Annotated in this window: 46 protein-coding genes; 19 read left to right on the forward strand and 27 right to left on the reverse strand. The window is 61.1% G+C overall.

Annotated features, from left to right (window positions below):
- On the reverse strand, positions 1-144 hold a 144-nt coding region (locus H5T64_10675), incomplete at its 3' end, for a hypothetical protein (GenBank protein MBC7264800.1).
- Positions 145-832: 688 nt separating this feature from the next.
- A complete protein-coding gene (locus tag H5T64_10680) occupies positions 833-2,092 on the reverse strand; it encodes an MFS transporter (GenBank protein ID MBC7264801.1) in 1,260 nt (419 codons plus the stop codon).
- Positions 2,093-2,190: 98 nt separating this feature from the next.
- On the opposite strand from H5T64_10680, the gene H5T64_10685 reads away from it, so the two are divergent.
- Positions 2,191-2,355: a hypothetical protein gene (locus H5T64_10685; protein MBC7264802.1), complete on the forward strand. Its 165-nt coding sequence runs from the start codon at positions 2,191-2,193 to the stop codon at positions 2,353-2,355.
- A 321-nt stretch (positions 2,356-2,676) separates the two neighbouring features.
- Here H5T64_10685 and H5T64_10690 read toward each other — a convergent pair whose 3' ends face one another.
- From H5T64_10690 to H5T64_10705, 4 genes are read right to left on the reverse strand one after another with little or no spacing between them, the layout of a single operon-like run.
- Positions 2,677-3,045 (reverse strand): hypothetical protein, encoded by a 369-nt coding sequence (locus H5T64_10690; protein ID MBC7264803.1) that lies wholly within the window; start codon positions 3,043-3,045, stop codon positions 2,677-2,679.
- 25 nt (positions 3,046-3,070) lie between these two features.
- Positions 3,071-3,709 (reverse strand): nitroreductase family protein, encoded by a 639-nt coding sequence (locus H5T64_10695; GenBank protein ID MBC7264804.1) that lies wholly within the window; start codon positions 3,707-3,709, stop codon positions 3,071-3,073.
- An 11-nt stretch (positions 3,710-3,720) separates the two neighbouring features.
- Positions 3,721-4,149, reverse strand: coding sequence for a putative toxin-antitoxin system toxin component, PIN family (locus tag H5T64_10700; GenBank protein MBC7264805.1), 429 nt, complete (start codon positions 4,147-4,149; stop codon positions 3,721-3,723).
- 2 nt (positions 4,150-4,151) lie between these two features.
- The gene (locus H5T64_10705) at positions 4,152-4,442 is read right to left on the reverse strand and encodes a type II toxin-antitoxin system Phd/YefM family antitoxin (protein ID MBC7264806.1); all 291 of its coding nucleotides are present in this window, start codon (positions 4,440-4,442) and stop codon (positions 4,152-4,154) included.
- A 246-nt stretch (positions 4,443-4,688) separates the two neighbouring features.
- On the opposite strand from H5T64_10705, the gene H5T64_10710 reads away from it, so the two are divergent.
- The gene (locus tag H5T64_10710) at positions 4,689-5,471 is read left to right on the forward strand and encodes an HTH domain-containing protein (GenBank protein MBC7264807.1); all 783 of its coding nucleotides are present in this window, start codon (positions 4,689-4,691) and stop codon (positions 5,469-5,471) included.
- A gap of 686 nt (positions 5,472-6,157) precedes the next feature.
- On the opposite strand, the gene H5T64_10715 is transcribed toward H5T64_10710, so the two are convergent.
- The 13 genes from H5T64_10715 to H5T64_10775 all read right to left on the reverse strand — a co-directional run bounded on the left by H5T64_10715 (position 6,158) and on the right by H5T64_10775 (position 20,053).
- Positions 6,158-7,471 (reverse strand): MFS transporter, encoded by a 1,314-nt coding sequence (locus H5T64_10715; protein MBC7264808.1) that lies wholly within the window; start codon positions 7,469-7,471, stop codon positions 6,158-6,160.
- Positions 7,468-8,757 carry a radical SAM protein gene (locus H5T64_10720; GenBank protein ID MBC7264809.1) on the reverse strand — a complete coding sequence of 430 codons (1,290 nt, stop codon included), beginning with the start codon at positions 8,755-8,757 and terminating at the stop codon, positions 7,468-7,470. Before H5T64_10720 ends, H5T64_10715 begins: the two co-directional genes overlap by 4 nt.
- 284 nt (positions 8,758-9,041) lie before the next feature.
- Complete coding sequence (locus H5T64_10725) at positions 9,042-9,494, reverse strand: type II toxin-antitoxin system VapC family toxin (protein MBC7264810.1); 453 nt, start codon at positions 9,492-9,494, stop codon at positions 9,042-9,044.
- Positions 9,478-9,741, reverse strand: coding sequence for an AbrB/MazE/SpoVT family DNA-binding domain-containing protein (locus H5T64_10730; GenBank protein MBC7264811.1), 264 nt, complete (start codon positions 9,739-9,741; stop codon positions 9,478-9,480). The genes H5T64_10725 and H5T64_10730 overlap by 17 nt, the downstream gene beginning before the upstream one ends.
- 514 nt (positions 9,742-10,255) lie before the next feature.
- Complete coding sequence (locus tag H5T64_10735; protein ID MBC7264812.1) at positions 10,256-10,855, reverse strand: tetratricopeptide repeat protein; 600 nt, start codon at positions 10,853-10,855, stop codon at positions 10,256-10,258.
- Positions 10,856-11,103: 248 nt separating this feature from the next.
- Entirely contained in the window at positions 11,104-12,075 is a 972-nt protein-coding gene (locus H5T64_10740) for an ArsA family ATPase (GenBank protein MBC7264813.1), read from the reverse strand.
- Between the two features lie 4 nt (positions 12,076-12,079).
- Complete coding sequence (locus tag H5T64_10745; protein ID MBC7264814.1) at positions 12,080-13,054, reverse strand: TRC40/GET3/ArsA family transport-energizing ATPase; 975 nt, start codon at positions 13,052-13,054, stop codon at positions 12,080-12,082.
- A gap of 102 nt (positions 13,055-13,156) precedes the next feature.
- Positions 13,157-13,573, reverse strand: a complete 417-nt coding sequence (locus H5T64_10750; GenBank protein ID MBC7264815.1) for a four helix bundle protein — start codon at positions 13,571-13,573, stop codon at positions 13,157-13,159.
- 90 nt (positions 13,574-13,663) lie between these two features.
- Complete coding sequence (locus H5T64_10755) at positions 13,664-13,951, reverse strand: hypothetical protein (GenBank protein ID MBC7264816.1); 288 nt, start codon at positions 13,949-13,951, stop codon at positions 13,664-13,666.
- Between the two features lie 94 nt (positions 13,952-14,045).
- Positions 14,046-15,953 (reverse strand): endonuclease/exonuclease/phosphatase family protein, encoded by a 1,908-nt coding sequence (locus tag H5T64_10760; GenBank protein ID MBC7264817.1) that lies wholly within the window; start codon positions 15,951-15,953, stop codon positions 14,046-14,048.
- Positions 15,954-16,277: 324 nt separating this feature from the next.
- Positions 16,278-17,612 carry a M20/M25/M40 family metallo-hydrolase gene (locus tag H5T64_10765; protein MBC7264818.1) on the reverse strand — a complete coding sequence of 445 codons (1,335 nt, stop codon included), beginning with the start codon at positions 17,610-17,612 and terminating at the stop codon, positions 16,278-16,280.
- 254 nt (positions 17,613-17,866) lie between these two features.
- Positions 17,867-18,160, reverse strand: coding sequence for a hypothetical protein (locus H5T64_10770; protein MBC7264819.1), 294 nt, complete (start codon positions 18,158-18,160; stop codon positions 17,867-17,869).
- 159 nt (positions 18,161-18,319) lie between these two features.
- Entirely contained in the window at positions 18,320-20,053 is a 1,734-nt protein-coding gene (locus H5T64_10775) for a hypothetical protein (GenBank protein ID MBC7264820.1), read from the reverse strand.
- 185 nt (positions 20,054-20,238) lie between these two features.
- On the opposite strand from H5T64_10775, the gene H5T64_10780 reads away from it, so the two are divergent.
- The 16 genes from H5T64_10780 (at position 20,239) to H5T64_10855 (ending at position 34,157) form a co-directional block, all read left to right on the forward strand.
- Complete coding sequence (locus H5T64_10780) at positions 20,239-20,439, forward strand: hypothetical protein (GenBank protein MBC7264821.1); 201 nt, start codon at positions 20,239-20,241, stop codon at positions 20,437-20,439.
- Between the two features lie 532 nt (positions 20,440-20,971).
- Entirely contained in the window at positions 20,972-21,511 is a 540-nt protein-coding gene (locus H5T64_10785) for a class I SAM-dependent methyltransferase (GenBank protein ID MBC7264822.1), read from the forward strand.
- Positions 21,508-22,446 (forward strand): CPBP family intramembrane metalloprotease, encoded by a 939-nt coding sequence (locus H5T64_10790; GenBank protein ID MBC7264823.1) that lies wholly within the window; start codon positions 21,508-21,510, stop codon positions 22,444-22,446. The genes H5T64_10785 and H5T64_10790 overlap by 4 nt, the downstream gene beginning before the upstream one ends.
- Before the next feature lie 11 nt (positions 22,447-22,457).
- The gene (locus H5T64_10795) at positions 22,458-22,802 is read left to right on the forward strand and encodes a PAS domain-containing protein (protein MBC7264824.1); all 345 of its coding nucleotides are present in this window, start codon (positions 22,458-22,460) and stop codon (positions 22,800-22,802) included.
- 50 nt (positions 22,803-22,852) lie between these two features.
- Complete coding sequence (locus H5T64_10800) at positions 22,853-23,350, forward strand: DinB family protein (protein MBC7264825.1); 498 nt, start codon at positions 22,853-22,855, stop codon at positions 23,348-23,350.
- Complete coding sequence (locus H5T64_10805; GenBank protein ID MBC7264826.1) at positions 23,347-24,330, forward strand: ribose-phosphate pyrophosphokinase; 984 nt, start codon at positions 23,347-23,349, stop codon at positions 24,328-24,330. Before H5T64_10800 ends, H5T64_10805 begins: the two co-directional genes overlap by 4 nt.
- A 15-nt stretch (positions 24,331-24,345) precedes the next feature.
- Complete coding sequence (locus H5T64_10810) at positions 24,346-25,164, forward strand: methyltransferase domain-containing protein (protein MBC7264827.1); 819 nt, start codon at positions 24,346-24,348, stop codon at positions 25,162-25,164.
- 54 nt (positions 25,165-25,218) lie between these two features.
- Complete coding sequence (locus tag H5T64_10815) at positions 25,219-26,067, forward strand: ABC transporter ATP-binding protein (GenBank protein ID MBC7264828.1); 849 nt, start codon at positions 25,219-25,221, stop codon at positions 26,065-26,067.
- The gene (locus H5T64_10820; protein MBC7264829.1) at positions 26,064-27,146 is read left to right on the forward strand and encodes an ABC transporter permease; all 1,083 of its coding nucleotides are present in this window, start codon (positions 26,064-26,066) and stop codon (positions 27,144-27,146) included. Before H5T64_10815 ends, H5T64_10820 begins: the two co-directional genes overlap by 4 nt.
- 6 nt (positions 27,147-27,152) lie before the next feature.
- Positions 27,153-27,842 (forward strand): hypothetical protein, encoded by a 690-nt coding sequence (locus H5T64_10825; protein MBC7264830.1) that lies wholly within the window; start codon positions 27,153-27,155, stop codon positions 27,840-27,842.
- Between the two features lie 16 nt (positions 27,843-27,858).
- The gene (locus H5T64_10830; GenBank protein MBC7264831.1) at positions 27,859-29,061 is read left to right on the forward strand and encodes a hypothetical protein; all 1,203 of its coding nucleotides are present in this window, start codon (positions 27,859-27,861) and stop codon (positions 29,059-29,061) included.
- A gap of 484 nt (positions 29,062-29,545) precedes the next feature.
- On the forward strand, positions 29,546-31,402 hold the full coding sequence (locus tag H5T64_10835) for a right-handed parallel beta-helix repeat-containing protein (GenBank protein MBC7264832.1): 1,857 nt from the start codon (positions 29,546-29,548) through the stop codon (positions 31,400-31,402).
- 16 nt (positions 31,403-31,418) lie between these two features.
- On the forward strand, positions 31,419-32,036 hold the full coding sequence (locus H5T64_10840; protein ID MBC7264833.1) for a hypothetical protein: 618 nt from the start codon (positions 31,419-31,421) through the stop codon (positions 32,034-32,036).
- Between the two features lie 567 nt (positions 32,037-32,603).
- A complete protein-coding gene (locus H5T64_10845) occupies positions 32,604-33,308 on the forward strand; it encodes a hypothetical protein (protein MBC7264834.1) in 705 nt (234 codons plus the stop codon).
- A 26-nt stretch (positions 33,309-33,334) separates the two neighbouring features.
- Complete coding sequence (locus H5T64_10850; GenBank protein MBC7264835.1) at positions 33,335-33,472, forward strand: hypothetical protein; 138 nt, start codon at positions 33,335-33,337, stop codon at positions 33,470-33,472.
- A 19-nt stretch (positions 33,473-33,491) separates the two neighbouring features.
- Complete coding sequence (locus H5T64_10855; GenBank protein ID MBC7264836.1) at positions 33,492-34,157, forward strand: phosphoribosylanthranilate isomerase; 666 nt, start codon at positions 33,492-33,494, stop codon at positions 34,155-34,157.
- 546 nt (positions 34,158-34,703) lie between these two features.
- On the opposite strand, the gene H5T64_10860 is transcribed toward H5T64_10855, so the two are convergent.
- The 5 genes from H5T64_10860 to H5T64_10880 form a co-directional block, all read right to left on the reverse strand.
- Entirely contained in the window at positions 34,704-35,234 is a 531-nt protein-coding gene (locus H5T64_10860) for a metallophosphoesterase family protein (protein MBC7264837.1), read from the reverse strand.
- Positions 35,235-35,426: 192 nt separating this feature from the next.
- Complete coding sequence (locus H5T64_10865) at positions 35,427-36,194, reverse strand: alpha/beta hydrolase (GenBank protein ID MBC7264838.1); 768 nt, start codon at positions 36,192-36,194, stop codon at positions 35,427-35,429.
- Positions 36,195-36,548: 354 nt separating this feature from the next.
- On the reverse strand, positions 36,549-36,992 hold the full coding sequence (locus H5T64_10870; GenBank protein ID MBC7264839.1) for a LysM peptidoglycan-binding domain-containing protein: 444 nt from the start codon (positions 36,990-36,992) through the stop codon (positions 36,549-36,551).
- Positions 36,993-37,027: 35 nt separating this feature from the next.
- Positions 37,028-37,435: a DUF4332 domain-containing protein gene (locus H5T64_10875; GenBank protein ID MBC7264840.1), complete on the reverse strand. Its 408-nt coding sequence runs from the start codon at positions 37,433-37,435 to the stop codon at positions 37,028-37,030.
- Positions 37,436-37,528: 93 nt separating this feature from the next.
- Complete coding sequence (locus H5T64_10880) at positions 37,529-38,200, reverse strand: hypothetical protein (protein ID MBC7264841.1); 672 nt, start codon at positions 38,198-38,200, stop codon at positions 37,529-37,531.
- Between the two features lie 208 nt (positions 38,201-38,408).
- Here H5T64_10880 and H5T64_10885 point away from each other — a divergent pair, with 208 nt between their 5' ends.
- The gene (locus tag H5T64_10885) at positions 38,409-39,386 is read left to right on the forward strand and encodes a DUF11 domain-containing protein (protein MBC7264842.1); all 978 of its coding nucleotides are present in this window, start codon (positions 38,409-38,411) and stop codon (positions 39,384-39,386) included.
- A gap of 119 nt (positions 39,387-39,505) precedes the next feature.
- Here the strand turns inward: H5T64_10885 and H5T64_10890 are convergent, their stop codons facing one another.
- The 3 genes from H5T64_10890 to H5T64_10900 all read right to left on the reverse strand — a co-directional run.
- Positions 39,506-39,946, reverse strand: coding sequence for a hypothetical protein (locus H5T64_10890; GenBank protein MBC7264843.1), 441 nt, complete (start codon positions 39,944-39,946; stop codon positions 39,506-39,508).
- A 212-nt stretch (positions 39,947-40,158) separates the two neighbouring features.
- Positions 40,159-41,202: an ADP-ribosylglycohydrolase family protein gene (locus tag H5T64_10895; protein ID MBC7264844.1), complete on the reverse strand. Its 1,044-nt coding sequence runs from the start codon at positions 41,200-41,202 to the stop codon at positions 40,159-40,161.
- A gap of 3 nt (positions 41,203-41,205) precedes the next feature.
- Positions 41,206-41,538: substrate-binding domain-containing protein (locus H5T64_10900; GenBank protein ID MBC7264845.1), on the reverse strand; the 333-nt coding region annotated here is incomplete at its 5' end.

Raw genomic sequence — 41,538 nt, forward strand, 5'->3', positions numbered from 1 at the left:
CAGGGGGCGCACCTCGGCGGGCGGAGCAGTCTCCCGTCGGCGCTGGCGAATGAAATGCGCGCCAGCCCTCCCGGCCAAGGCCACCACGATGACTACCAGGAGGCCACCCAGAAATTGGATCAGGACCTGCAGCCAGAAATCCATCCCAGCCTCCTTCCGTCAGCGGTTGCGCAGCGGATGAACGGATCTCCGCCGGCAACCCGTTCTGCTCCCCAAACCCGTGCTGCTACCAGGATACCACGAATGCGGCGGGTTGTCAATGCGAATGAGAACAGCCCATCCTCCCGCAGGTTGTGAACCCGCGGGAGGATACCCAGTCCCGCAGGGACTTCCCAACCGTAGCCGTCGCACACGGGCGATTCTATTCGACGGCGGGGCTGTGCAAAAGCAGCCGTCGCACACGGGCGATCCCATTCGACGGCTGCCCCCTCTCCGCCCCACCCCGACCCTCCCCGTCAACGGGGAGGGGGAACGAGAGGGGGTGGCCGCAGGCCGGGGGTGAGGTCCATCCGCTCAATGCGTTCCCCGAATCCGCTGACAGCCATCCAGCGCAAGCCCGCTTCGTCGGGCAGTAAAACTGCCCGAGAACGGAGAGGTTGTGAACCCGCGGGAGGATGCCCCAGTCCCGCAGGGACTTTCTACTCGTAGCCGTCGAATTCCATTCGACGGCGGACCTGCCCGAGAACGGATACCAGCCGGCGGTTGAAACCTCCTCCCGGGCCTTCGACCACACGTCCCCCTGCGGGGACGCAATTACCCGTCCGCGCAGGCGGACGGCTGGCGCGCAGCGTCCCATAGGCGCGATTTCAATCGCTAACCCAGGGGGTGAGGGCTACTCCGACATCCGCCGCAACGAAGGCACTGCCAGCGCAACGCCCATCGCAAACGTCAGACTAATGGCAGCCCCAACAGCCACCCCTGCCGTGGGACCGAACACCTGAGCCAATGTTCCCGCCTGCAATGACCCGAAAGGCGCAGTCCCGAAGAACATCAGAGAATACACCGCCATCACCCGCCCGCGCAACTCGTCCGGGACGATGGCCTGGATCAACGTGTTGCCAGTGGCATTCTGGGTCACGAAAGCGAAGCCCACGAGGGCCAGAAATCCCAGTGAAAGGGAAAAGGACCGGGAGAAGGCAAAGAGTAGGAGGGCGAGCGGGAAGAGGACACTGCCTGCCATCAACAGCAACCCCTTGCGGCGGAACTGTGCCAGAGAGGCCACGGTTAGCGAACCAATCAGCGCCCCCACGCCCAACGCGGCGTTCAGTGCTCCCAGACCCGTCTCCCCCACGCGGAGCACATCCGCCGCATAGACTGGCAGCAGCACCGCGTACGAGAACCCGAACAGCGTGGAGACCGCTACCAAGATGATGATCGCTCGGATTAGCGCGTGCCCTCGAATGTACTGCAAGCCCTCGGCAATCTGGACCATCAGCGGCTTGGTCAGCGGCGTCGGATGTGGGTCGGGCAACCGCATCCAGGATAAGGCCACGATCACGGCCAGGAAACTCACCCCGTTGAGGCCAAAACACCAGGCCGGCCCCAAAGCCGCCAACACCACCCCGCCCACCGCCGGGCCCACAATCCGGGCCAGATTGAAGATCGTCGAGTTCAGGGCGATAGCGTTCATCAGGTCTCGCCGGTCATCGACCATCTCCACCGCCAGCGACTGCCGGGCCGGGGCATCGAAGGAGTTGGCGATGCCCAGGCCGAAGGCCAAGAGCCCGATATGCCAGACCCGCAAGGCGCCTGTCGCCGCCAGGATGGCCAGGATAAAGGCGAGGATCATCATGGCGGTCTGGGTGGCCAGCAGCACTTGCCGCCGCGAGACCCGGTCGGCCAGTGCTCCGGCCGGGAGCATCAAGAAGAGCGTGGGAAAAGTGCTGATGAACGAGATGGTCCCCAGGGCCAGTTCAGAGCCGGTGAGCAGATAGACCACCCACCCTTGGGCTACCGATTGCATCCAGGTGCCCATCAACGACACCGTCTGACCCACGAACCAGAGCCGGTAGTTTCGGTGTCGCAATGCAGCGAAGGTGGATGGCCAGCGCCCAGGAACCACGATTGCGCGAGAGCGCCATCGGATGTTCAAAGGCGGTGCAACCCTTTCTACAACGAGGAATTCCCCCGCGCGAAGGGGGCGCACTGGGTAACCACCATCGTCCCCCTCGCACACGGGCGGATAGCACAATGATAACGGAAAGTGCGCGCTTGGTCAAATGCGCGGCGGAAAAGTCCCGCAGGGACTTCCTACCCGTAGCCGTCGAATTCTATTCGACGGCGGGACTATGTAAACGCAACATCCGGGTGGATTCATTCGACGGCGGGGCTATCAGCGGATGGCCTACGGCATAGCGCCAGACTTCAGACTTCCGAAGTTTCAGAAACTTCGGAAGTCTGGGGGCTCATCCGCTCATCCGCTACCTATCCGCTGATAGCCATCCAGCGCAAGCCCGCTTCGTCGGGCAGTAAAACTGCCCGAGAACGGAGAGAACGTAGCCGTCACATCCCCTACCAGCCGGCGGTTGAAACCGCTCCTCGCGGGCCTTCGGTCAAACGTCCCCCTGCGGGGACGCAATTACCCGTCCGCGCAGGCGGACGGCCGGCGCGCAGCGTCCCATAGGCGCGATTTCAATCGCTAACCCAGAGGGTGAGGGTCATCCGCCCATCCGCCGCCTACCCGCCGACCGCCGTCAGCCGCACCCGCGCCCCATCCCGCACGGTGCGGAATCGCGTGGCATCGCCGGTGACGCGCCCCAGGATGTTGACCGGGCTGTAGGCACGAGGGCGCTCGTCGGTGCTGGCCGGGGTCGGCCCGAAGAAGATACAGAAAGCACGCCCCAGCGGCCAATAGCCCAACTCGCCCACTTCCACCTCGGCACGGGCGTCGGGCTCCTGCTCGGCCAGCACTGGGATCTCGAAGTAGATTTCGTCGCCCCAGGTGTTGGCCACTCCCTCGATGGGCAGGGCGTCCCAGACCCGTCGCGCGGTGGGGCTCTCGTTCAGTTCCGCCGGCAGCGATACATCCCCGGCGGAGATCAGGATGGTCTTCACGGTGTGCACCTCCCGCTCACACCCGGATGGGCAACCGCAAGCGGCGCAGCAGAATCCCCAGTGGCCCGGCCAGCACGCGCCCCGGGGTCAGGCCGCCACCAGCCGCCCGATTGCCGTAGATGTCGTAGTGCACGATTTCCGCCAGCGGCTTGCGCGGCGGCGGAGGCGGGTCTTCCGCCGGGAAGCCCACTGTCAGCAAGCCGATGATCTCCATGTGGTCCGGCACTTTGAGCACCGCGGCGATCGCCTTGCGGTCCAATCCCCCGATCCAGCAGGTCCCCAGCCCGAGCGATTTCGCCTGCAGCATCATCTGTCCCCCCGCCAGCCCCACATCCTCATGCAAGAACTGGCGGTAGGCCGGGTTGCTGCGGTCGCCACACAGGACGATGAGCAGCGGTGCCTCCGCCGCGTGTGCCCAGCGGATGACGGCGACGCCGGCATACTGCGCCACCTGCCGACGGACCGCCTCATCTCGGACGACGATGAAAGCCCACGGCTGGCGGTTGCCGGCCGAAGGAGCCCACCGGCCAGCCTCCAGTATCTGCTCCAGCATCTCTTCGGGCACCGGGTCTGGCCGGTAGCGACGGATGCTGCGCCGCGTCTTGAGCAGAGTCAGTACGGATTCGGGGGAGATGGGTTCATCGGTTCGAGACATACTCACTCCTTTCACAGCCGACCCCTGAGAATCTGCCAGAACACCGCTGGCGATACTATTGGAATCCCCTGGAAGGTCTCTAAGGCTTTCAGGTCCTGATCACCGCTCACGATGTAATCCGCCTCCCCTTCCAGGGCACAAACCAGGTATTTGCCATCGTGAGGGTCTGCGGCCACTCTCTCCAACTGATGCTCCGCCGGAGTCAGGAGGGCTGTTCCCCTGAACAGGGCTACCAGTTGATCTATTTGGCAGTCATCGAGCCCGTGACGGACGCGCAGTTTCGGATAGCGCAGCGCGCCGGCAATTTCTTCCAAGATGGGCTTGGAGATGCAGAGAATAAAGCGCTCTTCGCGCCAGGCATGGATCAAGCGGGCCGGTATCCCCTGTGGTGACAACAGCCCACTGATGAGAACACTGGCATCGAGGACGACACGAAGCATGGCTAAGAGGCGGTACTGTGGTCTTGACTAGCCCGGGTCGCCCCGATGGCCTCGGCTATTTCGGCGTCGAGGGTCTCAGGTGAGACATCCTTATTCCGCTCGTGGATCTGATCCACGAGGGCGAACAACTTCTGTCGGTAGCCCTGCAGCCGTTCGTAATCCGCTGGCGGCACCAGGACGGCCACCGTCTTTCCTCGGCGCTGGATGAGGAATCGGCCCCCCTTGGAACTCACGTCGTCCAGGATCTTGCCCAGGGCCTGTTTCAAATCCTGCGAACTGACCACTCTTTCCATTCGTAACCTCAGGCATTTAGTATGAAACGTACGTTTCGAACGAATTATACCCCATTGGTCGAAGTCTGTCAAATGAGCAAATGGTCCCCGCTCAGGAGTTAGAGGATGACGTGACAAGAACGGGGAGACAAGGCCCCCCATCTCCCCATCTCCTTGTCTCCTTGTCCCCTTCTCCCCTTGTCCCCTTGTCTTCTCGTCCCCCCGCCTCCTCGCTGTCAATGACCCATCACTTTTGGAACCGTGCTTATGTCTCGCAAATCCCGCCCCCTGACACCGCCCCGCTATATCCTTGTCCCCAGCGCCCTTCATTTCGAGCAGCCTCGCCTGCCCGACTACCTCCTCTGCACCTACGAGGTGGTACTTGCCCTGGCCTGGGCGAATGATTATGTCAAAACGCCGCCCGTCTCAGCGGCGCAATTGGCAGCCTTCCGGGGCGTGTCCGAGCGCACCATACGCCGCCATCTGGCAGAACTGGAGCAGCGCCGCTATCTGACTGTAGAGGGGTCCCGAGCGGCATTGGAGCAGGTCTATTATCCCCAAGTTCGCAGCGCAGTGGGCACCGCATCCAGTCCGAGTCGCAACGCGCCACCCCAGGCGAGGCACACAACTCCCGATGATCCCCACTCGCGGACACGCGTGACGACATCGGACACCGGTGACCGAGGTATTGGGAATAATCATGCTGCTGCTGGTGATAGAGATTCAGTCCCCGAATCAATACCGCAGCAGCAGCAAATATTCAGCCTCCTGACCGATTTCGGCATCGAACGGGCCAAAGCGCGGGAATTGGTGCGCAAGGGGGTCTCGCGGCGGGATGTGGAGGGCTGGATCGCCTATGCCCGGCTGCGGACCAAGCGGGGGGATAACCCTGGCGGGTTGGAAAATCCCCAGGGTTTCGTGGTCTGCCGCCTGGAACAGAGACTGCCACCGCCGCGCCTGAGCGCCGAGGAACAGAGGGCGCTACGCCTGCTGGACCACCCAGAGGAGGCATACATCACGGGAAAATACGCGAAGTACATCCGGCATTGAGGGGATGGGGGCAAGGAGACGGGGAGAAAGGGGGACAAGGAGACAGTGGGTGGCCGAAGGCCAGGGGTGAGGCCCACCGCAGTCCCGCAGGGACTTTCTCGTGCGCTCCCCCGCAGTTGCACTGCGGGTCGCACAAGCAATCGCGGCGGAAATGAGCGGCAGTGCAACTGCCGCAGAACAGCAGTCGGGCAGTAAAAACTGCCCGAGAACGGAGAGTCCCGCAGGGACTTTTTAACTCGGAGCCGTCGAATTCTATTCGACGGCGGGGTTTCCCAACCGTAGCCGTCGCACACGGGCGATTCCATTCGACGGCGGGGCTATCAGCGGATGGCCTACGGCATAGCGGATAAGCGGATGTATACACCCCCCATCCGTTCATTCGCTACCCTATCCGCTGACAGTCATCCAGAGCGGGTATGGAAACCTGCTCTGCCACTCCCGGGCGCACACGGGCGATCCCATTCGACGGCGCGACTAATAATATCCCCTGCCCCCGCAGGTCTGGCAGGGCGCGATGCTCCCCAGCGGCTTGCCCGTCCCCCGGCATACAGGACATGTTCCGGCGGTCCATTTATGCCCGGCAGCGCACTCGTGGGGTAGGGGGTGGCCCTTCTCTTTCTTGCACACCCCGGCACAACCCTCCAATTTCGCCGGACATGGTTGGCGACAGAACTTGGTTTCCATCGTCACTCCTTTCGCGTCGCAGAACCCACCCCTTCGCTGGCTCCCGTAGTGGGCTTTCGCCAGCGGACTTTGCCCAGCCGCAAGCGGTCCGGTGGCAGAAGATAAATGAGCGGCGCACCCATCAGCATCACCACGGCGCTGACGATGAAGGCCCAGCGTAGCCCAAACAGGTCGCCCAGGGCCCCCACCGCCACTACGATCGCCGAGCGGATGATGAAATTCAGCGACATATACACCCCATTGGCCATCGCCCGGTTCTCGGGGAAGTTCTCTTGCACCAGAGCCATGACCACGGGCTCATTGGTGAGCAGGACGAAACCGAGCGCCAACAAGACCGGCATCTGCACCCAGCCTGAGGCAGCCAGAAACACAAAGAAGAAGACCGGCGTCGCCACCTGAGAGATGGTGAGGACGAACCGGCGACCAAGTAGATCGCTCATCGAGCCACCGAAAAGAGCGCCCACCACGGCCGCCGCCTGCAACACGGAGAGAGAAGCGCCCGCAAGCCAAAAATCCACGCCCTCCTCGGTGAGAAAGGTGGGCAGATAGACGGTGAGCGCGGCGACCATAAAGGCGCGCATCACCAGGATGCCGATCAGCGGCGCTATAACCGGGCGCATGAGGCGCAATGCCGAATGCCACGGAACCCCCTCTTCACTGCGGGCTTGCGGAGTCGCTGGCAGGTCCTTGAGCCGGAAATAGAGCGCCGCCGAGGCGACCAGGCCCGCCACCATCAGCCAGGGCGTGCCCCGCAGGGACAAACCCCGCAGGGCAGTGACGATCACGAGGGGCCCCACGGTGCGGCCGATCTCTCCCCCCACCATCCAAATGCTCATACCCCTGCCCAGAGTACGTCCCGACAGGCGGCCCACCATCGCCGGCGCGATGGCATGAAGTCCCGCCGAACTGAGGCCAGCGGCCATCAAGAGCAGAGCCAGCACGGCATAGCCCGGGGCGATGCCCAGCAGGCTCATCATCGCCGCGGTGGTTGCAGGAGCCAGGATGACCACATAGCGCAGGTTGATGCGGTCCGCCAGGTGTCCGAAGAGGGGCTGAAGCAGCGATGGGACCTGCATGATGAGCGACAACAGGCCCGCCTCGGTCCTGGACAGCGATAGATTGGCGATGAACGCCGGTAAGAGGGGTGGCAAGAAGGCAGTGTAGGTATCGTGCACCACGTGCACCGCCGCCATCGTCAGCACGCGGTCCGTTTGGAAGCGCTCCCCCTCTGCAGCCCCCGCGATAACCACGGCTCCGGCCGTCGATCCATCCTCCACATCATTGTTTGTCATCGGTGTCACAACATCTTCGGTCAAAGAAGCACCTCTTCAGGCCAGGGATTTTGTTTTGAGGTCCCCCAGAGTACGCTCACGTATTGGATCGAGAATAGGTCCTGTATCACATGCAGCCAGTAGGCACCCCTATCCGAAAGGACGATCTCATCCCCGCCATCCCTCAGGAATCCCAAAAGGGACAGGGGCTTCACGTAGCCGCCATAGACCTCGTCGAACTCCACCCCGAACCTCTTTTGGAAATCGCTCCTCCTGAACCTCGTCCCATAAACCCGCCAATAAAGCCAACCCGCCATCTGCATCCTCTCCGACAACTCCATAGACAAGGCGATCGGCATCCTCCCGTTCTCCAGAGCCGTAATATACTCCAGAACGTGGAAAGTATTGAAATAGAGGACGTCTTTCAGATAAGACCCACCGCTCGCCCCCAGACCCACGTAGAGGGGCACTGTTACCGAGCAGTACTTGGGGACACCACGCCTGGTGAAAGCCCAAACCGAGGTCCTCTCAAAACCCGCGGCATAAAAGATATGCTCCAGGACGGCGAGCATCTTCCGCTTCTCGAAAACGCTGGTGCGTGGATAATTCCTCTCCCTCGAGATCTGCGCCCATTGGGTATAAGGGAAAGTGAAGAGGGGATAAGCCGCCACTTGGTCCACGCCCATCTGGACCAAATCGCGGCCCGCCTGCTCGACTTCGCGGCAGGTCTGATGAGGCAGGGCGAAGATGAAGTCGGCGTTCACGCATCGGAAATCCCTGGCTACGGCGCGCCCGACCGCTGCTTTGACTTGTTCGACGGTGTAAGGACGGCGCAAGGCTTGCAGGTGATGGTCCTGGAGGGCCTCCACCCCAATACTCAGGTGCTTTACCCCCAGGGAACAGATGACATCGAGGTTGTCCGCAGTGAGATCGTTGGGGTGGCTTTCCAAGTGGATGTCGCATTGCATATGGAGAGCCGCAAAGAGATGCTCCAGAATCTCGGCCAGGCCGCTGTGGAGCATCGTGGTGGGGGTCCCGCCACCGATGTAAAGGGAAGTCACGGGCTTCCTGCCAATCAGGCCCGCGTAGGCGTCTATCTCGCGAATGACAGCGCGCGTGTACCGCTCCGCCAGTTCGGGATGATAGATCTCCTTGTTGTAGGGGCAATAGGGGCAGATCTGGCGACAGAAGGGGATGTGCAAGTACAAGCCGAATTCGTCTATCTCCTGGAACTTGCTCTCCAGCGGCGGGATTCTCCTCTGCAGGGCAAGGCGTCGCTCTTTGGTCAATGCCCTCCGGAGTTGGTTCCGGACGAGGCTTTCAAGCCACATGGGTCTCCTCGATTCGACGGTGATGCAACCTCATCCCCGGCCTGCGGCCATCCCCTCTCCGTCAACGGAGAAAGGGTCGGAGGGTGAGGGCTATCCGTTCATTCAGCTAAGCCTTGCGAAGGTTCGGAACCTTCGCAAGGCTACACCTTCCGTAGCCGTCGCACACGGGCGATTTCATTCGACGGCGGTAGGACACAACCTCACCCCCAAAACTCCTTTGTCAGGCAGTAAAACTCTTGTTCTCAGGCAGTAGAACTGCCTGAGAACGGAGCCGGGGGTGAAGGCTACTCCCCGCTCAGCCGTTCCCGATACCAAGCCAGGAAATCGCCCGGTGTGCCTACCGGGAATGACACCGCGCCCTTCAGAACGGGATTATTCAAAAAGTGCTCTCGGTCCAGGGTGACGAAGTAATCCGCCGCGGCCGACCAGGCAGCAGCCAACACCTGCGCATCACCCCGGTGGTTGGTAATAGGTTGGAAGCGCTCCACAACTTCCGCTGTCGGCAAGGGCACTATTTCAGCACGGCTCCGGTCCAACAACATGGCCAGCAACCCCAGTGCATCAGGCGCTTTGCGGCGCAGTGCGCCTTCGGCCTCCGCAAGCACCTGGGGACTGACCAGCAACCGGATAGCCCCAGCCTCGCCCAGTTTCAGGATCATGCGGGCCCCTCCCTCGACCGACCAGATGCCTGCAAACAGAGCGCTGCTGTCGAGGAATACCTTAATCCTGGCCAGCATATCGGTCACGCTCTTCCCGCAGGGCTTGCAATATGGTCTCCAGCGTTTCACCTCGCTCAATGAGCGAATGGGCCAGGCGGTCAGCCAAAGAATCTATCTCGGAGCGGCGCGGGCTGAGGACAAACACTCCGCCCAGGTCCAGTAGGGTAAAGGTATCACCGGGGCGCAGATGGTACTGCGCGCGCAGCGCCTTCGGCACCACGAGCACTCCCCGCTGGGCCATCTGTATCGTCATGGTATCTGACACGACCTACCTCCTGACATTCTTATTTTCTGACAGACAGTATATCAGAAGGAATGTCTTTTGTCAACCACGCCTACAGGCACTCGAAACCGCCTCGAATGGGCCCAGGCCAGGCATCCTCCGGCGGGGATGCAACGACAAGCCGTCCGCGCAAGCGGACGGCCGGCACAGATGTGTCTCCAAGCGCGATCTCAATCGCCAATCCGGAGCAGGTATGGGTACCTGCCCCGCCCACCGCAGTCCCGCAGGGACTTTCTAAACGTAGCCGTCGAATTTCATTCGACGGCGGGGCTCGGCAACCGTAGCCGTCGCACACGGGCGATTCTATTCGACGGCGGGGCTCGGCAACCGTAGCCGTCGCACACGGGCGATTCATTCGACGGCAGAGCCTCCCGCAGGTTCACAACCTGCGGGAGGATACCGCCCCGGCCTGCGGCCGCCCCCTCCCGTTCCCTCCCCGTCGACGGGGAGGGTCGGGGTGGGGCGGAGAGGGGGTCGGGGGGTGAGGTCCACCCATTCAACCCGTTCCCCGAATCCGCTTCAGCGCCTGCTCCGCCGCGCGGGCGTAGATAGAGGCGGGGAAAGCGTCTATGGCCTGGTTGAAGCGGCGGATGGCTTCGGCCTCCTGGCCCAGGCGCTGGCAGGCCAGCCCCAGGTTGTAGAATCCCGCCGCCAGATACTTGGCTCCCAGGCGGGTCGTCTCCTGGGCCAGCGCTTCCGCCAACGACGCCCGCGCCTCCTCCGGCGCCCCCATCAGCAGTTGCGTCACCCCGCGGTTGATGAGCACGATGCGACGGCCGACATCGTCTGGCCTCAGACGCATGGCCAAGCGAAAGAGGCCCAGGGCCGACTCATACTGCCTCCTGGCAGCGAGCGAGTTGCCCAGGTCCACCAACAGGCGCACGCGCATGGTGATGAGATACAAGAGGACGAGGAAGAGCAGGGGATGAAGTGGCGCTACCACGTAAGAGTAGGCAGCGCCCAACCCGGTGAGAACTAGCGCCTCCACGGTGAACTGGCTGGCCAGTCCCTCCCGGCGCAACTGGGAGAGGAGGCGGAAGGCGAGGGTGAACAAAAGTCCGACGAGGAGCAACAGCGCAACCGGGGATATGGACATAGACGACTCCTTCTCTAAACACCGCAACGCCCGCTGGCGTGGGCTGTAAGTCGGCTTTAGCCGACTTTGCAACCCGTAGCCAGGGGATAAATCCGCTGGCGTGGAGGAAGAACGAACAGTTGCCCCCTAACTCCGGTGGCGATGGCAACAGCCTTGCGATGGCAATAGCCTTGCGAAGGTTCGGAACCTTCGCAAGGCTCAGAGATCCAATCTGTAGGACAAATTGTCAATTTGTCCTACCTTCGCCCTTACGCGAACAGGTGTTGGGCCATGCGCTCCAACATCTCGGTGCCCCGCACCTCGGTCTCGAAGAGGGGCAACAGGGCGCGGACGTCGGGGAAGGAGCGCCAGATCTCCTCCATGTAATTCTCTTGCATGGCGATGCGGTTGCGCACGAATTCCGGCGCGTCTTCGCCCACCGCCGCCTTGTCAATGAGCATGTTCACCACTACCCCACCCACCGGGATGCCGAAATCCTGGAACCAATTGATGAAGCGCTTGATCACGGCGATGGGCAGGGCCTCAGGGAGGGTGACGAAGAAGAAGGCCGTCCGTTGGTCATCGGTCAACAGCCTCTTGGCGCGTTCCATCCGGACCCGCAGGTTGAGGAGATACTCCATCAGCGGGTCCTTCTCCTCCTTCTTGCTGTAGGAGAGGAGTTCCCGCAGGGACTTAGCCTCCTCGCGGCTCTGCACCATCTTGTTCACCCACATGGAATAGACGCTGGTCATGCCCAACAGCCGCCGGGCGTTGGCGGTGGGGGCCGTGTCGAAGACGTAGGCCTCATACTTGTCCTCGAACATGAGGTCAATCATGTTCTCGAACATAGCCGATTCCTCGAAGGCTGGGTTCATAGTGGCCGACTCGACGAACTCATCGGCCCGGGTCTTGATGTCGGCGTACTTGAGGAACCATTGGATCTTCTCGGTCAACTCGACTTTGGAGCGGGCGATGGTGTCCTTGGTGTCAATCTCGTAGGCCAGGAGGTTGGGCACTCCTCGCACCGGAGTGGGTGCACCGAAGACGTTTTGGTCTAAGAGGCCGGAGAGGGAGTGCACCGGGTTGGTGGAAGCGAGCAGCGTGTGCTTTCCCTGCCGAGCCAGCCACAGCGCCGTCGTCCCGGCCATCACTGTCTTGCCCACCCCGCCCTTGCCACCGAAGAAGATATACTTCATCTCTGGGTGCTCGGCGAGAAATTGACGCATTGTTTTCGCAATCATCTTCTCAACTCCCAAACAGGGCCTGGGCGACTTTGCTGATCATCTCCAGGCCAGTGATATCTCGCTCGAACTCGGGCACGCGCGCCACCACCGCATCGCCGAAGGTCGCATCTATCTGCTTGAGGTATTTCTCCTGCATTTCGATGCGGTGGCGCAAGTAGTCGGGGATATTCTGCTGGGCCAGTTCCGGCGGGATGACGCGGTTGACGATGTAACCGCAGATAGGCACCTGGTATTTGGCAAACAACCCCGCCGCCTTGAGCGTGTCGAGGATGATCATCTCCTCGGGCGTGACCACGAAGAAGAAAGCCGTCCTCTCCCGGTCGGTGAGGATGCTGGAGGAGGTGTTGATCCGCTGTTTGATGTCTTGCAACTCGGCCAGGATCAAATCCTCCTCGGTCTTCTTCTTGCGTTCCAGGATGGCCGCCACCTGGGCGTACTCCTGCATTTCCTGGCGCAGGCTGGTGATCTTATCAATCCACTCGTCGTAGATGCTGGCCATGCTCAGGTAATAGAGGGCGTGGCCCAGGGGCACCAGGTCGTAGATGTAGTAGTCGTACTCCCCGCCGACCACGATGTCCACCACGGCGTCGAAGATGGCGCTCTCCTCCATCGCCGGCTCGGCTGCGGCAGCCTGGATGTAGTCCTCGATCTCCGCCGGTATGGCGTCGAGGCCGTACATATCCAGGATCTTCTGGCGGATCTCCTGCTGGTAGTCCTTGACGTGGCGGTCGGCGTCAATCTCCTGGGCAAAGAGTTTGGGGATGATCTCCACCGGCCCCTTGCCGAAGATGTCGCGCTCGAAGATGTCGGAGAGGGAAGCCTGGGGGTCCACCGAGAAGACCAGCACCTTGTAGCCTTGCTGGGCCAGCCAGTAGGCGGTGGCGGCGGAGAAGGTGGTCTTGCCCAGGCCGCCCTTGCCGCCGAATTCGATGTAGCGGCGGTTGGGGCACTCTTCAAAGAATTTTGCTAGTGACAATATGTCCTCCTTTCAAGATGCGAGATGCAGGATACAGGATGCAAGATGCGGGATGCAGGATGCAGGATGCAAGATGCGGGATGCAGGATGCGGGATGCAAGATCATCGTTTGCGGTATCGGTGTTGTTGCCCGGACGAGAGAACAAGGGCAGCGATGATTTCATCGAGCAGTTGGAGCCGGTGCTCGAACGTTTCTGGGCTGAGGAAGTGGCGGCCACGATAATACCAACCGCGGGATTCACGGGCGGAGCCCAAAGCGATGCGTTGAAAATAGGCGTTCTCTTTGCCGAAGCCGCGTCCATGCCCTTCCTCGATGTTGGCGCAGATGGAACCAACGGCGTGAATCAACTGCTGGGCGATCACCCTGCCACGCGGGTCTTTCACCATCTGATCGCTGTCTTCCCACACCAGATCGGAGAGCAAGAGCGCCTTCGGATAGACCTGGAAGTTCCAGAGCGGCTCTCGCTTGATGCTTTCCGGCACCTGCGCCAACCACTTCTCGTAGTTGCTATCCCCCATCTCCTGCCCCCTGCTTCCTGCCTCTTACCTCTTACCTCTTGCCTCCTGCTTCCTGCTCCTTGCCTCTTGCCTCTTGCCTCTTGCCTCTTTCTACGCAAGTGCGTCGGTCAGGTCGCGCTCGCGCAACATGCGCCGCTTCCAGGTGGAGATCTGCGGCACCACGTAGGGCAACAGGCGTAGCGAATAGTAGGGCGGCAGGATGGGCACCCCTAATAGGTCGCCCATAGTGATGAGAATGAACAGATGCTCCATGCTGCCCCTGGTCTTGAGGGCGTAGCGGGTCATGTCGTGGCCGGCCATTCCGTAGAGGAACTCCTTGGCCGAACGACCGAACCGTGCCAACGCGCTCTCTTGCTTCTCTTCCTCTTCTTCAGGCATTTTCATCTCCTTTCTCTATCCTCACGACCTGGCGAGGGTTCGCCAGGCTCCCAGACAGTTCACGAAGATTTCTGCTCTTGCAGTTTCTCGCGTCTCACTTCCCCACCTTCACCGTAATCCCCAGGTGGTCCGACGCGGTACTGCGCGGTATCACCAGATCGCTGACCTTCAAGTCGGGCGAAAACCAGATGTAATCAATGCGCACCTCCGGCTTGTGCGCCGGCCAGGTGAGCCCAGTCCCCGCCCCGATCTCGGCGAAGGCATCTCGCAAGCCCGCGTCGCGCAGGATGGCGATTTCCTTCGCGTCCGGTGTGGCGTTCAGATCACCGAGCAGAACCGTGCTCGGGCGCCGAGCCCAGAATCGCACCAACTCCGGCGCTTGCTGCTGGCGGATCTCCGTGTCCTCTTCCACGTCATGCCAGTGCGTGGCGATGAACAGCAGTTCCTCGCCCCCGCCCACGTCCATGCGTGCCCACAGGAAGCCGCGCTTCAGGGCGAGGGTACGCGGCGGCAGCGGCACATTGCCCCATTCTACAATGGGGTAGCGCGATAGAATGGCATTCCCCCACACCGGGTCCGCCGTAGGCCCGTAGATGTATGGCATCTGCAACCGCTGTGAGAGCCACGTCAAAATGTCCACCGAACTGTCAATCGCCCAGCCGCGGGCGACCTCCTCCAAGCCCACGATGTCGGGTTGGGCTTGCTCTATCACCTGCGCGATGGCCTCCAGATCGAGGCGCCCGTCGGTGTTGAATCCGTTGTGGATATTGTACGTCATCACGCGCACGGGAAAGCCCTTGCCGGTGGTGGGCATCGGTTCGCGCCATCCGAGCGGCATAAGCAGGGGCACGATCAGCATGGCGGTAGCGAGGGCTGCGGGCGTCCAATCGGCGGACGGAGCGGGCTCGCGCGGCGAGACGTACACCGCAGCCAACGCTGCCAGACCGATCAGCGCGGCGGATAGCGGGGGCAGAATGGCGTTCGGGATGCCCAGCGAGATGTTGTAACTGATGTAGTAGATGAACGTGAACAGGACAAAGAGCAACCACCCGAACCCATTGGCCACCGTGGCCCGCCACAAACCGCCGTGCTCGGCTTCAGCGCCCAGACCCGCGAAAATCGCCGCCACCAGGGGGAAGGCCGCCACGTTGCCGATGAAGTACATCGCGGCGGCCGCGGCGCTCGAGGATTCGGAAAGCCACACTAGCGCAATCAAAAGTGCCGTGCCCACCCCCGCGCTCCACGGCTTGAGCGTCCAGCGCGTCCGCGCCAGACCGACCGCGTTCGCCAGCAAAATCCAACCCAGGGCAACCGGCTGCGCCCAACCGGTCAGGGCCGTGGCCCGGGCCACGTTCTGCAAGATGACAACGGAGAGGAAGATGAACGGCCCCAGCGCAGCAAGCGGTAAATTGCGGCGAAGACCCGAGTCGGTCGCTTTCGCCTCCACCCTTGGCGTTCGCGCCAATAGCCACCACTGCACCCCAACCGCAAACGCCACCAGGATCGGGGCGACGAATCCGTGCTGCCAACTCAGATCAAGGGTGCCGAACGCGCCGTGAACAGTTGTGTCGAGAGCGAAGCCGAGTAGGAAGCCCAAGCCAAACTGGCGCGTCGCGTCTCCGCCTTGCGCCCGTGTATGCGCCAGGTAAATCGGCAGGAAGAGCGTGAACAGGATCATGCCCAACATAGCCAGCGCCAGGTCAAGGGCTGGGCTGGCGGAGAATTGCTCGACCAGGCGCGCCAACCCTATGCCGCCCACAACGATGAGCAGGGCCAGTCGCGGTCCCAACAGGCGACGGAAAGCCGCCGCCAGGAACGCGGCCAGGAACGTGCCGATGGCAATGGGCCCCAGCATCAGGTAACTTAAGCCCACCGTGTCGCCGAGATACCACACGAACGACGGCAAGAGAACGCGCAGCATCTGCAAGCCAAACACTGTGGTCAGCGCCGGCAGCGCGAGAGCGGTGAGCACATCCCTCGTGCGTAGTCTCGATCCCGTCATGGCAGCTCCTTCCCTTTTTGTCTGAGTGTCGTAGTTATGTTACTCTCTTTCGCCCCTCAATGCAAATGACGCCGCTCCAACAGCCTTGCGAAGGTTCTAAACCTTCGCAAGGCTCGACACCCACGAATACGCCCTCTATCAACGGATGGCCTGCGGCATAGCGGATAAGCGGATGCACACGCCCAATCATCCGCTCATCCGCTATCTATCCGCTGATAGCCCATTTGGGGCAGGGGCGTCCGCGCAGGCAGGAGGATACAACCTCACCCCCAGCCTTCGGCCACCCCCTCTCCGTTGACGGAGAGGGGGCTGGGGGGTGAGGTCTCACCCCCCATACCTTTGCAGCACCCTGTAGATCGCATTTGTCCCGAAATCCACCGCCTCCACCGGGATGCGCTCGTCGGCGGCGTGCGCTATCTGCATGAAGTTGAAGCCCGCGGGCAAGTCCATCGGCGTGAAGCCGTACGTCTGGATGCCCAGACGGGAGAAGAAGCGGGCATCGGAGGTGCCCGTCAAAAGTAGGGGCACCGCTATGCCCTTTGGGTCGGCTTCGCGCAAAACCCCTGCCAGTGTGTCGAACATCCCCATATCCGGTTCCGCCGGGCCGGGGTCGTGGCGCACCAGTTCCAGTTCCACCTCCTGGCCGATGACCTCGCGCAGTTCGGCCATCATATCGTCGGGGGTGTAGCCGGGCAGCAGTCGCCCATCCAACTCCAAGACGATTTGGCTGGGGATCACGTTGACTTTCTCGCCGCCGCGGACGATGGTGGCATTGACGGTGTTGTGGAACAGGGGCTCAAATAGCCTCCCCCTCTCACCGAACAGGTGCAACAGACCGTCGGTCAGGGAAGGGCGAAGGAGTTGGCGCAGGGCAAATCCCGTTGGGAAGGGCAGGGCCTGGGCCATCTTCTCCATCATCTGACGGGTGACAGGCGTGATGTGCACCGGCAGGCGACTGCGATCCAACTGCTGGAGCAAGCGAGCCAGTTTGGACATCGCCCCACCGCGCATGGGCAGAGACCCGTGGCCGCCTGGCCCGCGCACGGTCGCCTTCAGCCAGCATATCTGCTTCTCCGACACCTGGATGAAGTAAAACTTCCGCTGGCCGATGTAGAAAGAACAACCGCCGAACTCGCCGAGGGCGTAGCGGATGCCGGCGAATTGCTCAGCGTGCTCTTCCACCAGATACTTGGCCCCATAGTCCCCACCCCCCTCCTCATCGCTGAGAATGGCAAGCACGACGTCCCCGGCGGGAGCAAGGCCCTCCGCCTTGGCTCGCAAGAAGGCTGCCAACATCATTGCCACGCCGCCCTTCATATCCAAAGCGCCCCGCCCCCAGATATACCCCTCCGCCACCCTCGCCTCGAAAGGCGGGTGCGTCCATTTCTGGTTGGCAGTCGTAACCACGTCCACGTGTCCGTACAACAAGAGCGGTGGTTGGTCCCCACGCCCTTTCAAGCGGGCGATCAGGTTGGGGCGGTTCGGGGCTTTGGCCAGGTGGGTGGTCTCAAAGCCTGCCTCGGTGAGCAAGCGATGGATGTAGGCCACGCACTCCGCTTCGTTGCCCGGCGGATTGGTGGTGTCAAAGCGGATGAGGTTTTGCAGCAACTCCAGCGGGCGTTGGTAGATGGTTTGGTTGTTGGTAGATGGCGCAGACATTTCTCTTCTCCTCAGATTATCCGTGAATGTGAGTCCTGTCGCCGAATGGGCTCATTCGACAGCGGGTCAATTCCATCCCAGGGCAGGTGTGGAAACCTGCCCCTGATATCTGTTCAGAGCAGGTATGGAAACCTGCTCTGCCATTCCCCGGTGCACACAGGCGCTTCATCCGTCACCAACAGGCGGCTGAAACCACTCCTACGAGGCTATTTGAAAAGTCCGTAGGACAAATTGACAATTTGTCCTACGTGTGCTCAATCCACCGCCTCGATCAGTTCGGCCAGGTCGGTCAGGTCACGCTCGCGCAGCAGACTCCGCTTCCAGCGGTGGAGGGCGGGCATCACGTAGGGCAGGAGGCGCAGGGTGTAGTAAGGCGGCAGGATGGGCAGGCCAATCATGTCACCGAAGAGGATGAGGGCAAAGAGGCGTTCCACTTCCCCGCGCTGGCGGCGCAGGCCCAACACCATATCGTGGAGGACCATCCCGTAGAAGATCTCGCCCACGACTCGCCGGGCAAGACGGATCTTTTCCCGAATGCTTTCGCGCATAGAAGTGCTCATCTGACCCTACCGCCGTAGGGACGACCCGGCGGATCGCCCCTACCCTTGCAGCGCCCATTCACAAAAATGGGAGGGCCGGGGGCTGCCCTCCCAGATTACAGAGCGAATTGCCGTCTGGAGACGGCTCCCACAAGCAGGCGACGACTCCTACGCTGCCTTCTCCGCTGCCTTGGCTCGCCATTTGCGTAGCGCCGCCAGGCCATCCTGGATGAGCATAACTGCCGCCACGATCAGCAGCAGGCAGATGACCCCGATGAGGATGTAGGCGATACTCGCCTGGACCGTCTTAGCGGTGGGCAGTTTGCGGATCAAGTTGTCATAGGCCACGAAGAGCAGGGCGGCGATGGTGGTGACGATCATGAAGATCGAGGGATAGAGAGCCCAGGTGTGCTTCTTCCCCTCCGATAGGAGCCACAAAGCCACCAGCATCAAGGCCAGCCCGGCCATCAACTGGTTGGCGGCGCCGAAGGCCACCCAGATGGTCAACCAGGGGATGATCCAGACGAAGAGAATGGTCAGGAGTAGGGCGATGATGGTACCCACGTGGATGTTTTTCATCACCGGCACCTTATCGCCCAGCAGTTCGGAACTGGCCACGCGCATGAAGCGCACCGCCAACTGCATGATGGTCAACCCCATGATGACCAGGAAGACGGAGCCGTAAGCCACGCCGAAGTCGTGGGGCACGCCGATGTGATCCAGGAAGCGGGCCAGCCCTTCAGCGAAGACTCCCAGCGCACCCGGCTTCGCCGCGTCCTGATAGGCTTTGAAACTGCCAAAGGCCACGGTGGCGGTGAGGAAGGAGATGGTGGCCAGGGCCATCTCCATGAACATCGCGCCGCCGCCCACGGGCAGGGCATCCACCTCGTTCTCCAACTGACGGGCCGTGCCCGAAGTGGAGACCAGGCTATGCCAGCCGGAGATGGCCCCACAGGCGATGGTGACGAAGAGCATGGGCCATAACGGTCCGGCACCAATGGTGAACTGGGTGAAAGCGGGGAAGTCACCCATGCCTGGCCGCCAGATGAGCATGCCCAGTATGCCGCCCAACATCCCCAGGGCGATGATCCAGAAGGAGACGTAGTTGACCGGCTGTGCCCAAGCCCAGATGGGTAACACCGAACCCAGGTAGCAGAAGATCACCACCAGCAACGTGCCGATGACCTGCGCCTGGGTATTGCCCAGGAAGATGGTGGGCGAGACCGCCTTGCCCTCTACCATACGGAACCCGTAGAGGGCGGAGAAGATGTTGGACACAGCGGGCTGCGTGCTCAGCCAGATACCGACAAAGGAGAGGACCACGGTAACCACCGTGGTGAGGATGATATCCCGCTTCCACTTGTAGGTCATCTGGCCGGCGAGGACGCCCATCAACGTTACGGCCAACATGCCGAAGGGCACTTTGGTGTTGACCATCAAGCCCTTGCCGATCAGGTTGCCGAAGGCGCCCATGATCAGCAGGATGTAGAAGTAGATGAAGAGCAAGAGGATGTTGCGGGCCCGGGGGGAGACGAGTTTGTAACTCAGTGCGCCCATGGTGTCGCCATCGCGGCGCGTGCTCATCATCATGCTGCCGTAGTCCTGCACCCAGCCGATGAAGAAGGTGCCCAGGATGATCCAGATGAGCGCCGGCAACCAGCCCCAGGCCACGGCGACGATGGGCCCGGTGATGGGGCCGAGGGCAGCGATGGATTTGAACTGATAGCCAAAGAGGACGTTGCGGCTGGCCGGGGTGAAGTCTACGCCATCCATGTACATCTTGGCGGGCGTTGCCTTCTTCGGGTCCGGCTGGATGATGTCCCGGTCAATGCGTCGGGCATAAAAGCCATAGCCAACAACAATGCCCAGCGCGGCCAATATCAAGACAACAATCGCGTTCATCGCTTTTTACCTCCTCTTGTTAAGAAGCGATTGAGCCAGCACAGTGGAAACTACTCGGGATTTGCCTTTTTCACCTCCTTTCGCCCCCGAACGAGTTCTGGCACGGTAATCGGATATTCGTGCCGGTATGTGCCGGCCTGCTTGGGCCGTCGCTGCTACACCTATTATAGCACGAAGTGAGGAGAATGTCAATAATCCGTAAAAAAGAAATCCGCGACTCTCCCATCCGGGCTGGCAGACGGCGGGCACAAATGTGCCTCCCCGGCATGACTTCGATTGCCAGCGAGGGGGTGAGGGTCGCCCAGACATCCGGGGCAGGTAGGGAAGCCGGCCCCTTCTCGGCGGGGCAGGTACCCATACCTGCCCTGGGCGAGGCTGGCGATTGAAATCGCGCCTGGGGGCACCGAGTGGTGCCAGCCGTCCGCCTGCGCGGACGGACATTTGCGTCCCCGCAGGGGGACGCTTGGCCGAAGGCCCGCGAGGAGCGGTTTTAACCGCCGGCTGTATCCGTTCTCGGGCAGTTCTACTGCCCGACGAGAGGGCCCCGCCGTCGAATAGAATCGCTCGTGTGCGACGGCCGCGGTTGCTGAGCCCCGCCGTCGAATAGAATTCGACGGCTACGGGTAGGAAGTCCCTGCGGGACTGCGGTAACCTCACCCTCAGCCTACGGTCACCCCTCCCGTTCCCTCCCCGTCGACGGGGAGGGTCGGGGTGGGGCGGAGAGGGAGATTGAGGGGGTGAGGTCCACCGCTCCGGGCGGGGCTGGAGAGAACAGTGGGAGCCGCCTCCAGGCGGCGATTGCGGGCCCCCTGTGTTGATAACTTTTGGTAACCGGGGGGTTCTATGGTAAACTATAGGGTAGAGTTTCCTAAGTAAGCAACCTCTCAGATCCACTGCAGCCGGTATGGAGTACGCTATATGGACAAATTGGAATCCAATCTCGGTTTCGAACTCATGTCTCTCCAGTTCAGAATCCGCGACTTTTTCTCGCCGCGCATGGGGATTCTGAGAGAAGTCGGGATCAAGTCAGGGGACCGTGTGCTCGATTACGGTTGTGGCCCCGGCAGTTACATCCTACCCCTCGCAGAACTGGTGGGCAGTGCGGGGGAAATCTACGCCCTCGACATCCACCCGCGCGCCATCAAGAAGGTCCAGAGAATTGCTGCGAGCAAGGGCCTGACCAATGTGAAAACTATCCACTCCGATTGCAACACAGGGCTGCCAGAGGGCAGCATAGACGTTGTTCTCCTGTACGACACCTTCCATGATCTCCACCAGCCGGATGAGGTGTTGCGGGAGTTGCATCGGGTGTTGAAGCCCGATGGCATCCTCTCGTTCAGCGACCATCACATGACAGAGGAGGACATCATCTCGAGGGTAACGGCCGGAAATCTGTTCAGACTCACGGCAAAAGGTCGGAGGACGTATAGTTTCGCGAAGGTAGGGAGCACTACATGAACAACAAACCAGACACCAGACGCATCCTCATCTACCTGGCCCTGGCTTTCAGCATCGCTTGGGCAATCGCGCTGGTCATATACCTGACCGGCGGACTGGTGAACAGCCCCCAACTCATCCCCGGCACCGGCATCACCCTGGCGACGGTGCTCCTGGCGACCGAGTATATGTGGGCCCCAACCCTGGCGCACATCCTCACCCGGATCCTCACCCGCGAGGGCTGGGCCGAGACGTTCTTGCGCCCCCGCCTCAAAGGGGGCTGGCCCTACTGGGTCGCCGCCTGGCTCCTGCCCGCTCTGATGACTATCTTGGGGATGGCCTGCTACTTCGCCCTGTACCCACAGCATTTTGACCCCTCGCTTGGCTTCGTCAGGCAGTTGCTCGGACAAATCGAGCGCCTCTCGGGGCAGCCATTTCCCATCGGCCCATGGGGGCTGGTGGCCGTGCAAATCGGCGCGGCCATCGTGATCTCGCCTCTCGTCAATGGCCTGTTCACCTTCGGCGAGGAGTTCGGCTGGCGCGCCTACCTGCAGCCCAAGTTGATGCCCCTCGGCAGGCGCAAGGCGATGCTGCTGATGGGCATCATCTGGGGAGTATGGCACTGGCCGGTGATTGCCATGGGGCATAACTACGGGCTGGGCTATCCTGGAGCGCCGTGGCTGGGCATGCTGGCGATGGTGTGGTTCACGTTGGTGGTGGGGACGTTCCTGGGCTGGGTGACCTTGCGGGCCGGGAGCGTCTGGCCGGCGGTGATCGGGCACGCCGCCATCAACGGCATCAGCGGCCTGGGGGTGTTGTTCGCGCGAGGGCAGCCCAACCCGCTGCTGGGTCCGTTGCCGGTGGGCCTCATTGGGTCGGCGGGATGGGCCGCGCTGGCACTGTGGATATTCCTGCGCCCTGAGGCGCTTGTTCCTCCGCGGGCGGGAGGGCAATGAGGATGAGCGCGATGGACAATCACCCCTGGGTACAAGAGTTCCCCGGCGCGATCACCGTCTGCGATCGCGAGGGGGTTATTCTGGCAATGAACGATCGGGCGGCGGAAGCCTTCCAGGCTGAGGGTGGCCGAAACCTCATCGGCACCAATGTGCTGGACTGCCATCCTGAACCGGCGCGCACCAAACTCAAGCGCCTCTTGGAGACCCGGCAGACCAACGTCTATACCATCGAGAAGGGTGGCGTTAAGAAGTTGATCTACCAGGCCCCGTGGTACAAGGATGGGGTGTACTGTGGCTACGCGGAACTGAGCCTGGAGATCCCTGGGGAGATGCCGCATTTCGTGCGGGATGCGTGAGACGGGATGCGTGAGACGTGAGACGTGATGCGTGATGCGTGAGGGGTGAGATGAGTACTACAGCCCAATCAAAGAAAGAAACGATCATTTCGGAACTCGTTGAAGCGCGGAAGATGATCTTAGAGGCCGCGTCGTCATTGCCCCCGGAAAAGCGAGACGAGGTCTTCCTCGGCATCTGGTCGGTGAGAGACTTGCTCGCCCACCTCGCCGGCTGGGATTTCACCAACCTGCAGGCGGCGCAGGAGATCCTCGCTGGCCGCCTCCCCGCTTTCTACGCCCGATACGACCACGATTGGCAAACCTACAACGCAGAATTGGTCTCTATGTACAAGAGGGACGACTTCGCCAGCCTTCTCGCCCTGGTGAAGGGCTCTCACCGCAGACTCATAGAATTCCTGCAGACCATCCCCGCCGATGAATTCGAGAGGAAACGGGGGCTGCGTTGGCAGGGACACGAGGTAACCATTGCCGGCCTGCTCGAAGTGGAAGCAGCGGATGAGAGGACGCACTACGCGCAGATCAGGGAGTTTGGAGGAGGAGAAAAATGACCACACAGGCGATTGACCCCGCAGAAGTTCGCTTTTTCAGCGGCAGTTCCAACCCCCAACTGGCCGCCGACATCGCTCACTACCTGGGTGTGCCGCTGGAGAAAACGCTGATCACCCGCTTCAGCAACGATAACCTGTACATCCAACTCGGCGCCAGCGTGCGCTCCCGCAAGGTGTTCATCGTCCAGTCGCTCTCCCCGCCGGTGAACGACCACCTGATGGAACTGCTCATGATGTTGGATATCGCGCGCGGAGCAGCAGCCACGGAGATCCACGCCATCATACCTTATTACTCCTTCGCCCGTTCGGACAAGAAGGACGCCCCTCGCATCTGCATCACCGCCCGGCTCATCGCCGATCTACTACAAACGTCCGGGGCCACCCACGTGATGACGATGATGCTCCACTCGCCGCAGGTGCACGGCTTCTTCAGCGTGCCCACCGACCCCCTCAGCAGCCGTCCCATTTTCATGCGCTATTTTCAGGAGCGCGATCTGTCGGGCACCATCGTGGTTACGCCGGATGTCGGGCAGGCCAGGTCGGCGGCTCGCTTCGCCGGGAACCTGGGCCTGCCAGTCACCACAGGCAACAAGGAGCGGGTCTCGGACACAGAGGTGCGCATTAGTGGCATCGTCGGCCAGCAGGTGCGCGGCTACAAACGGGCGTTGATCTACGACGACGAGATCGCCACCGGCAGTTCCGTCCTCGAACTCAGCCGCCTCCTGATCGAGCAGGGCGTGCAGGAGATCTGGGTGATCTGCACCCACGGCGTCTTTGTCGGGGGCGGGCTGGAAAGGCTCGTCGCCGTCCCGCAGATCACGGAGATCGTAACCACCGATACGGTGTACATCCCCGCGGAGAAGCGCCATCCGAAATTGCACGTCCTTTCCGTGGCCCCTATTTTCGGCGAGGCGATTCGCCGCAACTACTTGCGACAGTCCATCGGGGACCTGTTTGTCTTCGGCGAAGAGGCACCGTAGGGGGAGAGATCTAATATGGAGGGCAGGAAACCAGCATCGGCAGAGGCAACTACGGAACTCTCCTACTTTGATATACAGGCGTACTGGGGCGTCACCAAACACATGGGCGGCCTGAGGGCCACCGATGCGCTCACCGAATTGTGCCACATAGACGAGGACAAATACGTCTTGGAGGTCGGCTGCGGGGTTGGACTCACGTCCTGCTATCTGGCCCAGAAGTATGGCTGTTGGGTGATGGGCGTGGACATCTCCGAGAAGATGGTGGAATGGGCCCGCAGGAGGGCGGTGAGAAGGAGAGTAGAGGATAGAGTGGAGTTCCGGGTCGCAGACGCGCAGGCCCTGCCCTTCGAGGATGCCCTCTTCGACGTCGTGATTGGCGAGTCCGTAACGGCGTTCCCAGAAGATAAGCGGAGGGCAGTGAGCGAATACGTGCGGGTTACAAAGCCCGGGGGCTACGTGGGGCTCAATGAGGGCACTTGGCTGGAGACGCCGCCAGCCGACCTGGTCGAATACGTGAAGCGCACGATGGCCGGAGCGGAGTTCCTGACGCCTGATGGCTGGACGGAGTTGTTGGCGGGCGCTGGCTTGTCCGACATCGTGGCGCGGACCTACAAAGTCGGCGCACTCCGGCAGCGGCTGGATGAAATGAGCGGCTTGGATTTCGACGACCTATTGGACAGGCTGAGGGCCTGGGGCACTTTCTTTTCCCTGTACCTCAAGAACCCCGCTTTCAGGAGGTACGCCAGGGAGATAACGCCTTCCGCCAAGATCATCCGGGATTTGTTCACCTACTTGGGATATGGGATATATGTGGGCGTGAAGCGTGAGGCGTGATGCGTGAGGCGTGAGGCGTGAGGCGTGAGAAGTAAACATAACGATGGAGGAGCGATGAACGCCATCGAGGCCGAGGATCTGACCCGCACCTTCAATGGCCTGCGCGCCGTGGATCATCTCACCTTCGCCGTGGACGAGGGGGAGATCTTCGGCTTCCTGGGCCCGAACGGGGCCGGTAAGACCACCACGATTCGCTTGCTCACCGGCCAACTGCGCCCCACGACGGGCCGCGCCCGTGTGGCCGGCTGCGACGTGGTGCGCGAACGGGAACATCTCAAGCCCCACATCGGCGTGGTCTTCGAGTACCAGAACCTCTACGAACGGATGTCGGGCCGGGAGAACCTGGTCTTCAGCGCCCGGCTCTACGGCGTGGATGGACGGCGAGTGGAGGAAGCGCTGGAGCAGGTGGGTCTGCGAGAGCGGGCGAACGATCCCGTGGCGCGTTACTCCAACGGCATGAAGCAGCGCCTGCTCATCGCCCGGGCCTTACTCCATCGCCCCCGCGTGCTCTTCCTGGACGAGCCCACCAAAGGGCTGGATCCGAATGTGGCGCGGGAACTCCGCCGCTTGGTAGCCGAGTTGGCCGATCAGGGAATGACCGTCTTTTTGACTACCCATTATATGGAGGAGGCCGACCAACTCTGTGGCCGGGTGGCTTTTCTCGACCGCGGGCGCATCGTGGCCCTGGATACCCCCGCGCACCTGAAGGTTGCCTACGGCCAGCCTCTGCTGAAAGTAACGCTGGATGACGGAGAGCGTCTGAGCCTCGCTCTGGATGACCCCGCCGACGGGCGAAGGCTGGGTGAACTCGCCGCCGCGGGTCGCATCCTCACCGCGCACTCTGCCGAGGCCACTTTGGAGGACGTCTTCATCCGGCTCACCGGAAGGAGGCTGGCAGAATGAACTGGCGGGTGATCTGGGCCATTGCACAGAAAGATATCGTGGACTCGATCAAGAATCGGTATATCCTCTTCAGCCTGGTATTGCCCCTCGGCTTGGCGCTGCTCTTCCGCCTGATCTTTCCCAGCCCAAGTGAGCCAGGCCAGGCGTCCCTGGTCGTGGCGGTGTACGATCCGGCAGGCTCGCGCTTGGTGGCGGGCTTGCGCGATCTGCCCCAGGTGGAGTTATTGGACGTGGCCTCGGACCAGGAGTTGGCGGCGGTGGTGGCGGAAAGGGCGGTGGGCGGGCTGGCCATACCGGCGGGATTCGACGCCGCAGTGGAGGCGGGGGAGCAGCCCGAACTGACCGTTTTCCTGAACCTGCGGCGTGGGGGAGGCGAACTGACCGCCTTCCGGCAACTGATGGAGCAGCAGGTGTGGGCGCTGGTAGGGCAGCCCTCGCCGGCGCGCATTCGCTGGGTGGGCGCGGGCACTCTGCCCGAATCACAGGCCGAGGGCGGCTTTCGCCTGGACCGCTATATCCTGATCCTCCTCCTGATGCTGGTCTTGGCTATGACCGGGGCCTTTGTAGTGCCGACGTTGCTGGTGGAGGAGAAGGAGAGGCACACCCTGGAAGCGCTGCTGGTTTCGCCAGCGGGATTGGGCGACATGGTGGTGGGCAAAGCCTTGACCGGGCTGGTTTACAGCATCCTCATCGCCGGCATACTCATCACCCTGAACGGGGGTTGGACGGGGGATCGGCTCGTGACCGCGCTGTTCGTGCTTCTGGGCGCCCTGTTTATGGTGGCGGTGGGACTGCTGATGGGCAGCCTCTGCCGCACGACAATGGAGGTGAACACCTGGGCCAGCATCGTCGCCCTGGCCCTGACGGTGCCCACCTGGTTCACCATAATGCCGATGCCGGCGGCCTTGGAGATCATCTTGCGCCTGATCCCGACCCATTATCTGGCACAGGCCCTGGAGTGGACTATGGCCGGCGGGGCATCTTTCGGACAGGTGGGCGCTCCGCTGGCGGTGATGATCGGCAGCGCGGTCTTCGTCCTCGCTGCCGCGACGTGGGTACTGCGGCGAGAGGAGAAGTAAGGTCTAATGCTGATCGTATCAGAGGCGTGGAAGATCGCCTATCCCGGGGCAGCAATGGGAGTCCTGGTGATGCGGGGTGTTGCGAACCCAGATCGTCACCCGGCCCTCGACAGATACAAACAAGCGTTAGAAAGACAGTTACGCTCCCGTTTTGCCGACTGCAGTAGAGCCACGCTGGCGGCTCTCCCGCCCATCCAAGCCTACAACGCTTACTTTGGGCGTTACGAAAAAACCTATCACGTCCTGCTCCAATTAGAATCCGTCGCCCTGAAAGGCAAATCCATTCCGCGCGTCGCGGCGCTCGTGGAAGCGATGTTTATGGCCGAACTCAAGAACCTGCTCCTGACGGCCGGTCATGATCTGGAAGCCGTCCAGATGCCCGTGAGACTGGATGTGGCCAGGGGGAATGAACGGTACATCCGACTCAATGGGCAGGAACAACGGCTGAAAGCGGGCGATATGATGATGACCGATGCTCAAGGGGTCATCTCTTGTGTGCTCTACGGCCCCGACCATCGCACCCGGATCACTCCTGCCACTCGGCGGGTCTTGTTTGCCGTCTACGCGCCGCCGGGTATTGGAGAACAAGCCGTGTACCAGCATCTGCAAGATATTCAAGCCAATGTCCTGCTCATCGCACCGGAAGCCGAGGCGGAACTGTGCGAAGTATATGGCACTGCGGAGCAGGCCAAATAACCAAAGGGGGATAAACATGAGTACTGTTCAGTGCAGTCATTGTCAAGGGACTGGCAAGGTTTTCACACGCCTGTCCCTGACCACAGGTGAAGTAGAATATCGCCCTTGCTCCGTGTGCAATGGAACCGGCTCCGTGCCGGTGGAGAAAGGATATTTCACAGAGTATCCTGACCTCTCCTTGGAAAATGCGCTTGCGCTCATGCGAGCGCACGGGAGGCCTGTGGAGATATGCATCTCCGCAAACCACGACATACGCGTGCTGTTTCAGGACGGGGCCAGATATATACTCGGCGGGTTTACTGTAGGGTATCGGGGTACGGGGCCAGATTACACCAAGCGCTTTCTTGACGCCGCGGGTTTCGACGTTTCCAGGGATGAGATCGCGGAGATGGAACCACCAGTAACTCTCGTTGCCGGACAGCCCTATATTCCTCCCAAGACACTGGTATTTCAGGCTCCAACCCTTGAGGAAGCGAGGAAGGCAGCGGTCGAATCAGTGCCGCCAGATGCCAGGGTTCTCTCCCTCGAAGTGGTGTGCGATGGCGCAACGGTTCGGACCGTTGAAGCTGTGGGGGTTTCAGAGGAGGCTGCGTATGAAGAAGCGAAAGGGCGTCTCCCAGAGGGAGCAGTGATCGAGGGCAAAGAAGTGCGGGACGAAACCCGAACCTTCAGTGGGCAGGGGCTTACAGAGGAGGATGCGTTGCGCGGTTGGCCTCTCAGCCGCGATGTCCCAAAAGGAGCAGGGATCGAGGAGAAAGAGGTGCGGGAGGAAGTAGAGTTCTACGAGGGCGAGGGCGATACAAAGGCCGCTGCATTCCGGCACGCAAAAGGGTTTCTCCCGAAAGGAGCGGTCATCGTGAAGAGGGGGGTCCTTCAAGAGGGCTCCCAGGGGACGTTGACTGTAAACGCGCTCTTTGAGCGGGAGGCCAGCGAGAAAGCCTACAGCCAATTGCCCCAAGGGGCGGTGATAGAATCCATAGATTGCACTCGCGGCCCCCATATACACGAAGGTGTCTTGCCAGGCCTCTTGCTACTCCTCGGCTTGGTGAAAGATAAACCCGGAACCTACGAAGTGTCCTGGCAGTCCCCTTGGAGAGTGCAAATCGGGATTCAGAGAATAAAACTGCGACTGACGATCCGGCAAAAATGGGTTACTCTGACCTATCGGCCACAACCTGCCATCCGGGTACGGTTCCAGCCATCCACCAAGGAGGGGTAAAAATGCATATCTCCCAATTTGCAAACGCGCTGATCTGCCAGCATTGCTTCAAAACCCACGGCACGAGGGAATGGCCTGTCAACGGGGATTGGGTCCCCTTTTACTTCCAAACAGAGCCGGGCAATTACACTCTTAAGGTAACGTGCCCGCACTGCAAGAAGGACTGGTATGTGGTGTGGGATCAGAACCCTGGGCCCATGAGGCCGCTGTTATAGGAACAGGTGCTGCTTTGGTGTGAAGCCTTGCGAAGGTTCAAAACCTCTCTGTTCTCGGGCAGTTCTACTGCCCGAGAAAGGGGGGCAGGTCCGCCTTCGCATGAATCGCCCGTGTGTGATGTGAAGAGCCTTGCGAAGGTTTGGAACCTTCGCAAGGCTAAGGGCTAACGATGGTACGACTTTTTCTACGAACGTTACTACCAGCGATTGTGGGATGATTCGAAGCCCTTGGTGAAATTTTAAACCCCGTCTGATATAGGGGACAAGCGATGAACCTGCGAAACCGCAACAACAAGGGGCTTAAGCCCCTTGTTAAGCCCGTTGTTAAGTCCCTTGTTCTGAGCCTCGCTGCCGGCGGATTGCTCGTCATCAGCCTGTTCTGGTTGCGGGGCGGAACGCCTCGAACGGCTCGTGCAGACCCCGGGGTGCGGTACGTCTCTCCTACGGGCAGTGATAGCGGTGGCTGCACCGACCCTGCCCACCCCTGTCGCACGGTGCAGTACGCTGTGAACCAGGCCGCAAGCGGCGACGAGATCCGCGTCGCGGCTGGCGTGTACACTGACCTGCACGGGTACCCCCGGGCCGATTTAGCCACGACGGGCGTCGTCACCCAGGTAGTGTACATCAGCAAGACGGTGACTATTCGCGGCGGCTATAGCCCGAGTAACTGGACGACGCCCAACCCGGCAGCCAATCCCACTACTCTGGATGCTCAGAGCCGGGGGCGGGTGCTCTACATCACCGGCAGCATCAGCCCGACGATTGAGGGATTGCGCATCACTGGGGGGAACGCCGCCGGGTTGCGTGGTGGTTCTACGGGAGTTGATGTCGGCGGCGGGGTGTATATCATCACCGCTACGGCTACGCTCAGCGGTAGCGTAGTGTTCGGCAACACCGCGGTTTACGGTGGTGGGCTGTCTCTGGAGAGCAGCCCGGCGATGCTTATTGACAATACCATCGCCGAAAACACCGCTCTCTGGGGTGGCGGACTGGAGTTGGCGTATAGCCCTGCCACGTTCTGCGGAAATGTTTTCGAAGGCAACACTGCCCAGAGGAGTGGAGGCGCGTTATATGCGTATGATAGCCCGGCCACGCTGAGTGGAAATTTCTTCAAAGGCAACACTGCCCAATGGAGTGGGGGCGGACTGTCCTTGATGAGCAGCCCTGCCACACTACTCCGCGCAAACGTCCTGATAGGCAACACCGCCCAACGTGATGGCGGCGGACTGTTCTTGATGAGCAGCCCTGCCACACTACTCCGCGCAAACGTTCTGATAGGCAACACCGCCCAACGTGATGGCGGCGGGATGTATTTGGTCAATAGTCGGGCCACGCTCGGCGAGAACACCCTCACGGAAAACGAAGCCAACCGGGGAGGCGGGCTGTACTTGTCGTACAGCCACGCCACGCTGGTCAACAACGTCATTGCCGACAACAGGGCCAATACCGAGGGCAGCGGCTTGGTGGTCGAGGGCTGCTCTCCGAACCTACTGCACACGACCATTGCCCGCAACACAGGCGGGGATGGCAGTGGGGTCTATATCACTCACTGGAGGGACTTCGGAAGTACTGTGACGTTGGCCAATACCATCCTGGTCAGCCAGACGGTGGGTATCACGGTCACGACGGGTCCCACCAACACCGCCACCCTGGATGGAGTATTGTGGTATGGTAACACGATCCACTATGGCGGGCCGGGCACCATTGCTGTTACCCACGCGGTCACCGGCGACCCCGCTTTCGCCGCCGACGGTTACCATCTCACGGCTCACTCGGCGGCCATTGATCAGGGCGTGGACGTGGGGGTAACGGAAGATGTGGACGGCGAGTACCGGCCCCAGGGAGCCGCTCCCGATCTGGGCGCAGATGAATACCCGAGCGGCCCAAGCCCCACAGTCACTCCGACCCACAGCCCGACAGCGTCCCCGACCAGGAGTCCTACATCCACCCTGACGACGACTCCCACTCACACACTCGCACCGGTAGTCCCGTCTACCCACACGCCCACAGCGACAGTAACTTCTACCGGCACACTCATACCCACGGCAAGGTATATCTACCTTCCCATCGTGATGAAAGGCTACGCATTCTATGAGAGCACATGGAGTCCCGATGGCAGCAGTTGAAGCATTCGACCAGGCCTTGACCGAGCCAGAGCGCGAACTCTTGGCCGGCTTGACCAGTCCGATCAGAATCCAGGTCTTTCTGGATGAACTCCCGTACAGCACCGATGCGATTTATCGCTGCCCGTTGCGGGTCTTGCGCGAGCGCGTGGCCCACTGCTTCGATGGCGCTCTGTTCGCGGCCGCCGCCTTGCGCCGCCTCGGGCATCCACCGCTCATCTTGGAATTGCTGCCCAACGGCCGCGATGACGACCATCTTGTGGCCCTTTACAAGTGTGATGGGCATTGGGGCGCAGTGGCCAAGTCCAATGTGGTGGGTTTGCGCTTTCGCGAGCCTGTCTATCGCACCCTGCGGGAATTGGTAATGTCCTATTTCGAGCAGTACTTCAATGTGGAGGGCGAGAAGACCTTGCGGGGCTACACTATGCCCTTGAACCTGAAGGTCTTTGACAAGTACAACTGGATGGTAAGCGACGAGCCTCTGGAGCGCATCGCACAGCGGTTGGACCAGATGCGCCGGGTATCCATCCTCACGCCGAGTATGGCCGCCAAACTGGCGCCGGTGGATGAGCGCTCACTCCAGGCCGGCTTGCTTGGCGCGAACGAGGCCGGCCTGTTCAAGCCGCCGCGCAAGTAACATTTGACCTCACCCCCTCAATCCCCCTCTCCGCAGGCGGAGAGGGGGCAGGGAGGCGAGGTTGCAGCGCGATCGAATGAATCACCCGTGTGTGCCTGGGAATGGCATGTAAAACCTTGCGAAGGTTCAAAACCTTCGCAAGGTTAGCCGCCGGGCTGTCAGCGGATAGGTAGCGGATGAGCCCCCAGACTTCCGAAGTTTCTGAAACTTCGGAAGTCTGAAGTCTGGCGCTATGCCGTAGGCCATCCGCTGAGAGGCTGGCCGTCGAATGAATCGCCCGTGCGCGACGGCAGTCTCTGCGCAGTGCGCCGTTGAATGAATTCAACGGCTACGGTTGACAAGTCCCTGCGGGACTGCGCTGGCCCTCACTTTCGTCGGGCGGTAGGACTGCCCGAGAACGGGTGGGGGCAGCCGCAGGCCTTCTGTTCTCAGGCAGTTCTACTGCCTGAGAACAGAAGGAGCAGGAGGTAAGGTTTTTGGATAACAACTGGGTTCTGTGGTAAACTGCTGCATAGACCCTGAGGGTTTCCCAAACCCTTAGGTCTAACCGGACCAGCGGAGAGCAGAATGTACACCTATCTGATGGACATGCTGGAGTGCCCGAGGTGTCATAGCGAGTTGGAGTGGGACATCACGGAGCGCCGTGACGGTCGCATCGAAACGGCAGAGGCGCGTTGCATGGCCTGCGCCAGTACCTATCCCATTCGGGAGGGGATCGGGGTGTTCCTCACCCCAGACCTGCCGCGCGATGACCTATGGGAGCAGGTGGATAGCCAACTGACCCTCTATCTCCGCCAGCATCCGGACGTCGAGCGTCAACTGATGGGCGCGCCACTGGAGACGCTGGCTCCCGCCGATCAGTTCTCCCGCGCGCTACTCTTGGATGAGCGCGGCGAGTATGCGCAGGCCAAAGCCACAGCGGAGCAGGCTCTAACTGGTATCTATACCCCCGATTATCTCGCCTGCTCGGAGAGCCAGATCCGCCAGGCGATGGAACGCCTCTCCACAGCACCGGGCCCGATCGTGGATCTGGCCACTGGGCTGGGGCGTTTGATGGAAGAAATGGCGCGCCGGCTCCACCAACCCATCGTCGCCACCGACTTCAGCCCACGCGTGTTGAGACGCAATCGGCGGCGCTTGGAATCCTTCGGCGCAGCGTCTCCGGGTCCTTCCTGGCCCTCTCGATTTTCTTCCCCGAGGACGATGAAGCCAACGCCGCAGCCATCGCCGAGGCCGGGCTTTCGGACCTGCTCTTCCGCCGCCCGGCGTTAGAGCGTTTCGCCCAGGCTGGCTGGGAAGTGGAGGTCGTCGCTTCGTGCCACGGGAAGGCGCGTCCGACCCCAATCAGCGTGATGTTGGAAGGCGCTGCCATAGATATGCTGCCGGTGGCCGAGACCACGTTGGAGTGGAGCCTGTTGTTGGCCAAACCTATGTAGCCTTGGACGGGGGTGATGAGTGGAACCCACTGCGCTGCCGAGAGTGAAGATCTGCTGTATCGCCAGTATCTCCGAGGCCTGGACCGCCATCCGCTACGGTGCCTCTGCCGTCGGTCTGGTTTCAGAGATGCCGAGCGGCCCCGGTCCCATTGACGAGGCCCTGATCGCCGAAATCGCCAGGCAACTGCCACCGGCCATCGGCTCGTTCCTGCTCACCAGCCGCCAGGATGCAGCGGAGATCATCGCCCAGCAGAAGCGCTGTGGCGTGAACACCATCCAGTTGTGCGATCGGCTCGTCTCGGGGAGTTACGCTGACCTGCGGGCGGCGATGCCCGGCGTAGCCCTGGTGCAGGTGATCCACGTCACCGGCTGGGAGGCGCTGGACGAGGCGCGCGCGGTAGCGCCTCACGTGAACGGCATCCTACTGGATTCGGGCCGGCCCTCGCTGCCGGTCAAGGAACTGGGCGGGACCGGGCGGACGCATGATTGGGCCATCAGCCGCCGCATCCGGGAAGAGGTGGATGTGCCGGTGTTCCTGGCCGGCGGGTTGCGGCCGGACAACGTGGCCGAGGCCATTCGCCAGGTTCGGCCATACGGTGTGGACGTTTGTACGGGCGTGCGGACGAACGGCGTACTGGATGAGGGCAAACTGGCCGCGTTTTTCCACAGCGTGCGGAGCGTCTGAGTGGCCGCGGGGTTACCTCACCCCCTCTCCGCCCCACCCCGACCCTCCCCGTCGACGGGGAGGGAACGGGAGGGGTGGCCGCAGGCTGAGGGTGAGGTTACCACAGTCCCGCAGGGACTTCCTAAACGTAGCCGTCGAATTCCATTCGACGGCGGGACTATGTAAACGCAACATCCGGGCGATTTCATTCGACGGCGGGCTATCAGCAGATGGCCTGCGGCATAGCGGATAAGCGGATGTACACGCCCTATCATCCGCCCATCCGCTACCTATCCGCTGACAGCCACCCAGGGCAGGTATAGAAACCTGCCCTGCCGAGAAGAGTCCCGCAGGGACTTCCTACTCATAGCCGTCGAATTTTATTCGACGGCGGCGCTCCGCCCAGGGCAGGTATGGAAACCTGCCCTGCCACTCGCGGGCGCACACGGGCGATTTCATCCGCCGGCGCAGCCTCAACCTCACCCCCAACCCCCTCTCGTCGGGCAGTAGAACTGCCCGAGAACGGAGGTGGCCGCAGGCCGGGGTGAGATCCATTCGCTTCAGGATTCACAAGGCGATGAATTCGATATCGGCCGTGGTAGGACCCAGGTCCATCATCGCGAAACCGCGGTATCCCCGGTGAGGGGCAATGGAGCCCGGATTGACCAGCAAGCGACCCTCCCATTGTTTTGCGATTGCCAGGTGAGTGTGACCGAACACGATGAGGCTGGCTTCCGGGAACTCGTTGGCGAGGTACTGGTACAACTTCTCCATTCCCGGCGAGTCGTAGCCCAGGTCCGGGCGCAGGTAGGCGCGTTCCACCCGGGGTGTTCGATGGCCGTGGATGAGGCCGATCTGTCGGCCCTCCAGGGAAAGGAGTTGCTTGCGCGGCAGTTGACGGCGCACCTGGGGCTCGTCCATATTGCCGTACACGGCTACCGTCGGGGCGATCGCCTGCAGCGATTCCAGGACGGCCAGGCAGGTGAGATCGCCGGCGTGCAGGATGAGATCCACCCCTCTGAGACGATCCACCAGTTCCGGTGGCAGCGTCGGGTAAATGGCCGGCACGTGAGTGTCAGAAATGAGGGCGACTTTCATTTTCTCTGCTCCAGAAGTCAAGGGATTTGCTATCCCGCAACCAAGCGTCCTTTCCAAGTGGCTCGACCTGCCAGCGTGAGAGCCACCGAAAGCATCGCGATCGCGATTGCCAAAAGAATAGTCAACGGATACAAAAATGACAAATCAGCCATCCGCTGCTGCCGTGCCCGCCCTATTCTACACCCAATTCGATCACAACGGCAATAGTTCGCTCGGCAAAGGTTGGTCGGTTATCCAAGCGCGCACCGTGTCGGCGAACAGGTCGGGTGCCTCTAGGTTCCAGACGTGCCCGACGCCCCGCACCATCATCCCCTTTGCACCGGGGATGGAAGCACACAGTTTGCGAGCCATCCGTTTGGCGACGAACGTTTCCTTCTGCCCCACCAGGACCAGCGGGGGAGCCCCGGAGGCCTGGGGCAGTTCGATCTCCGTGTAGGCCTGGTTGACGCGATGGAACGCCTGGGGTGTGAAGCGACGCATATCCTGGCGCAGCATATCGCGGTGTTGCGGCGGGATGTGGAATTGCCATGCCATAAGGGCCGCCAGTTGGTCGGGGTTGAGCAGGCGCAAGACCGGCTCGTTCAATCCTTGGATGGCCACCAACATCTTCCCCAGGCGAGCCGATGTGCCGCTCACGATGGCATGGTCCACCACTTCCGGCGCTATTCGCAATACGGTCAGCACTAACGCGCCGCCCAGCGACAGCCCAACGAGGTGAGCGCGCCCGTTCGGACCGCGTTGGCGAATCAGTTCCGCCACCTGCTGGCTGGCGTCGAGCAAATCGAACGGGCAGATGTCGGCACTCTGGCCGTGTTCCGGCAAGTCTGGCGCCAGGCAATGGTATTCCGCCAGACGCTCGAACTGGGGTTGCCACATCCGCCCGCTGAGTCCTGCGCCGTGGAGGAACACGATGAGGGGAGCATCGGTGGAGCCGGATTCGCGCAAGTATAGTCTGGTCATAGATATCTCCTTCGATGGCAAACGCTGCTTGGGAATGAAGGCCAGGGTTGTGATCACAGAGTGCCGCAGGGATTTCCAAACGCAGCGGTGGATTTATCCGGCTGCGGGGCTGCTCCCATCCCAACTACGCCCACATTGTAGCGCAAAGGCGGCGAAGGCGTCAACGGCGCTTCGCCGCATTCGGATGAAACGCAGTAGGGGCGGGTTTGAAACCCGCCCCTACTGTTCACAATATCCTTCCACAGGTCACAAAATCAGCGGCAGGATGTTGAATCCCGTGTGAATTTGTTACCCCGCTGTCGAATTCGCTCGACGGCGCTATTTCATTCGGGCATGCCCTGGCGAAAAAACCTGTTACGGAATGCGAAGGTTTTGCCCAGGGTGTATGAGATTGGGATCCGGTCCGATGAGTTCCTTGTTGGCCTCGTAGATCTCGGGCCAACGTTTGGCATCGCCATAGACTTCTTTGGCGATCTTGGACAAGGAATCGCCCGGTTTGACCACGTAGACGCGTCCTGCGGTCTCTCGGGCCCTGGCTGCGAGTTGCTGCCGCTCTTCGAGAGAGAGTTTCGCCGCTTCTTCCTCTTGTTTGCGCTTTTTCTCTTCCTCCAGCGCGGCAAGGCGTGCTTTCTCTCGCTCTTCGAATTGCTTTCGCGCCTCTTCCATCTGCTGCCGCTCTCGCGCCAATTGCTCGCGGCGAGCCCGAGCGACATCCTCATCCACGCGGCTTGGGATCCGTTCCTCTTCCTTCTTTTCCTCTTTCTTCCTGCCCAACAGCCGGTCCAAAAGTGATGACATACGTGTTACCCTCCTTACATCTGCGCAGCCAAAGCCTAATAGGTGAGAACGCGGGGCAATCGCTTGGCCTGCTCCACCCAATCTCGCACCTGCTTTAGAGTGGGCAGGCGGCGGACGAGCGCTTTGCGTTCATTGACCTCTTTGATAGCGGCATAGAGGTTTTCTGGATTGCGCTGCGCCAATTCGACCACGGTGTCCACTCCTGCCTCTTCTAACAGGTCAGAGTATTCTTCCCCCACACCCTTGATGCGGAATAGATCGGCCAGATTCGCCCACTCCAGGATGAGTTGCTCGCTGATGCCGGTCTTTGCGGCCAGTTCCTCACGCTGCTTGGGGGTGGCGCAGGCTTTCAGAAGCGCCTCTGTGGTGGTGATGCGAGCCTTCTCCTTGAGCGCCTGCTTGTAAACTGGACCGATCCCCTCGATGTTGATAATCCTTGCCATGCTGTCAACTGCTCCTTTCTTTTTGGTACGTCAGAGTTCCTTCACAGGTTACAAAAACGCGACTACTGGATGTGCCTCAAACGCGATCTAGATCTACCTAACTGGTGGCAAGAGGGCTTGAACCGCCCGTGAGAAGGAGGACAAGTCCTCTGGCTTAGCATTTTGGAGGAGCGATTCCAGCAAGGCTACAGCACCCTCGCGTTGTCGGTCGCTTTCTATGCTGCCGCCGAGCACCTGCTCTAAAGCGTCGGGTATGCCATCCCGATCGAGATCCGCGCTACTGGCCATAGAATCCAACAGCTGGCCGGTGTAAGTGCTGCGCTGGGACTGGGAGAGAGCACCCAGAAAGTCTAGCAGGCTGCCAGGCTGCGCCGCTGGCCCTCCAGCGGGCGCTTGGAAGAGTCCCCCAGGCTGGCCCGCCTGTGCAGACGGTTGCAACAAAGCCCCCAGAATGGTGGTGAAGAGGCTGGTAAAATCCTGCGCCGGCGCTCCTGTGCCACTTGGCGCTCCCATGCCAGGGTAAGATGGTGTGGGCCGAATTGTGGATTGCTGTGGTGCTTGCGAGGCTTGTTTGTTGCGTAGGATCTGAATAAGAAGGGGGATGATAAAGGGTAACAGTCTGCTCCAATCTATGTTGCCGGCCAGATATTCGACCAAATTCCGATTACTGACCTCTGCCGACTTACGGCCACCCTGCCGACGTGCCACATCGCGTCGCAGACCCTCCAACGGGTCTTTCTTTTTCGCTTTCGCTTTTTTCACCATATCCCCTTTACTCCATATTGGGTGTACAGGCCAGGAACCACCGCACATTTATTATAACATCCATTTGTGGGGATTGTCAACACCTCGCATTTTTTGTAGGGGCGGGTTTGAAACCCGCCCCTACTGTTATGTCTACTACATCCGCGTATCCAATCGCGTCCTACCCCGTCATCCATATTGGCAAAATCAGTCTGAAGAGGAGGTTTGCATGCCGAAATCCCGCCCTCTTGTTTCGCTTCCCTGGCTCGCCGCCTTGGTCGCCGCAGGCTTGCTCCTGTTAGGAGTCGCCCTTCTCCCCGACCAGCCGGTCACCGCTGAGGAAGCCCCGTGGGCCTTGCTCCAACCCAGCCCGACCCCCACCATCCGCTTTGAGAAGACGGACCAAACAGATCCCGTCTGCCCGGCCTGGCGGATCCGCTATCTCCTCACCATCACCAACCATAGCGGCCAATCTATGACCGGCATCGTGGTTACCGACACCATCCCGACCCAATGGGTTACCTTCTACTGGTGCGACCCGATGTACTCCTCCATCCCCGTCACCGGCACCTACGTCTGGAATCTGCCGGATTTGCCATCCGGAGGTCAGGCCACCATCCAACTCTGGCTGGATACCTCGGCGGGCACGCCCTCAGGCACGGTGGTGACCAACACCGCCGAGATGTACAGTGTCCAGACGGGGACGCTCTCCGACTGGGAGGAGACCACCATCCAGATCACGGCGCAGTGCATCGCCACACCCACACCCAGCCCGACGCCCACGGCGACCGCAACGCCCACGCCCACCTCCACTCCAACGGCCACTCCCACCGAGACCGTCGCACCCGGCGATCTCATCCTGAGCGGGCTGGTCTACAATGCCGCCATCGGGGAGTCGGCACCAATCCCGGGCGCACACATCCTGGTGCTGATGTGCGTGCCGCACACCTTCGAGACCTACGCCGGCCCCGACGGGACCTATGGCCTGCTCATACCCGCCAACTACGCCAACGCCTGCGCCGAGGTCAGTATTATGGTGACGGCGGACGGCTACCAGCCGTTCGGGGGCGCGTTCTTGGTCGCTGACCTGCGTGCCAACCCCATCCGTAACTTCGGCCTGTGGCCACTGCCAACCCCGACGCCCACGGCCACGGCGACGCCCTATATGCTCTACCTGCCCATCATCATAAAGAACGGAAGACCCTAAAGGTCTGGGAAACCTTCAGGGTCTAGGTCCCGCGATTGCCAAAAACGTAGGGGCGAACCGACGGTTCGCCCCTGTCGTCCCTACCACCTGCGGGTCGCCCTGTTGGGCGGCGGTGCGGATCAGGGTGAGAAGTGGATGGTGATGCCGTCGGCGGACCAATTGCCACTGGCCCCGCCGATGCGATACCTGCCGCGACCCTTGAGGGTAGCCCAGCCGGTGCCCTCGGCGACGAACTCGATCACGCCACCCGCCATCCGCACCGTCAATTCGTGGCCGGAGGCAGTGACCCTCCCACGCCAGCCGACAAAGAGGACGCCACCATCTACCTCCCGCCGGATGCCGACGCCCCGGGCTTCCAGATTCTCGGCTCCCTTGACCCACACTGTGCCGAAGCCGCGGCACCAGACCACGACGCGGCCGTCGCCGTGCACTGTGGCCACTCCCACGCCTCTGGCCCACAGCCGGCCCGTGCCCTCGAGGTCCTCGGCGTTGGCCACCGAGACCAAGACCAGACTGGCCAGTACAGCCACCGCCGCCAGAATGCAAATTCGCTTCGTCATTGTAACACCTCCTGCTTGTGAATTGGGATGATCTGGAATCTCATCCTGGCCTCATTATCCCACAGAGGTGTTACATAGGAATTATGGATTTGTAAACGGTTTGTAAAATCGTAGGGGCGAACCGTCGGTTCGCCCCTACCGCCAGACCACATCCTTGTCGCCGATGACGCCGTCTGCGCTGTAAGGTTACTCTTGTTTTCACTACCGAAAACTCAAGCACCTAGTTCAACGGCGATTGCGGCCAGTTGCCGAGCCAGTGATTCGAGTTGGAGATTGTTCACATCCTCTACAGCCTGGTACCAGTCGGCAGGAATAGCCTCGATGCCTCGTAACGCGCCACACAGTGCCCCTGCCATGGAGCTGATTGTATCTGTATCACCTCCTACAGTAGCTCCAGCAACCATGGCGGAATAAGGGTCACCTTTGGCGGCAACAAACAGGCCTATGGCTGTAGGTAGCGCTTCGGCGGCCGGCAGATAGGTGCCAATGTAACGCTGGATGAGTTCCCCAGCCTCGAATGGATCCTTAGCGTGGATGGCTAAACTCACCGCTAACTCGATGCGATCGGCCACACAGGGAGCAGGTACTACACGTCCTTTTGCTCGCCCTAGTTGCTCCCCACGACGAGCACCCTCCAGAGCAGCAGTCACAACGGATAGTACGTCGGCTTCAGGGGTCAAAGCCTCTGCTATGCCCGCAGCCTGAGCACAGGCTGCAGCAATGCCCACTTGGGTGCCATGAGTGACCAAGGTGGCCTCCACTGCGGTTTCGATGGCGCTATCTATGCGACCTGGGTGGATCAAACCAACTGGTGCTACCCGCATAGGCGCCCCACAACTTGCTCCATCACTGGCCCAATCACCCGTGCAGCCAACTCTCCATGGATCTTCGCCAGCCAGCAAACGAGCCAGAGCACGCTTGGTCGATGGCCCGAACATATTCGAATGCTGCCAAATGCTATTGGCTGCAGCCCATTCCTTTAGGGCATCGGCCATACTCTCCATGGTCAAACGACCGTGGGTGGCCAGTATAGCATGGACCGTGACCAAGGAAAGTATAGTGTCATCTGTTATTTCGCCTGCCGCTTTGCCAGCGTGCCGTATATCATCATCGAAGGCCGGTGCTAGTTTGCACAGGGGCCCGCCAAAGCGACGACGTATTTCCTCCGTAGACAAGTCGTGGCTCGGGAATCCTAAACTATCTCCCACGGCCACGCCTGCCAAACTCCCCCAGATATGCCTTGTCAGTCTGTCCACGACCTACTTCCAATCCTCCATTTGGGCGACATTGTCTTTGGTAACGAGAACATTCAGCGTGTGAACACCCTCCGGAATGGGCTTCCCCTCTGCTACCATGACCGCCATGCGAACACCCAATTGCCCATACATATAGGGTGAGAAGGCCACACTGGCCTGCATGCGGCCCTCCTTGATAGCCTGCTTAGCATCCTCGATGAAGTCCGTGCCAACGATGATGATCTGTCCCTGTTTTCCAGCGGCAGCCACTGCTTCGGCTACGGCCAAAGCCATGTCATCATTGGCACAGTAGAACCCTCGGATATCAGGATGGGCCTGGATGATGTTAGTGGCTAT

The sequence above is a fragment of the Chloroflexota bacterium genome, assembly GCA_014360825.1.
Classification (GTDB): Bacteria; Chloroflexota; Anaerolineae; order UBA2200; family JACIWT01; genus JACIWT01.

Excerpts from the sequence above, each read along its gene's own strand:
- H5T64_10820 (MBC7264829.1), top strand. The coding sequence starts at position 26,064 with ATGAACTGGCGGGTGATCTGGGCCATTGCACAGAAAGATATCGTGGAC.
- H5T64_10750 (MBC7264815.1), bottom strand. The coding sequence starts at position 13,573 with ATGGGGGATAGCAACTACGAGAAGTGGTTGGCGCAGGTGCCGGAAAGC.
- H5T64_10870 (MBC7264839.1), bottom strand. The coding sequence starts at position 36,992 with ATGTCATCACTTTTGGACCGGCTGTTGGGCAGGAAGAAAGAGGAAAAG.
- H5T64_10755 (MBC7264816.1), bottom strand. The coding sequence starts at position 13,951 with ATGCCTGAAGAAGAGGAAGAGAAGCAAGAGAGCGCGTTGGCACGGTTC.
- H5T64_10775 (MBC7264820.1), bottom strand. The coding sequence starts at position 20,053 with ATGAACGCGATTGTTGTCTTGATATTGGCCGCGCTGGGCATTGTTGTT.
- H5T64_10800 (MBC7264825.1), top strand. The coding sequence starts at position 22,853 with ATGAGTACTACAGCCCAATCAAAGAAAGAAACGATCATTTCGGAACTC.
- H5T64_10835 (MBC7264832.1), top strand. The coding sequence starts at position 29,546 with ATGAACCTGCGAAACCGCAACAACAAGGGGCTTAAGCCCCTTGTTAAG.
- H5T64_10705 (MBC7264806.1), bottom strand. The coding sequence starts at position 4,442 with ATGGAAAGAGTGGTCAGTTCGCAGGATTTGAAACAGGCCCTGGGCAAG.
- H5T64_10785 (MBC7264822.1), top strand. The coding sequence starts at position 20,972 with ATGGACAAATTGGAATCCAATCTCGGTTTCGAACTCATGTCTCTCCAG.
- H5T64_10825 (MBC7264830.1), top strand. The coding sequence starts at position 27,153 with ATGCTGATCGTATCAGAGGCGTGGAAGATCGCCTATCCCGGGGCAGCA.
- H5T64_10685 (MBC7264802.1), top strand. The coding sequence starts at position 2,191 with ATGATAACGGAAAGTGCGCGCTTGGTCAAATGCGCGGCGGAAAAGTCC.
- H5T64_10700 (MBC7264805.1), bottom strand. The coding sequence starts at position 4,149 with ATGCTTCGTGTCGTCCTCGATGCCAGTGTTCTCATCAGTGGGCTGTTG.
- H5T64_10770 (MBC7264819.1), bottom strand. The coding sequence starts at position 18,160 with ATGCGCGAAAGCATTCGGGAAAAGATCCGTCTTGCCCGGCGAGTCGTG.
- H5T64_10830 (MBC7264831.1), top strand. The coding sequence starts at position 27,859 with ATGAGTACTGTTCAGTGCAGTCATTGTCAAGGGACTGGCAAGGTTTTC.
- H5T64_10795 (MBC7264824.1), top strand. The coding sequence starts at position 22,458 with ATGGACAATCACCCCTGGGTACAAGAGTTCCCCGGCGCGATCACCGTC.
- H5T64_10725 (MBC7264810.1), bottom strand. The coding sequence starts at position 9,494 with ATGCTGGCCAGGATTAAGGTATTCCTCGACAGCAGCGCTCTGTTTGCA.
- H5T64_10780 (MBC7264821.1), top strand. The coding sequence starts at position 20,239 with ATGTCAATAATCCGTAAAAAAGAAATCCGCGACTCTCCCATCCGGGCT.
- H5T64_10885 (MBC7264842.1), top strand. The coding sequence starts at position 38,409 with ATGCCGAAATCCCGCCCTCTTGTTTCGCTTCCCTGGCTCGCCGCCTTG.
- H5T64_10810 (MBC7264827.1), top strand. The coding sequence starts at position 24,346 with ATGGAGGGCAGGAAACCAGCATCGGCAGAGGCAACTACGGAACTCTCC.
- H5T64_10880 (MBC7264841.1), bottom strand. The coding sequence starts at position 38,200 with ATGGTGAAAAAAGCGAAAGCGAAAAAGAAAGACCCGTTGGAGGGTCTG.
- H5T64_10815 (MBC7264828.1), top strand. The coding sequence starts at position 25,219 with ATGAACGCCATCGAGGCCGAGGATCTGACCCGCACCTTCAATGGCCTG.
- H5T64_10720 (MBC7264809.1), bottom strand. The coding sequence starts at position 8,757 with ATGTGGCTTGAAAGCCTCGTCCGGAACCAACTCCGGAGGGCATTGACC.
- H5T64_10845 (MBC7264834.1), top strand. The coding sequence starts at position 32,604 with ATGTACACCTATCTGATGGACATGCTGGAGTGCCCGAGGTGTCATAGC.
- H5T64_10860 (MBC7264837.1), bottom strand. The coding sequence starts at position 35,234 with ATGAAAGTCGCCCTCATTTCTGACACTCACGTGCCGGCCATTTACCCG.
- H5T64_10790 (MBC7264823.1), top strand. The coding sequence starts at position 21,508 with ATGAACAACAAACCAGACACCAGACGCATCCTCATCTACCTGGCCCTG.
- H5T64_10865 (MBC7264838.1), bottom strand. The coding sequence starts at position 36,194 with ATGACCAGACTATACTTGCGCGAATCCGGCTCCACCGATGCTCCCCTC.
- H5T64_10740 (MBC7264813.1), bottom strand. The coding sequence starts at position 12,075 with ATGATTGCGAAAACAATGCGTCAATTTCTCGCCGAGCACCCAGAGATG.
- H5T64_10710 (MBC7264807.1), top strand. The coding sequence starts at position 4,689 with ATGTCTCGCAAATCCCGCCCCCTGACACCGCCCCGCTATATCCTTGTC.
- H5T64_10805 (MBC7264826.1), top strand. The coding sequence starts at position 23,347 with ATGACCACACAGGCGATTGACCCCGCAGAAGTTCGCTTTTTCAGCGGC.
- H5T64_10760 (MBC7264817.1), bottom strand. The coding sequence starts at position 15,953 with ATGACGGGATCGAGACTACGCACGAGGGATGTGCTCACCGCTCTCGCG.
- H5T64_10890 (MBC7264843.1), bottom strand. The coding sequence starts at position 39,946 with ATGACGAAGCGAATTTGCATTCTGGCGGCGGTGGCTGTACTGGCCAGT.
- H5T64_10695 (MBC7264804.1), bottom strand. The coding sequence starts at position 3,709 with ATGTCTCGAACCGATGAACCCATCTCCCCCGAATCCGTACTGACTCTG.
- H5T64_10875 (MBC7264840.1), bottom strand. The coding sequence starts at position 37,435 with ATGGCAAGGATTATCAACATCGAGGGGATCGGTCCAGTTTACAAGCAG.
- H5T64_10765 (MBC7264818.1), bottom strand. The coding sequence starts at position 17,612 with ATGTCTGCGCCATCTACCAACAACCAAACCATCTACCAACGCCCGCTG.
- H5T64_10735 (MBC7264812.1), bottom strand. The coding sequence starts at position 10,855 with ATGTCCATATCCCCGGTTGCGCTGTTGCTCCTCGTCGGACTTTTGTTC.